Origin of the sequence: Aliidiomarina maris, from assembly GCF_003987335.1 — a bacterium.
GTDB classification, from domain to species: Bacteria; Pseudomonadota; Gammaproteobacteria; order Enterobacterales; family Alteromonadaceae; genus Aliidiomarina; species Aliidiomarina maris.
This window is the reverse complement of the sequence record NZ_PIPK01000006.1, coordinates 1-57,671: the sequence shown is the minus strand read 5'-3', so window position 1 is coordinate 57,671 and position 57,671 is coordinate 1. Positions and strand designations below refer to the sequence as shown.

The 57,671-nt window shown below is 50.5% G+C and carries 47 protein-coding genes and 2 pseudogenes; 28 read left to right on the top strand and 21 right to left on the bottom strand.

Going from position 1 to position 57,671, the window contains the following annotated elements:
* Window positions 1-95 precede the first annotated feature (95 nt).
* Entirely contained in the window at window positions 96-731 is a 636-nt protein-coding gene (locus tag CWE07_RS07895) for a c-type cytochrome (RefSeq protein WP_111569462.1), read from the top strand.
* Window positions 732-802: 71 nt separating this feature from the next.
* Here the strand turns inward: CWE07_RS07895 and CWE07_RS07890 are convergent, their stop codons facing one another.
* Window positions 803-2,578, bottom strand: a complete 1,776-nt coding sequence (locus CWE07_RS07890; RefSeq protein WP_111569360.1) for a DUF885 domain-containing protein — start codon at window positions 2,576-2,578, stop codon at window positions 803-805.
* 810 nt (window positions 2,579-3,388) lie between these two features.
* Here CWE07_RS07890 and yihI point away from each other — a divergent pair.
* Together yihI and CWE07_RS07880 are read left to right on the top strand one after the other, a co-directional pair.
* On the top strand, window positions 3,389-3,958 hold the full coding sequence (gene yihI, locus CWE07_RS07885; RefSeq protein ID WP_111569359.1) for a Der GTPase-activating protein YihI: 570 nt from the start codon (window positions 3,389-3,391) through the stop codon (window positions 3,956-3,958).
* Window positions 3,959-3,992: 34 nt separating this feature from the next.
* Complete coding sequence (locus tag CWE07_RS07880; protein ID WP_111569358.1) at window positions 3,993-4,472, top strand: DUF2489 domain-containing protein; 480 nt, start codon at window positions 3,993-3,995, stop codon at window positions 4,470-4,472.
* Between the two features lie 65 nt (window positions 4,473-4,537).
* Here CWE07_RS07880 and CWE07_RS07875 read toward each other — a convergent pair whose 3' ends face one another.
* On the bottom strand, window positions 4,538-5,830 hold the full coding sequence (locus CWE07_RS07875) for a metal-dependent hydrolase family protein (RefSeq protein ID WP_111569357.1): 1,293 nt from the start codon (window positions 5,828-5,830) through the stop codon (window positions 4,538-4,540).
* A 159-nt stretch (window positions 5,831-5,989) separates the two neighbouring features.
* Between CWE07_RS07875 and cysE the strand changes: the two genes are divergently transcribed.
* From cysE to CWE07_RS07840, 7 genes are read left to right on the top strand one after another with little or no spacing between them, the layout of a single operon-like run.
* Window positions 5,990-6,817, top strand: coding sequence for a serine O-acetyltransferase (gene cysE / locus CWE07_RS07870; RefSeq protein WP_111569356.1), 828 nt, complete (start codon window positions 5,990-5,992; stop codon window positions 6,815-6,817).
* A gap of 58 nt (window positions 6,818-6,875) precedes the next feature.
* Window positions 6,876-7,874, top strand: coding sequence for a cysteine synthase A (cysK, locus tag CWE07_RS07865; protein ID WP_111569355.1), 999 nt, complete (start codon window positions 6,876-6,878; stop codon window positions 7,872-7,874).
* On the top strand, window positions 7,874-9,754 hold the full coding sequence (locus tag CWE07_RS07860) for a serine hydrolase domain-containing protein (RefSeq protein WP_111569354.1): 1,881 nt from the start codon (window positions 7,874-7,876) through the stop codon (window positions 9,752-9,754). Before cysK ends, CWE07_RS07860 begins: the two co-directional genes overlap by 1 nt.
* Window positions 9,755-9,808: 54 nt before the next feature.
* Complete coding sequence (locus CWE07_RS07855; RefSeq protein ID WP_111569353.1) at window positions 9,809-10,657, top strand: ion transporter; 849 nt, start codon at window positions 9,809-9,811, stop codon at window positions 10,655-10,657.
* Between the two features lie 36 nt (window positions 10,658-10,693).
* Window positions 10,694-12,037 carry an amidohydrolase family protein gene (locus tag CWE07_RS07850; RefSeq protein ID WP_111569352.1) on the top strand — a complete coding sequence of 448 codons (1,344 nt, stop codon included), beginning with the start codon at window positions 10,694-10,696 and terminating at the stop codon, window positions 12,035-12,037.
* A gap of 37 nt (window positions 12,038-12,074) precedes the next feature.
* Window positions 12,075-13,802, top strand: a complete 1,728-nt coding sequence (gene ggt / locus CWE07_RS07845; RefSeq protein ID WP_157983247.1) for a gamma-glutamyltransferase — start codon at window positions 12,075-12,077, stop codon at window positions 13,800-13,802.
* The gene (locus CWE07_RS07840) at window positions 13,799-15,175 is read left to right on the top strand and encodes an amidohydrolase family protein (RefSeq protein ID WP_111569350.1); all 1,377 of its coding nucleotides are present in this window, start codon (window positions 13,799-13,801) and stop codon (window positions 15,173-15,175) included. Before ggt ends, CWE07_RS07840 begins: the two co-directional genes overlap by 4 nt.
* Window positions 15,176-15,282: 107 nt before the next feature.
* Here the strand turns inward: CWE07_RS07840 and CWE07_RS07835 are convergent, their stop codons facing one another.
* The 4 genes from CWE07_RS07835 to CWE07_RS07820 form a co-directional block, all read right to left on the bottom strand.
* Window positions 15,283-16,221: an SPFH domain-containing protein gene (locus CWE07_RS07835; protein ID WP_111569349.1), complete on the bottom strand. Its 939-nt coding sequence runs from the start codon at window positions 16,219-16,221 to the stop codon at window positions 15,283-15,285.
* A gap of 68 nt (window positions 16,222-16,289) precedes the next feature.
* Entirely contained in the window at window positions 16,290-16,847 is a 558-nt protein-coding gene (locus tag CWE07_RS07830) for a hydrolase (protein WP_111569348.1), read from the bottom strand.
* A 73-nt stretch (window positions 16,848-16,920) separates the two neighbouring features.
* Entirely contained in the window at window positions 16,921-19,473 is a 2,553-nt protein-coding gene (locus CWE07_RS07825) for a penicillin acylase family protein (RefSeq protein ID WP_111569347.1), read from the bottom strand.
* A gap of 88 nt (window positions 19,474-19,561) precedes the next feature.
* Window positions 19,562-21,175 (bottom strand): serine hydrolase, encoded by a 1,614-nt coding sequence (locus CWE07_RS07820; protein ID WP_111569346.1) that lies wholly within the window; start codon window positions 21,173-21,175, stop codon window positions 19,562-19,564.
* Window positions 21,176-21,284: 109 nt separating this feature from the next.
* Here CWE07_RS07820 and CWE07_RS07815 point away from each other — a divergent pair, with 109 nt between their 5' ends.
* The gene (locus CWE07_RS07815) at window positions 21,285-22,085 is read left to right on the top strand and encodes a prephenate dehydratase (RefSeq protein ID WP_111569345.1); all 801 of its coding nucleotides are present in this window, start codon (window positions 21,285-21,287) and stop codon (window positions 22,083-22,085) included.
* A 25-nt stretch (window positions 22,086-22,110) separates the two neighbouring features.
* Here CWE07_RS07815 and CWE07_RS07810 read toward each other — a convergent pair whose 3' ends face one another.
* Window positions 22,111-24,066, bottom strand: a complete 1,956-nt coding sequence (locus CWE07_RS07810) for a DUF389 domain-containing protein (protein ID WP_157983246.1) — start codon at window positions 24,064-24,066, stop codon at window positions 22,111-22,113.
* 186 nt (window positions 24,067-24,252) lie between these two features.
* On the opposite strand from CWE07_RS07810, the gene CWE07_RS07805 reads away from it, so the two are divergent.
* Together CWE07_RS07805 and CWE07_RS07800 are read left to right on the top strand one after the other, a co-directional pair.
* A complete protein-coding gene (locus CWE07_RS07805; RefSeq protein WP_111569343.1) occupies window positions 24,253-26,304 on the top strand; it encodes a bifunctional 2',3'-cyclic-nucleotide 2'-phosphodiesterase/3'-nucleotidase in 2,052 nt (683 codons plus the stop codon).
* Window positions 26,305-26,350: 46 nt separating this feature from the next.
* Window positions 26,351-26,890 (top strand): Mpo1 family 2-hydroxy fatty acid dioxygenase, encoded by a 540-nt coding sequence (locus CWE07_RS07800; protein WP_111569342.1) that lies wholly within the window; start codon window positions 26,351-26,353, stop codon window positions 26,888-26,890.
* A gap of 3 nt (window positions 26,891-26,893) precedes the next feature.
* Here CWE07_RS07800 and CWE07_RS07795 read toward each other — a convergent pair whose 3' ends face one another.
* Window positions 26,894-27,445, bottom strand: a complete 552-nt coding sequence (locus tag CWE07_RS07795; protein ID WP_157983245.1) for a protein tyrosine phosphatase family protein — start codon at window positions 27,443-27,445, stop codon at window positions 26,894-26,896.
* A gap of 150 nt (window positions 27,446-27,595) precedes the next feature.
* Here CWE07_RS07795 and CWE07_RS07790 point away from each other — a divergent pair, with 150 nt between their 5' ends.
* Window positions 27,596-27,772, top strand: coding sequence for a DUF1328 domain-containing protein (locus CWE07_RS07790; protein ID WP_111569340.1), 177 nt, complete (start codon window positions 27,596-27,598; stop codon window positions 27,770-27,772).
* Between the two features lie 269 nt (window positions 27,773-28,041).
* Window positions 28,042-29,091: a GGDEF domain-containing protein gene (locus tag CWE07_RS07785; protein WP_126818992.1), complete on the top strand. Its 1,050-nt coding sequence runs from the start codon at window positions 28,042-28,044 to the stop codon at window positions 29,089-29,091.
* On the opposite strand, the gene CWE07_RS07780 is transcribed toward CWE07_RS07785, so the two are convergent.
* From CWE07_RS07780 to dinG, 3 genes are all read right to left on the bottom strand, one after another.
* Window positions 29,084-29,677 carry a gamma-glutamylcyclotransferase gene (locus CWE07_RS07780; RefSeq protein WP_111569338.1) on the bottom strand — a complete coding sequence of 198 codons (594 nt, stop codon included), beginning with the start codon at window positions 29,675-29,677 and terminating at the stop codon, window positions 29,084-29,086. The genes CWE07_RS07785 and CWE07_RS07780 overlap by 8 nt on opposite strands.
* Window positions 29,652-31,211 (bottom strand): putative bifunctional diguanylate cyclase/phosphodiesterase, encoded by a 1,560-nt coding sequence (locus CWE07_RS07775; RefSeq protein WP_181452271.1) that lies wholly within the window; start codon window positions 31,209-31,211, stop codon window positions 29,652-29,654. Before CWE07_RS07775 ends, CWE07_RS07780 begins: the two co-directional genes overlap by 26 nt.
* A 96-nt stretch (window positions 31,212-31,307) precedes the next feature.
* The gene (dinG, locus tag CWE07_RS07770; protein ID WP_157983244.1) at window positions 31,308-33,425 is read right to left on the bottom strand and encodes an ATP-dependent DNA helicase DinG; all 2,118 of its coding nucleotides are present in this window, start codon (window positions 33,423-33,425) and stop codon (window positions 31,308-31,310) included.
* A 128-nt stretch (window positions 33,426-33,553) separates the two neighbouring features.
* On the opposite strand from dinG, the gene CWE07_RS07765 reads away from it, so the two are divergent.
* The 3 genes from CWE07_RS07765 (at window position 33,554) to CWE07_RS07755 (ending at window position 38,256) form a co-directional block, all read left to right on the top strand.
* Window positions 33,554-34,510: a YeiH family protein gene (locus CWE07_RS07765; RefSeq protein ID WP_111569335.1), complete on the top strand. Its 957-nt coding sequence runs from the start codon at window positions 33,554-33,556 to the stop codon at window positions 34,508-34,510.
* A 98-nt stretch (window positions 34,511-34,608) separates the two neighbouring features.
* A complete protein-coding gene (locus CWE07_RS07760) occupies window positions 34,609-37,614 on the top strand; it encodes a ligand-binding sensor domain-containing diguanylate cyclase (RefSeq protein ID WP_111569334.1) in 3,006 nt (1,001 codons plus the stop codon).
* Between the two features lie 120 nt (window positions 37,615-37,734).
* Window positions 37,735-38,256, top strand: a complete 522-nt coding sequence (locus CWE07_RS07755) for an acyloxyacyl hydrolase (protein WP_111569333.1) — start codon at window positions 37,735-37,737, stop codon at window positions 38,254-38,256.
* On the opposite strand, the gene CWE07_RS14705 is transcribed toward CWE07_RS07755, so the two are convergent.
* Complete coding sequence (locus CWE07_RS14705; protein ID WP_111569332.1) at window positions 38,253-38,378, bottom strand: GGDEF domain-containing protein; 126 nt, start codon at window positions 38,376-38,378, stop codon at window positions 38,253-38,255. The two genes, CWE07_RS07755 and CWE07_RS14705, sit on opposite strands and share 4 nt — an antisense overlap.
* On the opposite strand from CWE07_RS14705, the pseudogene CWE07_RS14700 reads away from it, so the two are divergent.
* Together CWE07_RS14700 and CWE07_RS07735 are read left to right on the top strand one after the other, a co-directional pair.
* Window positions 38,364-39,268: pseudogene (locus tag CWE07_RS14700) on the top strand (integrase core domain-containing protein). The gene CWE07_RS14705 and the pseudogene CWE07_RS14700 overlap by 15 nt on opposite strands.
* 519 nt (window positions 39,269-39,787) lie before the next feature.
* Window positions 39,788-40,369: a GNAT family N-acetyltransferase gene (locus tag CWE07_RS07735; RefSeq protein ID WP_111569328.1), complete on the top strand. Its 582-nt coding sequence runs from the start codon at window positions 39,788-39,790 to the stop codon at window positions 40,367-40,369.
* Between the two features lie 289 nt (window positions 40,370-40,658).
* On the opposite strand, the gene CWE07_RS14325 is transcribed toward CWE07_RS07735, so the two are convergent.
* Window positions 40,659-40,817 (bottom strand): hypothetical protein, encoded by a 159-nt coding sequence (locus CWE07_RS14325; RefSeq protein WP_157983242.1) that lies wholly within the window; start codon window positions 40,815-40,817, stop codon window positions 40,659-40,661.
* Between the two features lie 161 nt (window positions 40,818-40,978).
* Between CWE07_RS14325 and CWE07_RS07730 the strand changes: the two genes are divergently transcribed.
* A complete protein-coding gene (locus tag CWE07_RS07730; RefSeq protein ID WP_111569327.1) occupies window positions 40,979-42,886 on the top strand; it encodes a methyl-accepting chemotaxis protein in 1,908 nt (635 codons plus the stop codon).
* Between the two features lie 370 nt (window positions 42,887-43,256).
* Window positions 43,257-43,577: pseudogene (locus tag CWE07_RS14585) on the top strand (methyl-accepting chemotaxis protein); the annotation flags it as partial.
* 53 nt (window positions 43,578-43,630) lie between these two features.
* Here the strand turns inward: CWE07_RS14585 and CWE07_RS07720 are convergent.
* The 3 genes from CWE07_RS07720 to CWE07_RS07710 all read right to left on the bottom strand — a co-directional run bounded on the left by CWE07_RS07720 (window position 43,631) and on the right by CWE07_RS07710 (window position 45,908).
* The gene (locus CWE07_RS07720; RefSeq protein WP_111569461.1) at window positions 43,631-43,963 is read right to left on the bottom strand and encodes a P-II family nitrogen regulator; all 333 of its coding nucleotides are present in this window, start codon (window positions 43,961-43,963) and stop codon (window positions 43,631-43,633) included.
* Between the two features lie 164 nt (window positions 43,964-44,127).
* Window positions 44,128-44,961: a class II glutamine amidotransferase gene (locus CWE07_RS07715; RefSeq protein ID WP_111569325.1), complete on the bottom strand. Its 834-nt coding sequence runs from the start codon at window positions 44,959-44,961 to the stop codon at window positions 44,128-44,130.
* Window positions 44,962-44,963: 2 nt separating this feature from the next.
* Entirely contained in the window at window positions 44,964-45,908 is a 945-nt protein-coding gene (locus CWE07_RS07710; protein WP_241974097.1) for an ATP-grasp domain-containing protein, read from the bottom strand.
* 245 nt (window positions 45,909-46,153) lie between these two features.
* Here CWE07_RS07710 and CWE07_RS07705 point away from each other — a divergent pair, with 245 nt between their 5' ends.
* The 3 genes from CWE07_RS07705 to CWE07_RS07695 all read left to right on the top strand — a co-directional run bounded on the left by CWE07_RS07705 (window position 46,154) and on the right by CWE07_RS07695 (window position 49,586).
* A complete protein-coding gene (locus CWE07_RS07705) occupies window positions 46,154-47,950 on the top strand; it encodes an N-acetylglutaminylglutamine amidotransferase (RefSeq protein WP_111569324.1) in 1,797 nt (598 codons plus the stop codon).
* 88 nt (window positions 47,951-48,038) lie between these two features.
* Entirely contained in the window at window positions 48,039-49,088 is a 1,050-nt protein-coding gene (locus tag CWE07_RS07700) for an SDR family oxidoreductase (protein WP_111569323.1), read from the top strand.
* A 78-nt stretch (window positions 49,089-49,166) separates the two neighbouring features.
* Complete coding sequence (locus tag CWE07_RS07695) at window positions 49,167-49,586, top strand: ferritin family protein (protein ID WP_111569322.1); 420 nt, start codon at window positions 49,167-49,169, stop codon at window positions 49,584-49,586.
* A 10-nt stretch (window positions 49,587-49,596) separates the two neighbouring features.
* Here the strand turns inward: CWE07_RS07695 and CWE07_RS07690 are convergent, their stop codons facing one another.
* The gene (locus tag CWE07_RS07690; RefSeq protein WP_111569321.1) at window positions 49,597-49,866 is read right to left on the bottom strand and encodes a hypothetical protein; all 270 of its coding nucleotides are present in this window, start codon (window positions 49,864-49,866) and stop codon (window positions 49,597-49,599) included.
* A 108-nt stretch (window positions 49,867-49,974) separates the two neighbouring features.
* On the opposite strand from CWE07_RS07690, the gene CWE07_RS07685 reads away from it, so the two are divergent.
* Window positions 49,975-51,231 carry a cytochrome P450 gene (locus CWE07_RS07685; protein ID WP_111569320.1) on the top strand — a complete coding sequence of 419 codons (1,257 nt, stop codon included), beginning with the start codon at window positions 49,975-49,977 and terminating at the stop codon, window positions 51,229-51,231.
* Here CWE07_RS07685 and CWE07_RS07680 read toward each other — a convergent pair.
* Together CWE07_RS07680 and CWE07_RS14315 are read right to left on the bottom strand one after the other, a co-directional pair.
* Complete coding sequence (locus CWE07_RS07680; protein ID WP_241974105.1) at window positions 51,220-51,744, bottom strand: methyl-accepting chemotaxis protein; 525 nt, start codon at window positions 51,742-51,744, stop codon at window positions 51,220-51,222. The genes CWE07_RS07685 and CWE07_RS07680 overlap by 12 nt on opposite strands.
* Before the next feature lie 279 nt (window positions 51,745-52,023).
* Window positions 52,024-52,194 (bottom strand): hypothetical protein, encoded by a 171-nt coding sequence (locus tag CWE07_RS14315; RefSeq protein WP_157983241.1) that lies wholly within the window; start codon window positions 52,192-52,194, stop codon window positions 52,024-52,026.
* Between the two features lie 210 nt (window positions 52,195-52,404).
* On the opposite strand from CWE07_RS14315, the gene CWE07_RS07675 reads away from it, so the two are divergent.
* Window positions 52,405-52,887: a TonB-dependent receptor plug domain-containing protein gene (locus CWE07_RS07675; RefSeq protein WP_111569318.1), complete on the top strand. Its 483-nt coding sequence runs from the start codon at window positions 52,405-52,407 to the stop codon at window positions 52,885-52,887.
* On the top strand, window positions 52,829-55,057 hold the full coding sequence (locus CWE07_RS07670) for a TonB-dependent receptor (RefSeq protein ID WP_111569317.1): 2,229 nt from the start codon (window positions 52,829-52,831) through the stop codon (window positions 55,055-55,057). The genes CWE07_RS07675 and CWE07_RS07670 overlap by 59 nt, the downstream gene beginning before the upstream one ends.
* Before the next feature lie 7 nt (window positions 55,058-55,064).
* On the opposite strand, the gene CWE07_RS07665 is transcribed toward CWE07_RS07670, so the two are convergent.
* On the bottom strand, window positions 55,065-56,300 hold the full coding sequence (locus CWE07_RS07665; protein WP_111569316.1) for a glycerophosphodiester phosphodiesterase family protein: 1,236 nt from the start codon (window positions 56,298-56,300) through the stop codon (window positions 55,065-55,067).
* A 22-nt stretch (window positions 56,301-56,322) separates the two neighbouring features.
* Window positions 56,323-57,534: a GGDEF domain-containing protein gene (locus CWE07_RS07660; RefSeq protein WP_275541013.1), complete on the bottom strand. Its 1,212-nt coding sequence runs from the start codon at window positions 57,532-57,534 to the stop codon at window positions 56,323-56,325.
* Between the last annotated feature and the right edge of the window lie 137 nt (window positions 57,535-57,671).

Below are 57,671 nucleotides of genomic sequence, written 5' to 3'. Positions count from 1 at the left end.
TCATGCGTAGATTCGTGTAAAATACTATTTAGAATTATTTAAACTTAAGACCAAGGTCTGGGCAGCCGCCCTTAATGGATGCAGAGATACAAGTCATGAAAAAACTCGCAATTTTATGTGGTTTAGTGTTTTTTGCCAGTCATGCCGCGATCGCCCAACAACAGGGTAACGCAGAGCGTGGTCAAGAATTGTCGCAAACCTGTGCAGCATGTCATGGTGCAGACGGAAACAGCCCTGCTGGTGATTTCCCGACAATTGCTGGACAACACAAAAAGTATATCGCTAAGCAATTACGTGATTACCAACTAGGTAACGAAACTAACGGTGAACGTGGTCGTTACAACATGTTGATGGCTGATCAAGTATCAGGTTTAAGTGAACAAGACATTTTAGATTTATCTGCCTACTTCTCATCGCAGCAGCATGACATTGTCGGCACGGACTTAGACGAAGAAGAAATCGCGCGCGCCCAACGTTTGTACCTTGGTGGCGATGAAGACCGCAACATTACTGGTTGTGCTGCCTGTCATGGCCCGCGTGGTAATGGCATGGGCTTAGCTGCGTTCCCAGTGATTGGTGGCCAGCATGCACAATACACACGTGCAATGCTTGAGCAATTCCGCAGTGGTGACCGTGCGAATGACCCGAACGCGATGATGCGTGACGTGGCAAGCCAATTAACAGATGCAGATATCGACTTACTGTCGCGCTACTTGAGCGGCCTATATTAAGTTGCTGTATAGCAGATAAGAAAAAACCAGGCATTGCCTGGTTTTTTTATGTCCGCTTTTTAGCTATTCGTTTAGCCTGCCGCTTGCTCAATATATTGGCGCAAGTTATCTTCCAGCATATGTAAAGGAATACTGCCGTGCTGTAGCACTTGGTGGTGGAATTCACGAATATCGAAGTCCTCACCCAGGCGTTGCTCGGCCTCAGCACGAAGCTCGCGTATTTGTATCTCACCCAGTTTATAAGCCAATGCCTGACCCGGCCAGCTAATATAACGGTCAATTTCAGTGTTGACGTTGTGCATCGATAATGCGGTGTTGCTGGCCATAAACTCAACGGCACGGTCGCGTGACCAGCCCATGGTGTGCATGCCAGTGTCGACCACCAAACGCGCTGCGCGCCACATCTCAAATGACAGACGGCCAAAGTTGCTGTAAGGGTCCGTATAGAAACCCATCTCTAAGCCTAAGTATTCTGCATATAAGCCCCAGCCCTCGCCAAATGCAGATATATAGGTGTTACGGCGATAGTCGGGCACATCCGTCATTTCATTGGCTAAAGCAATTTGTAAATGATGGCCTGGCACTGCTTCATGCAGAGTCAATGCTTCAAGCTCGTACAATGGGCGACGATCCAGTGCATAGGTGTTCACCCAATAAAAACCGGCTTGGTCATCACGGCGAGCGCCTGAATAGCGGCCCGTGGTGTAGTTAGGCGCAATTTCTGCAGGCACTTCAGTAACACCGTATGGTTGGCGCGGTAACAGCTTAAATAACGCAGGTAATTCAGCATCAGCACGTTTGGCGATGAATGACGCTTCTTTTAACAGTTCTTCCGCGGTTTCGGCATAAAACTTAGGGTCTGTGCGCAGATAATCTGTGAAGTCAGCAAAGCTACCATCGAAGCCAGTTTCGGCTATCACCGCGGCCATTTCCTGGCGAATACGGGCTACTTCATCAAGCCCAATTTGATGGATTTGCGCAGGGCTAAGGTCGGTGGTGGTGTAATGCTTTGCGCGATTGGCGTAGTAACGCTCGCCGTGTGGTAAATCGACCGCTGCAATGGTTTGACGTGCATTCGGCATGTACTCGTCACGCATAAAGTCGTAAAAATCCTGGTATGCAACATTCACTGTGGTCGCAATCAGCGTCTGTGCTTCCATCTCTAACTCAGCAAATTCAGCCTCTGACACATGTCGTGGACGTTGTTGGAAAGGCCGGTAAAAGACACTGTCACGCGGGTCTGGAGTGACATAGGCAAGAATGCCATCGGTTAAGCCAGCCAGCACCACAGCAGGTTGCGTCATGCCAGTTTCAATCCCTTCGCGCATGTAAGCTTTTTGCTGGGCAAAATAGTCGGGGATAGCGCGTAGTTGCTGCAAATACTGCTCGAGTTGCTGCGCATTACGCGTACCAGCCTGGTTAGGTAAACTGGCCAGTGCGCTATGGAAACCGAACTCATTGGTGATCGGCATGAGGTGTGCATTGAACTCATATTCGTCAATGGCGTTGGCCAGCGCATACTGAATCATGTGCAAATTAATTTGGTTTTGCGCTGACAGCTGCGCCGCATCGATGGCTTGCAACTGCTGGTAATAATCTAAACGCGTGGCGTGTCGGTTGGCGAGAGCTTCTGGGCTAATATCTAGTAAACCATCGGCAGGGTGGCGTTGCGCACTATGGTATTGCCAGGCAGCATCAGCCAATTGCTCGAACCGCTGATCATACTGAGCCGCCCCTTGAGTCATGGCGCTACGGCTTGGCGTCGTGTTAGGGCTTTGGGTATCGTGAGCAGGGGCTGCACACGCGGTGAGTACCGCGACGGCTAAACCAGTTAATACAAAACGCATGTAAGCTCCTTATTGCAGTCAATCGAGCCGTAATCAGCACGCGACTGACAGAGTCAAAGTAAATAAGTAGGTCAAATAGACTGCAAGGTGTGACTAAAAAAACAACAATTAGTGTAAAGATGCAGCCTTCAAAGGTTTAACATACCAGTTTCGGCGACACATGTAACATGCTTGCGACCATTCCCACGCTCGTTGCTATAAACGGCGCTAAGTGAATGTTTATTCAGGCTGATTGTCGTAGCATTTGTGAATAAAAAGTAACTAGATGGGTTTTGATATGGCAGTATCTTTACATATAATTAACGGTAAGTAATAAAAAACGAAATTTTTATAGCTATAAAGTTGTTGATCCTCCCCCTAAAACCAGTAAAGTTACCAACCATAAAGCGTGGCGGGCAGTTTGTGGCTTATAACAACGCGGTTAAATGTTAATCGGTTGCGCGACATAAAACCTGAACACCAATAACAAATGCAATAGATATAAGATGGAATAAAAATAACGCCAGGAGGCGCTAATAAGTTAACCATGGGATGTGGTCGACAGCCAACTAAGAGACCCCGGCAGTCATAACAATGGTGACCGAGGTTGATAATAATAAAGGCGCAAGATTTACCAAGCGAAAATAATAATAATAACTACGACTGTAGCGACAACAGTTCTCGATAAGACCAGTAAAGGTGTATTGGGTTCAATTAAGAAGGCGATGTGCAAACATCGCCTTTTTTATTTGTGTGCGCGACAGTAAGAAGATTCGGCGCTTTGCCTCTGAATGCGTTACCATATAGGTAATTAGTTTGTGAGGTACTGTTATGACTCGGCAAAAGAAAAGCCGCAAGCCCGGCACCCTAGGCGTAAAGTCAAAGCCTAAAAATTTGCGTGAACGCGCGCCTGTTGATAGCACCAAAAAGTCAGATAAAACCAAAGGAAAGCCTGCAGGCAATCGCCATAGTGCAACGGCTCCCAAGCACGAGCGCACGTCAGCGTCAAAACAAGTGGAAGATCCGCGTGTAGGCAGTAAACGTAAGATAGCGTTGACCCCGAGCGTGAAGGCCCCGGTCGCGCCAGCGAAGCCTGCAGTTGCTGCGACGGCTAAACCTACAGAGCCAGCGGTTGAAACCCGTGTTGATCCTGCGATTCGTATGGCTGAGGACGAGTTTGCCCGCTTGGAGAATGACCCACGCTTGCAAGACTTACTGGCACAGATGGATGCCGGTGACACGGTGAGTCCTGATGACGAGGCCTGGGTTGAACAGCAGTTAGAGCGCTATCGTCAGCTAGCGGCCGAGCTTGGTATTGATGTGGATGAGTACGGCGACGATGACGACGATGATGATTTAGAGCCTTGGCAGCGTTTTGAGAACCCGAAAGACTGGGTCTAATCGCGGCTAAAGAGTAACCAAAAGGAGTGACAGTATGGTTTGGGTTGCCCTAATAGTGGGTGTTGCGATCATCGCGGGTTTGGCATTCTATGCCGGCTCGTTATTGGCGCGATTGCGCAAGCAGCGTGAAGTTCGCGACCAAGCGATTCAAAAGCGTAATGATAACCTGTATGAGAGCATCGAAACCATTTCATTGGCGATGCAACAGGGGCAATGTGATTTGTCAGAGGGGTCGCTGCGGGTTGCTGTGTTGCTTGACCACTTAGCGCTGCCAGCGCCTAAGAGCGAAGCTGACATCTTCGATAAGCAGTACCCAGGCATTCATACTATGTATGAGCGGATTAAGCACATGCCGACGCATGAAGCCCGTAAGCAGTTTCCGCGTAAAGAAATTCGCAAAATGGATGATGAGCGTGAGCGCTACGAAGTTGAGCTGGCGGACGATATTCAAGCCGATGTGAGCAAACTACTGGTGTGGGTAAGAGCGCAGCGCAAAGCCCGACAAGGGCAGTAACCTGCACTTAAGTTGCCATTAGAAAGCCAGCCTCACGGCTGGCTTTTTGCTGTTTGATATAAACATCAGTCGCGGGTTTTGAATACCTGACCATCGCGCATCACAAAGTGAACATCGGCGAGTATTGCAATATCTGCCAGTGGGTCGCCGTCGACGGCGACAATATCGGCTAGCTTGCCGCTTTCAATTGTGCCCAGGTTGTCCAACTGTCCGAGTAGGTCAGCAGCATTGTAGGTGGCACTGCGAATCGCTTCATGGGCAGGCATGCCTGCTTCAACCATGTACACAAATTCACGGTAGTTTTCGCCATGATCAAACACGCCAGCGTCTGTGCCAAAGGCAATCTTGACCCCAGCTTGATACGCGGTAGCAAATGTTTGTTGAATTAATGGGCCTATCTCGCGTGCTTTTGGGCGCACCATGTCGGGGAAAAAGCCATCTATTTCAGCGCGCTCCGCTACGGATTTGCCCGCCGTAATGGTCGGTACATAGTAAGTACCGTGTTCTATCATCGCCGCAATCACTTCATCGTCCATGTAAGTGCCATGCTCGATTGAATCAACACCTGCTTGCACCGCGCGCAGCATACCGTCGCGGCCATGGGCATGCACCGCCACGCGCATATTGTAGTCTTTGGCCGTTGCGACGATTGATTCGAGCTCATCCATCATAAACTGAGGGTTGTCGCCACTTGATGCCATGCTGAGCACACCGCCAGTCGCGGTTAATTTAATCAGGTCAGCGCCGTCCTGGTAACGTTTGCGCACCGCTTGGCGGGCTTCAAGAGGACCATTGATGACGCCATCGGCTGGGGTAGGCGGTGAGTGAATAAAGCTTTCGCGTACGTTGTTGGTTGGGTCAGCGTGCCCGCCTGTGGTAGCTAAAGATTTACCCGCAGCGAAAATTCGCGGTCCTTCAATGTGGCCTTGACGAATACCGTTACGCAATGCCACTGACACATGGTCACTGTCGCCGAGTTCACGCACTGTGGTAAAGCCGGCGTGCAACGTCAAACGCGCAAAGCTAGCTGCACGTACCGCTGTGGTGGCAGGGTTATCAGTAAACCGGTGCATGTATGAGCCTTGAGCAAGCTGGCTTGAGAGGTGGGTATGGCTATCAATAAACCCAGGCATGACCGTAGATTGGCTAAGGTCGATGAAGGTTTCGCCGTCGCGCACCCGCTGCAGGCCATTTTCAACGGCAGTAATGCGGTCGCCGTCGATACGAATCGTCACATTTTGACGTGGCGCGCTGTCAGTGCCATCGATCAGCGTGCCAGCATGAATCACGGTGGCGGCTTGTGGAGCGGTGGCAATTAAGCCACATAATACGGCTAATGAGATAACCTTAGCTTGCATACGCGTACCTCTTATTTTTATCGGTTGGATGAGTGAAAACGCTTGTATTTTCACCAAGGTAACCCAACATAACAAAGCTTGACAAGCCAGCAATGGCTTTCGTCATCAAGGGCGAACGCGTTATACTAGTCAATGCCATACAATTCACAGGATCCAGCCATGCTGAAAGGTTTACGAGAAGATGTAGCAAGTATCTATGAACGCGACCCCGCGGCGCGACATTTTTTCGAAGTTCTGACCAACTACCCAGGTATGCATGCTATTTGGTGGCACCGCTTGAGTCATCGCCTGTGGCGCTGGCGCTTAAAGTGGTTAGCACGTTTCTTGTCAACCCTTGCACGCTGGCTCACCGGCGTGGAAATCCACCCGGGCGCGCGGATTGGCAGACGCTTTTTTATCGACCACGGTATGGGTGTAGTGATTGGTGAAACCGCTGAAATTGGCGATGATTGCACCTTGTACCATGGTGTGACCCTTGGTGGCACCAGTTGGCAAGCGGGCAAACGCCACCCAACATTGGGTAACCACGTCGTTATTGGTGCTGGCGCTAAAGTCTTAGGCCCTTTACATGTAGGTGACCATGCACGCATTGGCTCCAACGCCGTGGTGGTAAAAGACGTGCCTGCGGGTGCCACTATGGTTGGCATTCCTGGTCGCGTGGTATCGCGCACTGCGCAAAAGGCAGGTAAAAACCAAGCACAAGATGAAAAACGTGCCAAAATTGCAGAGAAGTTTGGCTTCGACGCGTACGCCGTCTCCGAGGACAACCCAGACCCAGTGGCGATGGCAATCGGCAACATGTTGGATCACGTTAACTTACTTGACGAACGGGTCGGTGAACTCTGCCGATCAGTGAATCGCATGGGTGGCGACGTGTGCAGCGACTTACCGAAAATAGAACTCGATGATGAAGATTTCCGTGAGGCAGAAAAGCGCGCTGCCCGCAGTCGTAAAGAAGCGCTTGAGCGTTTTGACCCAAGTATTTAATTCAGCGACTGCTGAGTGATACCCGTAATACACGAACCAAAGAATAAGGCCCGAATTGATGCAATCAACCGTTTCTTCTGTTTCTATCTTTAACGACAATGCTTCGAGCATTGGCCGTACGCCCTTAGTGCGCCTTAACCGGGTTACTACCGGTGAGGTGTACGCAAAAATTGAAACGCGTAACCCGTCGAATAGCGTCAAATGCCGAATTGGTGCAAGTATGATTTGGGCGGCAGAAGCTTCAGGGCGATTAAGTGCCGGTAAAACGATTATCGAAGCGACGTCAGGCAATACAGGCATCGCACTGGCGTTCGTTGCTGCCGCGCGTGGCTACCCGTTGGTGTTGACGATGCCGGCATCCATGAGTTTAGAGCGGCGTAAGTTACTCAAAGCACTGGGCGCCGAGGTTGTGTTAACCGCGCCTGAGCTTGGAATGAAAGGCGCCGTGGCAGAGGCAGAGCGTCTTGAGCAGGCGCACCCTGATACGTACGTGCAATTACACCAATTTAGTAACCCCGCGAATCCACAGATTCATTTTGACACTACAGGGCCTGAAATTGAGCAAGCGTTGAATGGTGCGCCCGACATCTTTGTGGCTGGTGTCGGCACTGGCGGCACTATCTCGGGAACAGCAAAGTACTTCAAGCAAGCGCGTTTCACTGAACAAGGCGAGCCGATGCAAGCCATTGCAGTGGAGCCGGCTGATTCACCGATTATTGGTCAAGCTTTGGCCGGTGAAGCATTGACCCCAGCCCCGCATAAAATTCAGGGTATTGGGGCTGGGTTTATTCCCGCTAACTTAGACCTGGACCTGATTGATGGCGTTGAGCGTGTCAGCAACGAAGAGGCGATGCAGATGGCGCATCGCCTGATGCGAGAAGAAGGCATATTGGCTGGCATTTCATCAGGTGCGGCGGTGGTTGCTGCGGCTCGCTTAGCGGCGCAACCAGAACATCAAGGTAAGCGTATTGTGGTGATGATCCCAAGTTCTGCCGAGCGCTATTTAAGTACGCCACTGTTCAAAGATGTATTTGGACAGGCCGAACTGGAGCCTTAATGTATTTATTGCAACGCGTATTCGGATGCTTGGGGATGCTTGCAGCGCTTAGTGCAAGCGCTGACGCTTGGGCCAAACAAACCAGCACTGAAAGCAATCAGGTTGGTTCCGTGCCCGCAGTCTATACCTCGTCGCCAGTGGCTATTCCTGAGCATTGGCCAAGGGATTTTGCTGACTTAAGCGCACGCCTCCAGCAAAGGGCCGAGCGGCTGGGCATCGATTATGCGGAACTGGTTATCTTCAATGGGCAACGCGAACTGGAACGTGTGCGTTTAGGCCAGTACCAAGGTGACAGTTCACCGGCTCTGCTCAGCGGTCAGCTTAGTGAATTGCTGACCGCATTGACGGTCATGCAGCTCATCGAACGTGGCGAGTGGAGTGTATTTGATGAGGTTCAGCAGCGTTTGCCGCAATTATCCCTGAATAACCCCTATGCGGCCGAGCAACCGTTATTGCTGCTACATTTGCTGGAGCATTCAAGTGGTTTGGACCAGCGCCGTTTTAAAAGTCACTTTATGACCTCAGGTACCCGAGAATTACCTTTACTTGAGCGTTTGGAGCGTGAGCAGTCTCCGCTGACAGTCCGTTGGCAGCCTGGAGATGCAACACGCTACAGCGCACTTAACTATGGTTTAATTGCTGCGATGCTCGAGCACTACAAACGCCGCCCATGGGCTGAAATTGTGCGAGAGCAAGTGGTGGAGCCTTTGGGTTTAGATGCCACTTTACTAGGCTCTGCGCAGGCAGCAGACATTGTGGTCAGCGGTTGGCACGGACTACCTGCCCAGCGCCGGCCGTTTCGAAATCGGGTGATGGCTGAGTCTGAAGGCAGTTGGATGAGTGTGGATGACTTAGTGCGTATTGGTCAGCACATCCTGAGTCGCGGGGCGAGCAATAACCCAGCACTATTGCGCGCAGATACCTTGGTCAATATGGAAATTCCACGTAGCACGTTGGCTGCCGATGCGGGTCTTGGCTATGGCATGGGCATCGGCTTAGACACACGTGCGCGCTATGGGCTTTGGCGTGGTCGGCAGTCGGCACTTGACGGGTATTCAATGAACCTGCGCTATCGCGCGGAGCAAGATATTGGCTATGCCTTGGTGGTTAACCACGAGAGTGTGCTGCCGGCACTGGATGAACTGGTTTGGCAGTATTTAGCTGCTGATTTACCGCTGCCGAATATGCGCGCAGGCGGTGTAGCCGTTGAGCAGCGTTGGGCGGGCTGGTATCGCTTGCAGAATCCTGAGCATGCTTTATTAGCGCCACTCCACAGTTTGTTTAACTTAACCTATATGCAACGCGAAGGCGCCGATTTGACTCTGCGGCCTTTACTTGGATTGGGCGCGAGCGTGCCATTGCGCAGCATAGATGGCAGCCGTCTAGCCCACCGTCAGGACGGCAGTATTGTCGGCGTATTGTTTAGTGACCAAACGGGGCAGCAAAAACTGCAGGTACATCAAGATGTACGCTACAAAGTGACCCATTGGCAGGCCCTTTGGCCGTTACTAACCTTCGCCAGCGCTTGGGTCATATTGCTGACCAACCCCTTTGCGCGCGCAGATAGCTTGCGTCATGCTTGGTCGCGGCGTTTTACCACGCTTGCCACCTTGTGCTTTCTACTCGCAGCATTTGTAGCGGGAAGCTTAAGCTTAGAGCATGCCAGCGATGACACTTGGCGCAGCATTTTGCTGTGGTTATTTAGTCTACTCGCACCACCTTTGGCGTTCGCAGGCTTGCTCAGTAACCTCAGGTTCTGGTCCACAGAGCCAAATACCATTGCGCGCTGGCGCTGCTTGATAGCCAGCATATGTGCCTCAGGCTTGGGTATTTGGTTGATTTACAGCGGTTGGTTTGCGCTGCGCACTTGGGCCTGGTAATCATGCCAGGCTCAACCCGTTTATATTGATAATCTCTTAATTGTGCCTACTACGATGAATAAGCAATCTCTCTACCGTTTACAGCAGGGCTTCTTACGCCTGCGCTCGAATAAAATTTTTGAAACCATCGTCATTATCATCATCGTATTTTCAGCGTTGATGGTAGGCGCGAAAACCTACGAAGAAACCAATCGGTTTACGCCGATTTTGAATGTGCTCGATTGGGCGGTGACCTTATTTTTCCTGGTCGAAATTATTATTCGGTTATTGGCTGAACGCCGTTGGCGCGACTTTTTCAAGTCTGGCTGGAATGTGTTTGACTTTATCATCGTGGTTGCGAGTTTGATTCCAGTTGAAAACAGCGAAACAGTGCTCATCGCACGTCTGTTACGGGTTTTCAGGGTGATGCGTTTAGTCTCGATGGTGCCCGAGCTGCGTATGTTGATGAATGCGCTGTTAAAGGCGTTGCCGAAAATGGGCTACGTGGCGCTGTTCATGTTTATTATTTTCTATATTTACGGTGCCATCGGCAGCTTTATTTTCCGTGATATCAACCCGTTCTATTGGGACAATATTTCGATTGCCGTTCTCACCTTATTCCGGATTTCGACCTTTGAGAGCTGGACTGCAATTATGTACGAAACCATGGAAGTGTATCCTTGGTCGTGGGTGTATTACGTCAGTTTCATTTTCTTTAGTGCCTTTATTTTCTTAAACATGATGATAGGTATCGTGCTGGAAACAATGCAAAAGGAATCCGCCGCCCATGAAGTTGAGCAAGGTGAGGGCGAAGCCGCGGATTTAAAAGCGCTGCGCCAAGGCATGCAAGACATGCAAGCGCAAATGAAGCGCATGGAGCAGCTGTTAAACCAACCGCGATCCACTGACAAAGATTCAGGGTAAGCTATACTGACTAAAATTTGTCGATGGGGGAATAACATGCAAGCACGGCAGGTCTTCAAAACGTTAGCGGCAGTGACTTTATTGCTAAGTAGTCAAGTGTCTGTGGCTGCGGACTATGTGTTTACCAATGTGAATGTGATCACCATGGAGTCACCGCAGGTGCTTGAGCAGCAAGCGGTAATAGTGCGTGACCAACATATCTATCAAGTGCTGCCAATGGCTGAATTTAGCGCCGAGCATAATAGTCATGTTATTGATGCGCGTGGTCAGTACTTGATTCCGGGTTTGGCTGAAATGCATGGGCATGTGCCACCAACTCAAAGCGACCGCTTTCCCCAGCGCTACTTAAATGACACTTTGTTTCTATATTTGGCAGGCGGTGTGACTACAGTCCGCGGCATGCTAGGGCATGCTGATCAGCTACAGCTCAAACAGGACGTGCAAAGCGGAGCCCGCTTGGGGCCTAATCTGTATTTAGCTGGGCCAAGCTTTAATGGCAATAGTGTCAGTTCGCCCGAGCAAGCGCGCGACATGGTCCGTGAGCATAAGCAAGCGGGCTGGGATTTGCTTAAAATTCACCCAGGGCTTGAATTAGCTGAGTTTGAAGCGGTTGCACAGCAAGCCCGTGCCGAAGGCATCGATTTCGCAGGCCATGTACCCAGTGATGTCCCCCTTGATGTTGCGATGGCAGCAGGCATTCGCACGATTGACCATATGGACGGCTACATTGAGTTCGTGGGCGCGACGGAGCGGGCAATTACCGAGGACGAACTGGAAACCTTGGTGAATATGACGATTGAGTATAATGTCGGCATCGTGCCGACCCAAGTGCTGTGGGCGACATTGATAGGCGCTGCTGACCGCGCTGAACTTGAGCAATTTGCAGAAGCCAAGTACATGCCTGCGAGCGTGCGCGAAGGTTGGCATAATTATTTAGATAATATCAGTCAGTCACGCTATTACAGTGGCGAGCATGCCGACGTGCATCAGCGTAATCGACAACAGTTATTAGCGGCGTTACAAGCCGGTGGTGCAGAAATTCTAATGGGCACCGATGCACCTCAGGTGTATAGCGTGCCTGGTTTAAGCCTTTTTAGAGAGCTTGAGATGATGGCGGATGCCGGCATGACACCGTATGAAATTTTATATTCAGGCACGGTAGCGGTGGGACGCTATTTCGCCCAAGCCCAAGGGCTTGATGAGCCTGAATTTGGTCAGGTGGTAGCAGGTCAACGTGCTGACTTAGTGCTGCTTGCAGACAACCCTTTAGAGACCCTATCGACGGTGGCAGAACCCGCTGGCGTGATGGTACGTGGGCGTTGGTTGAGTCGTACGATGCTGGATGAGAAGTTAGCCGAAATCGAGGCAGCGTATCGTTAATTTTATGCCATTGATGATGCCGCACTCAAAGATCCTGATGGCATGGTTAGCGCGCGTATCTGCGGTTAGCTGTAGCTTACTGTTGCTTGCCTGTGCGCGCGAAAGCGTGCCGCTGGACGATCATAGCGAGCGCAATGCGTTGATTCACAGTCAGCATGCGGTGGTGAGCGCCAATCGCCATGCCAGCGAAATAGGGCGTAATATCATGCGCCAAGGCGGCAACGCAATGGATGCCGCCATCGCGACAAAAATTGCGCTGACGTTTGTTGAACCCCACGAAACCGGGTTAGGTGGGGGCGGCTTTTTACTCTATTACGACGCCCAGAGCGGCCAGCAATATCTGTATGATGGTCGCGAGACAGCGCCCAGCACGGCACATAGTGATTGGTTCAAAGTGCTCGGTATGCCTTTGCATCATTATATCGCAGTCACCCGTGGACGCTCTGTGGGGGTGCCGGGGATGTTGGCGATGCTGGAGCGCGCGCACCAAGATCATGGCCAATTGCCATGGGCACAACTCTTTGAAGCGACGATAGCAATGGCTGAGCAAGGCATTGATATGCCGCCGCGGTTACAGCGCCAATATGCCGCTGACCGCAGTTTGCGCTGGTTTGGCGACATGCGGCACTTACACCAACAGCGCTCCGCCGATGATACGCCTTGGCTGGTCAATACTGAATTAGCGCATACGCTGAGCCTATTTGCTGCCGAAGGTAGCGCGCCGCTCTATCATGGCAGCGTCGGTGAGGCTTACCGCGAGCGTGCTGCTCAGCGCTGGCCGATGCGTGGTGAATTAAGCGCCCAAGATTTTGCGGACTATCAGGCGGTTATGCGCGACCCTCTGTGTGGTGACTACCGAGGCTGGACGGTTTGTTCGGCGTCAGCACCCTCGTCGGCAGGCGTGGCACTGCTGCAAATTCTTGGCATTCTTTCGCATTACGACATTGCCAGTATGTCACCAGACAGCCCGACATTTATTCATTTATACACCGAGGCGAGCAGGCTCGCTTTTGCTGACCGCCAGTACTACTTGGGTGACCCTGCATTTACCAATATCAATGAAAGTAAATTGATTGCGCCCGACTACTTGCAGAAACGAGCTGGTTTGATTTCGCGCGACCGCGTGATGCGAAAAGCAAACCCCGGTGACCCAGATGGTGAGGTGCAAATTCGTCATGCCCCTGCAGTCAAAGAAGATGACGAATATGGCACTTCGCATTTAAGTGTCGTCGACCACCAAGGCAACGCGGTGGCGTTAACTGGCTCGATTGAAGCACCATTTGGCAGTCGTATGATGGCACGTGGTTTGATGCTGAATAATCAATTGACGGACTTCGACTTTGACTCAGAGCTGTCTGACCGTCTTGCACCTAACCGGGTAGAACCGGGCAAGCGCCCGCGCAGCTCGATGGCACCGACGTTGATTTTCTCACCGGACGGTGAACTGACGTATGTGCTGGGCTCGCGCGGTGGTAGTCGTATTATCGGCTATGTGGCAAAAACGGTGATAGGTGTGATTGACTGGCGCTTAAGTTTGCAGCGCGCGATTGATTTACCGAATATGTTGCATCGTGGTGAGCGCTTAGAGCTTGAAGCAGGCACCGTGTTAGATGAGCGCGTAGAGAGCTTGCTGCGTTTAGGGCACAAAGTGGATTTAATTACGTTAGAGAGCGGCGTTCACGGCATTGAACGCGTTGATGATGGGTGGCGAGGGGCTGCTGATAAGCGCATGGAAGGCGCAGTGTATGGAGATTCCCGAGAATGAAACAATTATCACTGGTGGCATTAGGTGTCGGTATCGCAATTGGGCTTGCTGGCTGCGGACAAGCTGAACAAACCGCTTCGATTCCAGCGGCTGAGCCTATTGAGGGTGCGTATTCCGATGAATTACGTGAGTTACTGGCCGACAGCCAAGTATTCACAGTGGCCTACGCATGGGACGGTGTCAGTGCCAGCTATATCGAAAATGCGGCCATTGTGGTGCGTGAAGGTCGTGTGATGAGCATGTTTTCCACCGACGCTCAAAGCTTGCCTGAAGACGGTGTAGATATTACGGATTTAGGTCAGCGCTATGTGTTACCGGGCTTAATTAATGCCCATGGCCATGTGGGTATGGCAGATGGCCTTCAAACCGGTGAGGCGGTATACAGCCAGCAGCTGGTGCGTGACCAGTTGGCGACCTACGCACATTACGGCATCACCTCGGTGGTTAGCCTTGGTGATGAGCCTGAGCAAGCGTTCCAGGTGCGCGATGAAATGAACCCGCGTGCACCAGGCATGTCGCGTTTATGGGTTGCAGGCGATGTCCTTGACCCAAGCAGCCCGGAAGACGCAGTCAGCGCAGTAGCTGGCGCCGCTGCTACCAACCCGGACTGGGTCAAAATTCGCGTTGATAGTCAACTTGGGCGCCAAACTGCGATGTCTGAACCTGTTTATAGTCAGGTGATTGAAAGCAGCCACGAGCATGATTTACCGCTAGCTTCGCATATGGTTACGCTGGAGCATGCCAAGGGTTTGATGCGCGCGAATACCGATTTGCTGGCTCACAGTGTGCGTGACGCCGAAGTGGATGACGAGCTGATAGATTTAATGTTGCAGGCTCAGGTGTGTATGACCCCCACGCTGACCCGTGAAGTTTCGACCTTTGTTTATGCCCAAGAACCTGATTTCTTTGCTGACCCGTTTTTCCGCCAAACCGTTGATGATGATATGATTGCGCAATTACTTGAGCCTGAAATGCAGCAAAACTATCAGGGTCAGGACGCACAGTACTATGAGCAAGCCTTGCCCTTAGCAATGCAAAATATGGTGCGCATGCATGAAGCGGGGGTAGGGATCGCCATGGGGACAGACAGTGGGCCACCCGCACGCTTTCAAGGCTACTTTGAACATATGGAAATGGAGATGATGGAAGACGCGGGCATGTCGGCACTGGATGTGTTGCTAAGCGCAACCTCGGTCGCTGCGCAGTGTATGGGCCTTGGCGATGAATTGGGACGCTTAGCAAGTGGTTACTGGGCCGACTTCGTCGTGTTCGAGCAAGACCCGATGCAGGGCATGCAACACTTGCGTAGTATCGAACAGGTATACATAGCTGGTGAGCGTTTCGAATCACCGTTTGGCGATTACACCCGTTAATTGTGCGTGAAGCTGAGTTGATCAGCTATTAAGATATAGTTAGTTAAAACAAAACCGCCCAAGTTATTCACTTGGGCGGTTTTGTTTTTTTACACGCGTCGATTCGCTTAACCGACCACAGGCGGCTTCGGCTTTTTCTTCGCGGCGTTACTTACTGCGCTACCGCTGATAATGGCGTTACGAATTTCGTCCATTTGGTCTAGTTGACCGGTTGGCTGTGGCACCATGATGACAGTGCCGTCTTTGCCAATGGACTCTAACGCATCCACGTAGTTGGTGAAGGTCAGTAGGTAGACCACATGCTCGGCGCCAATGCCGTTCTTTTCGTCCACCACCATATCAATTGACTCACGTAAACCTTCAGCGATGGCCTTACGCTGACCTGCGACACCCTGACCGGCAAGAATTTTCGACTCTTTATCGGCTTCCGCTTTCTTAACGATTTTGATCCGTTCAGCTTCGGCTTCATGTTCTGCAGCGCGGCGCTCACGCTCAGCCGCATTGATACGGTTCATTGAGCGTTTGACGTCCTCATTCGGGTCAATGTCAGTGACTAGCGTATTGCGAATACGGAAACCAAACTCTTCCATAGCCTCTTGTAGCTGTTCCATCACCACATTGGAAATTTCGTCTTTGTTATCAAACACATTATCTAGTGACTGGCGTGGAATTTGCGCCCGCACCACATCAAAGACATATGAGGTGATTTGCTCTTCAGGGTCGTCGAGTTGGTAAAACGCGTTGTATGCGGCCTCTGCCGATTCAACAAAGTATTGCACCGAAACCCGCGCGATGACGAATACGTTATCCGCGGTTTTAGTTTCAATCGACACATTTAATTGCTGCACACGTAGCGATTGTTTGTGAGAAATCTTTTCAACGAATGGAATTAAGAAATTTAGCCCCGGTTCTAATGTGCGGGTGTATTTACCGAAGCGTTCAACCAACGCGACATGACGGTGTGGAATTAAGCGCACCGAAAGGGCCAAAATAGCCACCACGGCGAGGGCTATGACGGCATATTCGATGGGAAATGTTTGTTGCATGGGACACCTCTTAAATGCTGAATAAAACGGCTGACTAAAACAATATACTGGTTACTAGTTGATCTAGATTAGCGCAAAAAGTTGCGGCTAATGTGCTTAAATTCATCGGTCGCACTGCGGTGTAACCATTCAAAAGCTACCATCTCGCTACTCACGATTTGGCAGCCGTTGTCGCGTAAACGCTGTAATGCTAAGCGTTTATCGCTTTCGCGGCGACTACCAACGGCGTCTTCTACAACGAAAACCTTAAAGCCTTGAGCCTGCATGTCGAGGGCGGTTTGCAGCACGCAGACATGGGTTTCTGTGCCAGTAAGAACAATTTGCTGGCGCTTAGTTTGGCTAAAATATTCACGCACGTGCTGTTCAGCATACGCACTAAAGTGAGTTTTCTCCAGCTTTTGCGCGCTCGCCAGCAACCCATTGAGCTCATTCACCGTGGGGCCAAGGCCTTGCGGATATTGCTCGGTATATACCACCGGCACAAGCAGTTGGTTGGCAATGGCCAGCAGCCATTGATGCCGTTCAATCAGCGCAGCGACATTGACAATAGCTGGCGCCAAGCGTTGTTGCACATCAACCACACACAACACGCTTTGATCACGCTGTATCAGCGAATTGAGTCGCATATAACCTCCTTAAAAAAATAAGCCCGGTACTTAAGGTATAAGACCGGGCTTTGTTTCGACACTTACTAAAGGTCTAGTCTTGCTCGACTTCCATCGTAATGCTCAAGCTTTCAATGGTGGCGTCGGCGATATCATCGTTGCTAAACGGAATATCGCGCAAGCGAGGTTCGGCTGAGTAGAACAAGGTTTGGTCGAGGAAGTGTGGCGACTCTACATCGCTTGACTGTGAGTACGTCAGCAAACCACGTGCTTCAGGCCCTTGCTCAGTGAATTGCATCACAAACATCCAGCTTGAACCTGAGGTAATGTGATACCCCTCGCCCTCAGCGCTTAACTGCGAGCCACTGATCGTTGGATACAAATGGCGTGGTAGCAAGGTGCCGTCTTGCGCGCCTTGACGTGCAAACACGTTAAAGCCACCTTCAATGTTGTTCGCGCCACCCCAAGGTAGTTTAGTGCCTGACGCCTGACCGTTTGGTAATGAGCGCTCTACGAACTGCACTTCACCGAATGGCGCATCGACGGCTAAACCCGCTTGTTCAATCGTGCGAATGGCGTTGGCTAAATGTACTAACGTAGTGTTGGTTCGGGCCAAAGTATTCGGCGTGTTAATTGGATCCGCTGGGTTAAATGCGACCTGCCACTGAGGGTTGGTCGCAAAGCGCTGGGCAAACTCGCGCAGTACCAATGCACCGACACTATCGGTATTCATGATGCCGTTCCACTGTGCCAATGCGTTACAACCCGCGCTGATATCCACATCACCGTTAGTGGTTGTCACTGGTGTGGTGCCGCGCTCAGTACAAAACTCGACTAAGTCTTCAACTACGGCCTCACCTAAGAATGCACGGTTACTAATCAGCGCATTCTCCAGCATGCTTAAATCTAAGCTACCCGCTTCACGCAGTTCGGCTAACTTGACTTGTCCCATCCGTGAACGCAAGGTTTGCTGATTATTAACCCGACCATATAACAAGAAGTCACCAGTAATTGGCGAGTTTGCGTTAGTCAGCCAGTAACTATCGTTTGAGTTTTGAACCGAGTCAGTACCACGTAACTGTGGTGCGCGCTCAAATGGCACCGTACCGCGGGCACGGAATTCAGCGCTATTACCGGGCACCAGGAAGAATGGTGCCTGTAAACGCGTTGCCAGTAACACTGGGTCGTCAACTAAACGGTTTAAGGTTGCAGGGCTCAAGTCTGGTACGCTGGAACCGTCAGTAAAGAACACGTCGCCATCTCGATCCGTTGCCATAATGTTATTGAAAATCAAACCAGTATGGCGGTAGAACGAGGCCTCAACATCGTCAATATCACGTGCGGTATTCAACGCTAACCAATGATCAACCACGTCAAAGTTCGGGTAGTTGGCATCGAAAATAGCAAAGGCTGAGGTTTGGCCTTGGAAGTTTTGGCCCCACTCAAAATTGCCTGGGATCGAAATCATTGGTCCAAATGAACTGAAATAGAAGTCACGTGCAAATGTCACTGTGTTGCCACCACCAACATTCACTTCCACTTCGACACGGCGGCTTTCCATTTCCTGTGATTCGCCATCGACCAGGTAGCTCAACCCGCGGTCATCGGCCGGATCAAGTTCTAGCTGGTATACCACAAAGCGCTGCGCGGTTGAAAAGGTGTGAGTCCACGCGACGTTTTCATTGAAGCCGATATTGATCAAGCCAGGGAAGCCGGACAATGAGCCACCGACCACTTTAAGCTCGCCGGGGATCTCAATACCAGACTGCCAGAAGCGTTGATTACCGGAATGTGGGAAGTGCGGGTTAGCCAGTAGCATACCGCTGGAGCCAGTGAAATCGGCACCTAAGCCCCAACCATTCGAGCCCATTTCAGTCGGGTTGGTGTCAGGCATTGACATGTTCGCAATGCGTGTGCCATCAAAACTGTAATCGTATTCTAAAGGTAGCTCGGTACTGACCATCTCTGGGGCGAAACTCTCACCCGGTGGTACCGCCGCGAACATGGCTTCAATCAGGTTAGCGGTGCCAGGTAATAATGCGACGCCCTGGGCGTAGGTCATCAAGTCCACTTCAGTGACTTCGCGCATCCATGGTTGACCACGGCAAGGCAACGGCACATCTGCCGCACGCTCAGTAATAAACTTGTTGTAGCCGGCAGCATAGCCTTGCAATAAGGCGCGTGTTTGGTCGCTGAATGTGTCTAAAGCCGCTTCAACATTACCGCGTAAGTCCAAGGCTTTGTAGGCAAAGTCATTGACTAAGTTGAGGTTGTCGGTGCCTTGTACATGTGGGCCAAAGAAGCGTGCGCGCTCGCCATTAAAGCGCACAATTTGATCGGCAATGATACAGGCATTATCGCGTGCAAATGCATAGCCGGAACCGAAGGCGATACCTTGCAAGCTATCGGACGTAATATACGGCACACCATATTCAGCCCAGCGAATATCGGCGCTGACTTCACCTTCGCTGAACGCTGTGACACTCACAGGTGTGGGTAATTGTGGCTGACCACCGCCCGTTGGTGGGGCTGGTGGATTGACAGGTTGAGGGTTGACTGGGTCTGAATCTGAGTTACACGCAGAGAGTGCGAGAACGCAGGCGCCAGCCACGAGGCTAAGGCGCCAAGCCTTTGATGTGGCACGCATATTTGAGTTCCTGTTTGTTAGTATTGTGTTGCAGGTCAAGCTCAGTATTGCGCGCAGGCGGTGAAAAAGCAATCAGCTTAAATTCAGCTTATTCCGGCACAGGTGTAAAGCTAACGTCACGGAAATAGTTGCTGGGAAATAAACCAACCTGAGTCATCACCGGGCGTAATGTAAAGCGTACATTCAATGCTTCAACGTTGCCTTGGCTGTCGCGGGTGAAGTAAACAAACTTTTCACGTTGCGCGCGGTTGTGGTAACTCGCCAGCCAGGTGTCATGGTGCCAATGCTCAAGGTCTAACAAGCTTTCACCATCGTCCCACAGGTGCAACGACAGGCCGCCGTCGGCGTTCTCGAATACTTCAATCTCGCCGTATAGTGGGTCTTGGTAACGCCCGACCATTTGAGTATGGTTTAAGCTAGGCTGTGTGTTTGCTTGGCGCGCTGCAATGATAGCTTCGCGTTCTTGCATGGTTTGCTGAAAACGTGCCTGGAAGTCGTCATAATAATGATTCTTCCAATCGTACTCTGGTAAGCCCGCCATACGATCAATGATTTCATTCACCACCGCAGGCCGATAGCCGTCAAAGGTATTGGTGATCACTACTATACCGAGGTCTAGTTTTGGCACTAGCGTGAGTGAGGTATTGAAGCCATCGGTCGCACCGCCATGAGAAGACACCGCGTAGCCGCGATAGGTGTCTAAGGTCCAGCCCAAACCGTAGCCACGCAAAGGTTCGGTTTTACCACTACGCGGTAAACTGACTTGTGCTTGATGCATCTCGCGCATTACTGCGTCGCTTAATAAGCGCTGGCCTTGATACACGCCGGCGTCGCCAAGTTGCAAGCGCATCCATTGCGCCATATCGTGAATACTGGTATTCACTGACGCCGAAGGGCCAACGTTGTCAAAGTTGCGCCGTGCAATTGGCACAATCTCGCCTTCAATATATTGGTGCGGGTGGGCAATATTGCGATCATTCGGGTCAAATTGAGTGATTGAGGTATTCGAGCGGGTCATATTTAAAGGTGCGAATAAGCGCTCCGCCATAAAGTCGTCCCAAGACTGGCCACTGACTGCCGCTACAACCTCACCCGCCACTGAGTACATCACATTGCTGTACACATAACGCGAGCGAAATGGTGCTTCGAAAGTATGGTGGCGCATCTGTTTTATCACGTGTTCGCGGCTCGCGGTGGGCATATAGCGAATCTGGTTGCCGGTCATGCGCCCAACCCCCACTTGATGACTTAGCAGGTCGCGGATGGTGACATGTTGCGTCACCCAAGGGTCGCTGAGTTGAAAATAGGGCAAGTGGTCAATCACCCGATCATCCCAGTCCAACTTGCCGTCATCCACTAGCATTCCGATGGCGGCTGCGGTCATCGCCTTGGTGGTCGATGCCACGCCAAACAGTGTGTCTGCATCAATGGGGTCGCTTTGCTCAAGGCCTAATGCGCCAAAGCCTTGCGCAAAAATAAGCTGGTCTTGATAGACAATACCGACAGCCATACCGGGAATCTGCCATTGTTCACGGCCACTTTCGATAAAATCGCTGAGGGGGCTACGCGAGCCAGGATTGAGTAGTTCAGTGCCGGCACTGCGTTGAGCGGATGCAGACGTATCAGCTTGTGCGTGAGCTTGAGTCGGTATAGTCGGGTATAAAAGGCAAGCGGTGACCAATGGAATAAAGTAAAAACGCATGGGTTGTCCTTGTAAAGCTTGGCTGCACAAATGTTTTCGCCCAGCACGGCGGATATTGAATATAGTATGGAACCCACATACTATCGAAGTTTTTGATTTGAGGTAAGTCGTGCAAGTAGCAACCCTTGGACCGTCCGGTACTTTTAGCGAGCAGGCTGCGCTGGGTTTATTCGCGCCTGCACAAGGCCATCAACTGCAATTGCACAGCCACTTACAACGTTGTTTGCTGGCACTGCCAGCACAAGCGGATGTCGCGGTAGTGCCGATAGAAAACGTCTCTGAAGGGTTTGTACCGGTGGTACTTGATTACTTAGTCACTGCGGACGTACATATTGCACAAGAAATGAGTCTTCCCATCGCCTTTAGTGTGTGTGCGCACGGCGACAACATAGAGCGTTTATACGTGCAATTCGTCGCCCGTGGCCAGTGCCGCGATTACATTGACAGTTTAGGTGACATTGAGATTGTGCCAACGCAGAGCAACACCGAATCTTTAGCGTTAGCAACAGAGTACGGGCAGGGGGCTGGCGCGATTATACCTAGCCATTTGGACCAGCAATTACCCGCATCCATGCACTGCTTGCGCACCGACGTACAGGATTACAGTCATAATCAGACGCGCTTTGTGGTGCTTAAGGCAGGGCCAACACCAAGGGATGCGGTCGGTAATAAGACATCCATTATGGTGATCAATGACGATGACCGCCCTGGTTTACTGGAGAAGGTGCTGCACTGCTTTTCCACACGTCGACTTAACTTGACTTCAATTGTGTCGCGCCCAACCGGGCAAGGGTTTGGTCGTTATCACTTTTTTATTGATGTTGCAGTAGAAGTAGAAAACATTGCCATGCAAGGGGCATTAAAAGGCGTCAGTCAAATTGCGCGGGTGAAAGTGTTGGGGTGCTATTAAGCACCCCGTTTGCTAGTGGCCGCGGCTAAATCTTTAAGCGATGGCCAAGTTCAAGGGTGACGCTGCGTTGCCATTGGCTTTCTAACTCGGCTTTGAGTGCTTCGCCTTGCTCTAGGCTCAACGGTTCGCGGCCGAGGCTTTCGGCGCGAATATGAATCAAGTCCTTACTCACGCTCACCTGCACATTGACTAACTGCACACGCTGCTGCAACACCTCGAATTCACGTTGGGCAACGTCACGTTCAATTTGCCAGTGTTGATACATGCCAAAGAACGAAACCGATAGTGGAATCGCGATTACGACCATGGATAACGCAGTGACCAGAAGGCCGCGCTTAGCGCGCTGTACTGGCGCGTAACCAAGCACCATAAAGGTCACCACTGCTGCGCCGATGACGCCAATTAAGTTGGTGACGAATAATAGACCAGCGCCCATCACCATATCCAAACGCCACCAGCCAATACCAATACCGACCACGCAAAGTGGCGGCACTAACGCGACCGCAATGGCGACACCGGGCAAGCTGCGCATCACTGATGAGCGCGCGTAGGCGTACGCACCTGCGACACCACACGCAATCGCGATGCCGAGGTCGAGTATCGCGGGTTGCAGGCGGCCACTAATTTCGGGGGTGATATTTTCAATCGGGAAGATACGCGCAATCACCGCGGCTGTGGTAAGCGATAGACCAATACCAACACCGATAGTGCGCAAGGATTGCAGCAGAAGTTGGCGCTCGCCGCGCAACAGCCCCATCGCAGCAGACACCAAAGGAGCCATCAGCGGCGCTAAGATCATCGCGCCAATAATCACCGCAGCGCTGTTCACAAACAGACCTAAAGCAGCCACCATGGTACTTAGCATCATCAAGGCGATGTAATCGGGGCTGGTGGTGGCGTTGTCACGCAGCTGTACAAAGGCTTCTTTGAAATCTTCTTCCAGCGCATGGGTAAAAAACGGTAAGCGGCGCGCAATATTGGCTACCCGAGCTTCATTTTGCGGCAGGTTCTCAATCCGCATCGTATCTTTATTGTCGTTCGAGGCCTGATGCATGGCGTGGTAGGCATCACTTAAATTGACCCGAACTGCGCGAGGGTACATGTCCAGACAGATCTTGTCGGCTTTACGTGGCTTTCCATCCAGATAAAACTTAATCGGTTGTGCACTTTCAATCAGCAAACGGTCCGCTTTTATATAGCTGACTGCTTGTGGTAGACGCTGCAGAGATCTGCGGCGGCGACCTAAGGTGGCGAGTAAGAAAGCGATGTACTGCACAATAGATTTCGGTGCAATAACAATGGCAGAAAAGCGCGCGTCTTGTGCTGATAGACTCGTGTCCAGCAGACGTGCTGCGCCACCTTGGAGGTCATTTTCAAACGCAACCAAGCCGGTTATCGCCGTGCGAATACCTTGTTTGCGAGCCGTGGATAACGTCACGGGCATCACGCGAATACTAAAAAGTGTAAGTACGCTAGACCAAAACAACGCCAGCCAGTAGAGTAGAAAACGCCAGCTAGACTGGTTACGCTGTAAATAAGCGCTATTTTGCTGCTTTAGAAACGGGGTTTGACCAACGCTGACAGTGCCAAGCACTATTTCCTCATTACAGCGTAAGATATCCAATGCTTCGGGGTCATTTTCTAACGCCAAACGTATGGCAGCGTCGGTCTTGGTTGGAAGCTTAAACCATTGCGTCAGCATTAAGCCTTTATGCAGCGGCACGAAACCAAGGGAAAAATTAAGCGTTTTTGCCAGCTCAATATAATCGCGTACGCTTTGGTCGGTGACCAAAGCGACGACATGCTCAGCTTGGTCCATGTAGTAACCTGGTTGACTTAAAAACTCATCTTCAGTGACGTCAATGAGCTGAATGTCATGGGTTAAACCGAAGCTATGAATGCTTTGCAATAGCGGGTACTGACCTTCTGGATGCACCAGTAGCGCTTTCTCGACGAAACGTGTTTTGTGGGCTTCAGACATATTTTTGCGCGCCGTAGCTAGCCGAAATGGCGACATGTTTAGGTAAAGAAGTTAAGCATGCTAACGGTGTCATGCGCAATGGTATATGCGTCATATTTAACTTATATAATGAACCAGGATTGAAAGCTTTTAGCTTTGCGTCTTTTATCTTCAGGAACTGCGTTTTTAGCAAGGCGGTCAAACTTTATGCAAACACATCGCAATTCTCATCAAGCTCTACTTGCAAGTAAGCTGCGTGTCGACGTTCCTAAAACTTTGTTGGCAGCTGCTTGTGCCTCCTGGTTAGTCGCTTGCGCACCGTCTTCGCAGCCGTCACCTGCGGCGGTGCCTGCAGACACGCGCATCCAATTACGCTTGATAGAAACCACTGATTTACATGCACATATGTTGGGCTATGACTACTTCACCCAGCAAGGTGATAGCAGCTTCGGCCTCGAACATACCGCGGCGCTAATTGCGCATGCGCGTGCTGAGAGCCCAAACAATTTGTTAATTGATAATGGTGACCTTATTCAGGGGGCTGCATTGGGCGACTGGGTTGCTGCGCAGCCCAGCGACTACTTAGCACAGCAGGTGCATCCGGTGATCGCAACGTTGAATCAGTTGCAATACGATGTGGCGAATTTAGGCAATCATGAATTCGATTTTGGCTTAGATTTTCTCAACGCCACAATGGCGGGTGCTGAGTTTGATGTTATCAGCGCTAATGTATTTTACGCCGATACTCCGGAACATGCTGGTCGCCAGCGTTTAGGCCAAGGCCCTGCAATAAGTGAACGGCGGCCACTTGCACAACCCTATGTAATAAAGCGTCGTCAATTGACTGACAGTCAAGGGCGTGAACATACCGTCAATATTGGGGTGATTGGCTTTTTGCCACCGCAAATTATGAATTGGAACGCACGTCACTTGCGTGACCAAGTCGCAGTATATGACATGGTCGATGCCGCGCGGCATTTTATCCCACAAATGCAGCAAGCCGGTGCTGACATTATTGTCGCCGTGCCTCATGCAGGGTTGCAGTTATTTGACGATTATCCGCAGTTTGCTGAACAAGCAACGTTACAGCTAGCGCAAGTCGATGGTATCGACGCGATTTTATTTGGTCACCAGCATAACATTTTCCCCGGTGACGCGCGCTACGACGATTTGCCGGGGGTTGATAACCAAGGCGGATATATCCACGGTGTGCCTGCTGTGCAACCGGGTTACTGGGGTAACCACTTAGGCGTGATCGACTTGTACCTCGAACCACAGGGTCGAGGCTGGCAAGTGGTGGATAGCCAAGTCACCGTCAAAGCTCTGAGTGGCGAGCGCGATGCCACGGTGAAAGAAGTGGTCGCAGAGGCCCATGCGAGTACTTTGGAGTGGCTGCAAACTCCGCTCTTGAACATGCAACGCCCGCTGCGTAATTACTTCGCTCAAGTGGGTCCTGAGCTCACGGTACAACTCGTCAACCAAGCTCAGCTCGAGCATGGCAAAGCCTTGCAACGCTTGGGTATGTTGCCGCCTGACCTGCCAATCTTAAGTGCCGCAGCACCATTTAGAAATGGTGGCCAAGGGCCAGAGCATTACACCAGCATTGAGGCAGGAGAAATTACCTTAGCCAACGTTAAAGACATGTATGTGTTTCCCAATACCATTCAGATAGTGAAGGTGACCGGTATTCAGTTACGTGATTGGCTGGAAATGAGCGCTCGCATATATAACCAAATCCAAATGCAGGCCACATCGCCCGAACCACTGCTAAGCGGCGAGGTAGCGAGCTTTAATTTTGACGTACTCGCAGGCATTACCTATGAGCTGCAACCGCACTACCCGGCACGCTTTGATAGTCAGGGCGAACTGGTGAATCGGCGTAACCATCGGGTATACAATTTACGGTATCAAGGCGAGCTGATCAGAGCGGACGATGAGTTTTTGGTGGTAACCAATAATTATCGCGCGGGTGGCGGCGGAAACTTTCCCCACTTAGACGGCTCGACCACGGTCTACGAAGGACCCCACGAAGTGCGTGACGTGTTACTTGATTATGTCACTCAATTGGGCCAGCAGTACCCCAACGGATACCGCCCAGAAGTGATTGAAAACTGGTATTTGGTGTTGCCACGCGGCGCTCAGGTATATATTCATAGCGGTGCCTCGTCCAGTGCTCAGCAGGAGGCTAGACAGCAGCGTGACATCGAGTATATCGGGCGCGACGAACGCGGTTATGGGCGCTATCGAATATTGCCTTAGCTAATATGCGCGCGTATGCTGCTAATTGACCTATTGGAGCCATGATATGAAAACGATTACTCAACAGCTCGCTCAATACGCGTGTTATCACCGCGATAAGCGCAACATTGCGACCCACTTAGTCGGTATCCCGCTCATCGTGTTGGGTATTATTGCCTTACTTGCGCGCGCTCATTTTGCCACCGTCGCGGGTATAGACATTACTTTGGCACTCGTTGTAGTGGTGGCCGCTGGGGTTTATTACTGGCGCTTAGATGCCGCCTTCGGCGTGTTGATGACGGTATTATTACTGCTGGGCATCTGGGCGACCGCTGGTATTGCGTCGGCACCCACGGCGTTGTGGTTAAGCTGGAGCCTTGGGCTGTTCGTAGTCGGCTGGGTATGGCAATTTGTCGGCCATTATTTTGAAGGGCGTAAACCCGCATTCGTTGACGACTTAATGGGATTGGTCATCGGCCCGCTGTTTGTGGTCGCTGAAGTGGTGTTTATGTTAGGTCTGCGGCGCAACTTACGCCATGCCGTAGAAGACGAAGTGGCGCGACTGATGCCAGATACCAGTAGTCACGCCCCGACGCCACAGGTGTAGCGATTACTCGTCAGCGTTTTTTATAGCTTCGGTCACAAACGGCTCTAAACTGGTTAGGCCGTAGGCACGGCCAATCTCCAAGGCCGCGTCTACGTCCTGACCTTGATACCAAGCTGCGTGCAGTGCCAACATAGCGCCGACGCGATTGCCACTGGCACAATGCAATAGCGCTGGGTCATCGCCGATACGTTGCAATATGGTGTCTAAAGCCGCCACATGTTCGCGGGTTAAATCCTCACCCCCAGCAATAGGAATGTGATAATACGCCATGCCTGCAGCCGACACGTCTGCTGCATTATTCAAGCCCGCGCGTGCTGCTTCCTGTGGCGGACGTAAATCAACGACATGTCGAACGCCATGGCTGGCAAACTCAGCGTACTGCTCTGCTGTTGGCTGTCCCGCACTATAGTGTTGCGAGGTTGCCTTTTGCACATAGGCGACTTCCTCTAATGTCGCTGGAACCTCATCTTCGGCATTCGCAGCAAACGCGCTGAGGAGTAGCGCAGGGACCCATAGGGCGATCCAAACGCCCTGACTAAATAACCTTGATAGCATCTTTACACTCCTTTTGATACCAAGCGGGGTAAGGCTTGGCGACATTTCAAAACGGAAAATATCAGTTAAATCAGTGTAGCAGCCGTGCGCTTTGAAAGGTAGCTGCTACATTTAATTGGCGAACTACTTACATTAATACGGAGATTTCCTATGTTAGGTTGGGCATTAATATTTTTTATCGTGGCAATTATCGCCGGTATTATGGGATTTGGTGGTATTGCTGGTGCGGCAGCAGGTATTGCACAGGTTATTTTCTTTATTTTTATCGTGCTGCTAGTTATTTCTTTAATCGCAAACGCAGTTCGAGGACGTGGCCCAAGGGTGTAACCGCACTCGGAACTCGTTTTCAACGCAAAACAAAGCCCACAGCATTGTGGGCTTTGTTTTATCTGCGACCTTAAGTAGTATATGGGCACCGCAAAAAACAAATCCGCAGGTGCCGTTTGCCGTTCTTAATTGCCCTTCCATTAATAGTCTGGTTAGCTCACTTATTTGCTACACCTTTCGCGCAATTACTGCATGCGCATGTCGGCTGGTTAACTCAAGCTACCGTCTTATATGTCCTCATTGCTGTAGTTGCTACATTAGCAGGACTTATGCGGCAATGGAGCTGGTGGTATTGGCTAGGCTTAAGTAGTGGCTTATGGTTCGCGCTTGAAAGCGCGCTGGCGGCACCATTAAGCGCGCAATCAGGGTGGTTGCTGCAACACGTATTGCCCTGGTTAGTGGCGTTATGCGGCTGGCTGCTCAGTAGCCGCGTACGCCCCTCGTTATGGACGCCTGCGGGCATTATTTGGTTAGCGGTATTAATCACTTGGCCTTGGCTACTGCTCAATGCGCAGCTCGATTTTATCCCCCAAAATGTCGTGGATGGGCTGCAAACCACCCCGGTTATTGACACCATAGGCAGTGGATGGTTAGCACTTAGCTTGGCATTGGCGGTGTTGCTGACTTGGACCATCCGACGTATCAAGGTGCTCAGCCAACCGCGTCAATGGGCGGAGCTGTTTATTGGCATTCAGCTAGTCGGCTTAGTGCTTGCGTTACAGTACCCATTTAGTTTGCGTTTAGCGCTGGTTGCGGTGCTATTGTTAGTGGTTTTCGGCCTCGCTGTGCAGATGCTGAATTTGGCTTATATCGACGAACTGACACAAATTCCAGGCCGCCGAGCGTTGTATTCGGACATGCGCAAACTTGGCCGTCGCAGCGCGGTGACTATGCTCGATGTCGACCATTTTAAAAAGTTTAATGATACCTACGGTCACGATGTGGGCGATCAGGTGTTAAAGCTGATCGGTAGCCAACTGAAAAAGGGGCGGGGATTCAAGTGCTACCGCTATGGTGGGGAAGAATTTACCTTGTTATTTAACCATCAAGACAGCGATAGAATAGAGCAAGATCTTGAAGCGGTGCGTACCCAGATAGCCAATTATCCGCTGCGGGTGCGGGCAAAACAACGACCAAAAAGCCATAAGCAAGGGCGCGCTCAGCGCGGCAAGCCTGCGACTAAATCGGTGCGTGTGACCGTCAGTATGGGGTGTGCGCTACGCCAGCCGAAAGAGTCTGAGCAAGCCATGATAAAACGTGCAGACACCTTACTGTACAAAGCCAAGAAAGCAGGCCGTAACTGCGTGGTGATTAGCTAAAGTCGTTTCGTAAATAGTCGGCAATAGCGTATACGTGAGGGTCGTCTGCGCCGAGCTCACGCAACGCATCGGCTAAATGCAGCACGTACTCGTCGTTTGGACCGCTGGGACCTTCACTCGCCGCAACATGGCGAGCGATCTCCAGTTCGCTGGTTGGGCCTAAGAACGCGGCGTTATCCGCACTTGCAATATAAACTAAGCCTTGCACCGGAGCGCCCGATTTCACGGTATCAGTTGTTGGGTCCGCACTGAAATGAAGCTCGGTGGTAAAACGCAAATAACCATTTTTCTCACGGTGATCTAGATGGTCGAATACCGCTGGGGTCACCCGATAAGCCATGCCCAAGCATACAGCACCAGGCTGTTCAACCAGCGTTGCGACACGTCCAGGCGATTGCGGCGTGCCACGATGATCATGGGAGCCTTGCCAGAATTTTCGAGTCCAGTTATAGATAGTGGCTGGGCGGCGCTCAATATAGGGAAAGTCGACCTTAAAAATCAGCGAGCCGTAACCGAACAACCACAGCTCTTGTTGATCGCCAAATAAATTACGTGCTTGGTTAAGGGCTTGAGTATCTTGGGGCATACAACTCCTCGAGCTTATCGGGCGTAACGGGTTTCGCTAAATAATACCCTTGTACTGTGTCACATGCCAATTCACGCAAGATAGTGAGTTGTTCTGCGGTTTCAACGCCCTCTGCTACCACGGTCAGCTTCAATGAATGCGCCATCGCAATAATGGCGCGCACAATCAGTGCTTCGCTGCTACCTTCGTTAAGGCTATGAATAAAGCTTTGGTCGATTTTAAGTTCATCAATGGGCAAGCGACTAATCACGCTGAGTGACGAATAGCCGGTACCAAAGTCATCGATGGACAAGCGCAAACCACGTTGGCGTAAGCGTTGTAGCAGGGCTTGCGGACGCGTGCTATGCATAAGCGCGGTCTCGGTGATCTCTAATTGGATTTTACCAGCGCGCAACCAGGCGTGAGCACGCTCATCCGCTTCAAAGCGGCGGGCGAAGTCCAGCTCAGCTTGCGCACTGTTAATATCAAGGGCTGACACGTTAATTGACACGTAGTCAATTTTATCAAAGCATTGATATTGTTCGAGATCCGCTACCGCTCGCGCGCACACAAAATCAGTTAAGCGATGTATAAGGCCTTGCTGCTCTGCGATGTCAATAAAGAGCGCGGGCGACACCAGGCCATGTTCGGGGTGCGACCAGCGCAGTAAGGCTTCAACCCCAATCAACTTGGGCGTGCCAGATGAGTTTATAGAATATTGTGGTTGGTACACCAAATATAAACCGGGCGTACTTGCAGGTTGGTTCGCAGCGCTTAGCGCGAGGTCAAGATCACGTGCGAGCTGCGTGCGCTGGCGGACCTGCTCACCGTATTCCGAGTGATACGTGGAAAGCCCACCACGGCCAAACTCTTTGGCCTCCGCGAGCGCTAAGTTCGCCGCGCTGAACAGCCCTTTACTGTGTTCAGCGTCTTGCGGAAAGCTAGCCAGGCCTGCGCTACAGGTTAAAATAACATCATGGTGTGGATTACGGCTGACAGCATCCACAGCATGTTGTACACGCACCTGCACACGCTCGATAGTCTGCGCCAGCTGTGTCAATGCGTCAACCGCGCGCAACGCCACGCAAAATTCATCCGCAGCGATCCGACCGATACTGGCTTGGCTTGGCAGTTCGAAGCGCAAGCGCTCAGCTAACGCTTGCAGTAGCTCATCCGCTTGGCGCTGGCCTAATTGCCCGTTAATTTGGCGAAAGCCATCGATATTGATAATCGCGAGGGCACACTGTTCTTGGAATTGGCGTGCAGCCAGCAAATGCTGCTCGGCGACTTCGCGAAATTTATATTGGCTGAGTAATCCAGTTAAAGTGTCGTACTCGTGTAGACGTTGTTGGCGTATCAAGCTCAAGTAAGCCATTAATCCGAACAGAATACCGGTCAATAAAACGAAAGCCCACCCTTTAAGGGTCTGCGCCCGAGCAAGCCAAGCTGGGTCATCAAGCAGTAACAATAAGGCTTGATCAGACAGTAATATCCACGCCAGTCCAAAGGTAATATACACAGCGGTAAGTTTAAGTGCGGTGCGTTTCGCGGACATAGTCTCTGCTTTCATAAGCGACAAAGACTAAATAAAACAATTTTTTAGCATTTAAGCAAGGGAATCGCTGAGTTTTTAACTTTGCTGTCGGTTAACTTAGCTCACAGTGCGCTGTCGCATGGGCGGAAGTGCGTCCAGAAGTTGCTTGCCGTACCCTTTGGTTTGCAAGCGAGAATCATAAATGACTACCTGTCCATGGCAGCTTTGACTGCGCATTAAACGCCCGACACTTTGAATCAGTCGGCGGCTGGCGTCGGGTAACGCAATCAACGCAAATGGATGCAAACCTAAGGCGGCAACAAACTCACTTTCGGCGGCCGCAATCGGGCAATTGACATCTGCGAATGGGAGCTTTGCGATACCGACCCAAGTGAGGTACTCACCGGGTAAATCAAGACCCTCTGAAAAGCTCTGGCAGCCAATCAGAATTGAGCGTTGGCCGGTATCAATGCGCTTCTTATGGGTACGGATTAGGTTATCGCGTGTGCTGGTGTATTGAATCAACGCATCCGCCTTGAGCGGCGCGGGTAAGGCTGCACAGAAAGCTTCCATCTGGCGTCTCGAAGCAAATAGCATGAGCGCCCCGCGGTGACTATCAAGGTCCTTCCCGAAGCGCCGCAAAATTGACTGCGTGTGTTTCGCCTCTTGACTAAATTGAGGCTCGGGCAATGACTTAAACGTAATAATTTCCGCTTGCTGATAGTCAAAAGGCGAGGCAACGACAAGAAACTGCACACCGTCTTTTTGATACAAGCATAGTTGCTCACTAAAGCGCTTGAAATTACCAAGGCTTTGCAGGGTCGCAGACGTAAGAATAGTCGCGAACGTCGGTGTAATGATTTCACGTTCAAACTGGCGACCAACCTGAATAGGGGTGGCATTCAGGCTGATATCGCTACGTTGGTCTGAGCGCTTCACCAGCCAGCGTGCAATGCCTTGCTTGGGGTTTATTTCAGCACGTAGCAAGGCACAGGCTTCAATCGCTTGAGTGAGGCTGCCATGCAGGTTACGCAAAGCACCGAAGTAATTTTGTAAGCGACTGTCCTCGCTAATGGTCTTGGTTTTAGCCTCAGTGACTTTGCCAAGCACTTTCCCGATAGCCTGTTCGATAGCTTCAAGAGTGGGCAGCATGTGCTCACTGATGAGCATGTGCAAGGCACTTGGCAGGCGCCCTTGTTCAAAGCGAAATATGCGTTGCGTGGGTTCACTCTCAAGGTAGCCATGGGCGAGATCGGATATGAGCGATGCGTGCTGGGCAAGGGCTTTGAAGTCATTGCGCAAGGTTTGTGCGACTTCGTCAATATTCACCACATTCAGGTCGGCGCCGTTGACCAAGCTTTGTAGATGGTTGACATAGCGGCCATGGTAGCGGTCGATATGCGCAAGTTGTTCAAAATCCAGAGCCGCTGCGAGCGCACTGCGAAAGGTATCGCGCACATGGTGTGCCTCGTCAATCACCAGAATCGTGCGTTCTGCGGGTGGCAACAAACGCATATCGGCTTCCGCCTGCAGCATATCGGCATATAGCATCGCATGGTTAGTCACTATCACCTGCGCATCACGAACATCCTGGCGGGCGCGGAAAAAAGCACAGTCGTGATAATACGCGCAGTTTTGTTTCGAACATGTGTCGCGATTGGCGTTGACTTGTTGCCACCAGCCAGTGTCTAAGTTGGCTTTACCTGGAAAGTCGTCCTTTAGCCCGTTCCATTGGTTGGCATCGAATAACTGAATCAGCTGGGCGACGCGTTGCTGGGCTTGTTGACTGCGTTGTTGAGTGTGTTCATCACTCAATAAGTCGGCACTGTCCTGGTCGTGGACAAAGGCTTCTGCGTCACGCCGACAAAGGTAGCGGCCACGCCCGGCCACAAACGCTTGCTCAAAATGCAGGCCTGCCTTACGTAAACGAGGCAGATCATGCTGTATAATTTGTTGCTGCAAGGCCACATTTGCGGTCGCTACCACCACATGTTTCTTCAACTTGATTGCGCTGGCAATCGCTGGCAACAGGTAGCCTAAGGTTTTGCCCGCACCGGTCTGCCCTTCAACCACTAAAGCTCGATGTGGCTGGTCGGGCTGCTGATACTCGCCGAAAATAGTTTTCGCGACTTCGGCAAACATCACCATTTGACCTTTGCGGCTACTAAACTGGGTGTCGGAGCGCATGGCATTGAGCGTTTTTTGCATTAAGGCTTTGACGTTTTGAGGTACCATGGGCAACATTCGAAGGTGGTCAACTGAGCGCTTCAGTATACCCTAGCTCAGTATGTCGTGGCACGTCTGGGTTAAACATTTGAACGACAAAATCAACCCGCTACATTCATCATCAACGCGAGCCTATTATGCGCACTCTGCTAAGTCACCCGGTTTTATTTTTTCTGCTTCTTGCAATCGTCGTTATCGCACCGATCAACGCCGCGGGTGCCTTGGCCGCAGGGTTAGTGTTAGCGCTATTCAACCTGGTGCCAGCGTCGATACCGGTTGCAACTTGGGCAAAGAAAACATTGGCGGTCGCGGTGGTGGGTTTAGGTTTTGGCATCCAACTCAGCGCTGCCGCTGCGTTAGGCCGTGAATATGCAGTGACGCTGATGAGTTTGGTGATCCTGACACTGCTGGCGGCCTGGTGGGTCACGCGTTGGCTAAAGGTTGATAGTAAAACTGGCTTTTTAATCGCGAGCGGCACTGCCATTTGTGGGGGAAGTGCGATTGCGGCTGTGGCGCCAGCGATTCGCGCACGTACAGATCAAATTGCAGTGGCGTTGGGTTGCGTGTTTATTTTAAACGCCTTGGCTTTATTGCTGTTTCCATGGGTCGGTCAACTACTCAATTTAGAGCCTGAGCTTTTCGGCGTGTGGGCCGCGTTGGCCATTCATGACACGTCATCAGTTGTGGGCGCTGCGCAAGCGTATCATGTTGATGCAGTAGCCCCCGCCACCACGCTGAAGCTGGCGCGTGCCTTACTCATCGTGCCCGTGGTGTTGGTGAGTGTCTGGCTATTTAACACGCAAGCACCCAGTGCGCGAGCAACCTTGAGTAAGGTACCAAGCTTCATTATTTGGTTCGTCCTCGCCATGGTGGTGGCCAATGTCGTGGTGACTTGGTGGCCACAAGCTGGGGTTGTATTCGACAGCTTAACCAGTACGGCGAGGCAACTACTGGTAGCAAGCTTATTCTTCGTTGGAGCAAGCCTGCGCGTTAGTTTAATTCGCCAAGCTGGGCTAAAACCAATTTTTCTGGCTACACTGTTATGGGTGGGCGTCGCCGCAGGAAGCTTGGCAGCGCTGTTACACACGTCTTAGCGTACTATTGTAAGTGCGTGATCAAGGCTTGCAAAGTTGGCACTAAAGAGGAATAGTATGCCAGTTTACAAGCCATTAACACTAGATAGTGGATTGCCATGGATTGGACGTCAGTGTTTAAAACAACCCCTCGCTTAAGCGCATCCAAGTGCTTGCAGCTTCATTGCGTGTTCGCACTTGCGGCTTTTCTAATGGTGCCCCCGTCACAGGCAGGCGACACAACGTCTGTCCCGTCTCCTTTACCGCTAACCGACCATGACAAGCCACTTAGCCAATATGCGCTGCGTAGTTGGGATACTCGCGACGGATTGCCACACAACTCGGTAAATAATATAGCCCAAGACCGAGACGGTTATTTGTGGCTGGCGACATGGGAAGGGCCAGTGCGCTTTAATGGCCGTGAATTTACCGTATTCGACGACCTCAACGTCCTGCAGATGCCAGAGTCTGGCGTATTAGGTGTGGTAGCCGACCCCGCGAGTCGCTCGGTATGGTTCAGCGGCCCACGTGGGGGCATGACCCACTTTGATGGCAATCAATGGCAAGGCATGGATATCGCGCCGGGCTTTGTATTTCAACTGGCACGTGATCATCAAAACAATGTTTGGGCTGCAGCGTCCTCAGGCGGTGTAGCACGTTATACAGGGCAACAGCGGACGCGTGTTTACACCACAGACGATGGCCTGCCCGAAGGCTTTGTATATCGTTTGTATATGGCACCCGCTCAAGGTGAGCGGCCAGAGCGGTTATGGGTGGGAACGTCCGGCGGGTTAGCCTTTTATGACGCTGCAAGCGATAGCTTTATCCACGATACCTCCTTCCCGAATGAGCAAGTTCGCGGTTTCTTGTTACATTCCAACGGTATGATGCTAGTGAGTAGTGAAAATGGCTTGTACTTTCAAAACAATCCCGGCGAACCGTTCGTGCCCTGGCCTGACATCGCCAATAGCAGACTACACGGCCCAATTACGGCACTTGCCGAAGGACCATACGGTGGCATTTGGTTCGGTACGTTCACGCGTGGTCTAGGTCGCATTACTGCAAGCGGCTTGAGCTGGATGGATACTGCTTCAGGGCTGCCTAACCCACAAGTATTGTCGATATTCAAAGACCGGGAAAACAACATGTGGGTCTCCACCCACAGTGGCTTGGTACAGTTACGCGACGCTTTGTTTACCTCTTATACCGAGACCCATGGGGTGCAAGGCAACTTCGTGCGTGCCATTGCGGAAGATACCCAGCAGCGTATTTGGGTCGGCTCTAACCAAGGTTTAAGTGTCAAGCAAGACAATGTGTTCACGGCTGCTGTGGCTGACCCTGATTTTAGCCCTATTTCTATTCTAGCCTTTGCCGCGACTGCAGACGGTGGTATGTATGTGGGTGGTTATAACAAAGGCTTATTCAAGGTGGTGGACGGTGAGGTAGTTGCCCAGCTAAACCGCGACCATGGATTGACGCGCAACGAAGTGCGCGGCATCTATGTATTGACGCCGCAACGATTAATTCTTGGTATTCCTTCTGGCTTTGCGGTGGTTGACGACACGCCTGATGGCTTTGAACTGGTGGAGGAATACAATGATCCTGCAGGTCGTTTACCGGCTACTGTCACCGATGTGGTGCTAATCAATCACACCCAAGCCTTTTTTACCTCTACCATGGGAATCACTCAAGTAAACATGGTTGGTGAGCCAGATGCCTGGCAGTTTGAGCATATCGATCTTGCGGCATTTACCCCAGCACGCAACGCGTTTTCAGCTACCTTGCACGAGCAGCAAGTTTGGTTCGCAACTGACCGTGGCTTAGTGATGTATGATTTGAATGAACAGCGCTGGCATTGGATTGGGCGCGAGCAAGGGCTGCCGTTCGATAAATACTTCAATATTTTATTTGATGAGCAGAACAACCTGTGGCTCGGGAGTAACCGTGGGGTCACTGTGGTCGGTGGTGATTCGATGGCTGCCTTATTGGCGGGCGTGCAATCGCAGGTGCAGACTTTTCACTTTCGCGAGGCAGAGGGCTTGGTAAGTAGCCAAGTTAATACTGGTGGGCCGTCGTCGCTACGGGATAGTTATGGACGCTTGTGGTTTGCTACCGCATTGGGTGTCAGTAAAGTCGATGGATTTGAATTTAGTCAGTCGGATGTGGTGCCTCCCACCAGCGTAATTGAGCGCGCGTTAGCGGATGGAAAACCACTGCACTCAGGGGCGAGCTTGTCCGCTGATACTCAGCGTTTAGAGTTCTATTTCGCTGGGCTTGGCTATCGCATGACCGATCATATTCAGTATCAGGTGAAGTTACGTGGGTTTGACAGCGATTGGGTGTCTCAGGATCAGCAAGTATCGACCCAATATACCGCTTTGCCACCAGGTGAATTTGAATTTTTAGTCCGCAGCCGCTACCCCGGCGGTGTGTGGTCGGAGCCCGCTAACTTGCAGTTTCAACGCCAGCCACAGGTGTGGCAAACCCTCTGGTTCTGGGTATTGGTGGTGAGTGCAGTGGTCGGTTTGGTGTATGCAGTTTTTTACTGGCGTACTTACCAGTTGGAGCAGACAGAGCGTGAACTGAAGCGTCTAGTGGCTGAAAAAACACGTGCCCTGGAGTTGCTCGCGAATGAGGACCCACTAACGAAGCTTGCTAATCGGCGTGCCTTTGATCAGCGTGTGCAGCAAGAGGTGGCGCGCGCAAAGCGCGAGATGACGCCCTTATGTATTGCGATCATCGACCTTGACCATTTCAAAGCTATCAATGACAGCTTTACTCACAGCATCGGCGATAGCGTGTTGGTGCAGGTAGGTGAAGTATTAACCACCAACCTACGCAATGTTGATTTTATTGCGCGCTGGGGCGGCGAAGAGTTCGCTGTGTTGTTCCCAAATGCAACGCCGCAAGAGGCCAAGGTTGTGTGTGAGCGTTTACGCGATGCGATGGCTGCAACTCGTTTCAAACAATTGCCCGAAGGTTGGAAAGTAACCATGAGTATTGGCCTGACCGAATTAGTCCAAGGGTACAATTACGACAAAGCTTTAGTGGACGCTGACAATGCACTATATCGGGCCAAAGAGAGTGGGCGTAACCAATTACAAATCGCCAAGCAGCTAACATAAAGCACAGTTTAAGCCACGAGTAAGCACGAATTTTTCGATTGAACCAATAGCGTTAAGTTTCGTTAAGCACCCACCTAAACCCTCCATGCCGCACTATAATATTGGCAGGAGGAATGAAGTATGTTGCGTCTCTTAGTATCAATTGTCATGTTGTCTTTCGGTGCTATGTCAGGTTCTGCCAATGCCAGTCAGATAGCGGTGGAATATCAACAGGGCGAATATTCAACCTATGGGGTTCGTGTGGCGGTGCAACCCATGCAAGCTCAACCTTTACCATGGTGGGGGCTGTATTGGTATCCTGAAGTGAGTATCAGTCAGTGGCAGCAGCACCAGTCAGACACTGCAAGCGGAAAAATCAATGTGGTCGCGTTGTCGCCTGTGTTACGCAAGCCTATCCGCGAACTTGGGGCAGGCACCTTGAGCGTCGAGTTTGGTATTGGCGCTAGTATGCTGGATGAACGCGAAATTGGCAGCAAACACCTTGGCACCTACTTTCAGTTTGAAGATCGAATTGGTCTTCACTGGAGCTTTTCGCCGCGTCATAGCATCGCATTGCGCTACATGCATTATTCTAATGGTGGGCTTGGGCGCACTAACCCAGGGATGGATTTTATTAACCTGTCGTATGCCCGGGCATTTTAGGTTGGGGCCGTATATATTTCACACCGATTACGCCCGGCGTGCTTAGCTTGATATAATGCACTATCTGCACGTGCTATCCAGTCAGTTGGCGTGTCACCAGCTTGCCACTGGGCAATGCCCATACTTGCTGTGACGGGGGTGCGCAGACCGCGGCGATTTTGAAAAAAGCCGAAGCCCTGATGTCGGTTAAAGGTATCTTCCGTAAGTACGGCATTGGCAATTCAACGTTTTACAAGCGGCGTGAGAAATATGACGGTATGATAGCGTCTGATTTGCGCAGACTAAGGAGCTTGAGGAAGAAAAACGTCCGGCCAAGCAGGTGTATGCTGAACTGAGCCTTCAGTAACAGGTGCTTTGAATGCTTTAAACGAACGATATCATCGATGGCGGTTTCCGAAGTGTTCCAAACGCCTTCGAAAGCTAGGCCAGGGCTGGAATCATAAGCGTGTTTATCGCGTTTATATCGACCTAAAACTAAACTTGCGACGCAAAGGTAAAAAGCGATTGCCCAATCACAATCCAGAGCCATTAGCTGCTAAGGGGTAAATCCCAGTCAATGGACTGTATGAGCGACAACCTGCATAAAAAAGTCAGGTTCCGCACATTGAATGTCATTGATGACTACAATCGCGAAGTATTAGGTATTGATATTGCGACTAACATGCCATCATCGCGCGGTATACGTTATCTTGACCAACTTGATGAATGGCACAGTTACCCTGAGAAAATATTGTTTGACAATAGCAGTGAATTCAACTCGGAAGTGTTTATAAACTGGGCAAAATCACACGACATTATGATTGGCTACATCAAGCCTATCTGCCCATAGCAGAACGCATACATTGAATGATTTAACCGAATTCATCGTGATGACATACTCGATTACTACATCTTCAACAACCTAAACGAAGTGAAGCAAATAACCGAAGATTGGGTTGAGCCATATAATAACGAAAAACCGCACGACTTACTCAATTATGCGATACCGTTAGAGCACCGGAATGCGACATAAATACTCTACGAAATAGTCTTACTATAAATGGGCCACTTACACTATCGAATAACCATACTACAACTCCCTGAACTCTATTGAGGCGTTTTTTCATCTGACAAATAATTCATGACACAACACTCTTGTGTAGAATAGATTGACCGGGCTTACGAGATTTATGTGCGTCTGCAAATCGCGAACCTAGCTAAATTAAAAAACAAAGCTTGGAGGGTTGGCTATAACAACAGTCAATCTCACCGAGCCTTAAGTAATCTGTCATGATTACAGTTTTCGTGATCTTTTTAAAATCAAATAGTTCAATTTAGTATACAAGTGGCTCTAATAATGTGGGCCTATAAATTTAATGAAAGTCACATCAATGTCGTGGTTCCATTTTCGGCCGGAGAGGGCAGTACGGTTTTTTAAAGTTCGAGAGTTAAATTTAGTATTTTTTGTATGGATTTGAACCTGCATGTGCTAAATTCGCATCCTCAGAATGCAAAAGCCGACACGTCCGCAGGTCCTAAAGAGAAATAACCGATGAATCTCTCAAATAAGAAAATTACTGGTAAATTTATAGAGCTCAAATCAGTTGCAATAGAAGATATGCCTCTAATACATTTAATTTATCGAGATGAAAAAACAACTGAGCAAGCGCGGTACTATTATCAAATCAGCATTGATAAGCTTTCAGATATATATAGGAAGAGAATTGATTCGTCTAAAGAGGGGTGTAATATAGACTTCCTCATTCGTAAAAATAGCAACCGAGAAGTAATTGGGGTATGTACGTTTAAAGAGATAGATTTCAAAATTAAAACAGGTGAGTTTGGTATAATGGTTCATCACAAGTTTTGGGGGAGTAGAGCAGTTATAGAGTGTTTTTTTCTATGTTTTGATTTTTTTTATGAAAACCTTAAACTAACTACCATTAAAACAGCAGCCTTCACTACCAATAGGCGATCACGTGCACTTATGCAACACTTGGATATTCCTCTTCACTCCATCAAAGAGAATGTTATGGTTTTGGAAGGGGAGCAAAAAGACGACGCCTGCTATATGATTAATATTGAACAATGGGCTAGGATTAAAGCTTATTTAAAAAAGCTACTATACTCGTAGGGTATTTATTGTGTCCAAATTCATTGTCCTTGTGGATCGTTTTATTGGAGGATAGGTCACTGACATAAACCCATGGATGACCAGTCGTATTTGTCTGACCAACTATCCCTTTTCCATACCCGTCTATGACATTTTTTGCAGTTTTTAGGTGTAGAATGCTAAAACGGGTAGCTAACTGGCCGCGCTGGATTATAGTACAAAATTTTAGTCCAGCTTGAGCTGTAGGATTTATAACTACTGTACTATACAAAAACAGTCAGTTGATATCTATATTGTGTCGTGCAATCAACTACTTCTGAAAGTTAAACACGTTAATGCCGCCAATAATCGTCGAACCAAGCGTGGCGATCATTAAAGCCACAAAGGTTAGCTTACGCTGATAGGGCTCTGCGGCGGTGTATTCTAAGGTGGGCTTCGATGTTGCTGTATTGGGTACATTGTGGAGCATAACTGGCGGCACACTCGTTAGATATCATTCGATATTTCGTTATTATTGTTCAGATATATCATTTTATTGGATGTTTAGATAATGTTAATGTGCATATTGGGGAACACGTTGACGCCAAGGCGCTAGCGTACAACGACGACACATTATAATAAGAGCACAGCATGTTAGGGTCACTTAAGTTTACACACAAGGTTATGTTAGCCGCCTCATTGTCGACCGCGTTAGTGCTTGGGGCATTTTCACTCAGTAATTTTCTACAAATGCGCGCTCAAGTGCATGACGACCTGGATCGTCAGCTCAGTGCAGTGGTCGATTCCGTTTCTGCCAATATTGCCGCTTGGTTGAATGCAAAGATGGCTATTATTGCTGGCACCGCTCAAGTGTTGCCGGCGGACAATGGGGCGCTGGATGTTGATGCGCACGACATCACCGCTCATCTGGTGCAGGCGAGAATTGCTGGCGACTTTAAGAATGTCTATGTCGGGTTGCCTGACGGCACGTTTGTACTGGATGACCCGAGTATTCAACTGCCGCCCGGCTACGACGCGCGTGAGCGCCCTTGGTACAAGCTCGCGGTACAACAACGTGGCGCCACCTTTACCGAACCCTACATTGATGCCACCACCAATGAGTTGACTATCTCGGCGGTACAACCGAGCTATGCAAATCAGCAATTGGTGCATATTGTGGGTGGCGATATTATGCTCGATACGATTTCTAACATGGTTCGTGGTATCGACGTCATGGGCTTAGGTTATGGCTTCTTAGTCAATGCTGAAGGCACCATTTTAAGCCACCCTGATAGTCAATACGTGGAAGCGCCATTGGCCGAACATGTAGGCGTTGATACTACGCTGCACAACGAATTTCGACCCTATTCGATTGAAGGCAACGATTACCTGGTTGCCTTTGCTCCCGTGCAGGGCATTGCCGGGGTTGAGTGGTATTTAGCCATTGCCGTTGATGAGCAGTTAGCATTTGCACGCGTCAGCGAGTTTGCATGGATGGCATTACTCTATGCTGTGCTGGGTATTGCTGCGGTGGTCGCACTCTTTACTTGGTTGCTACGCGTGCTGTTAACGCCTATGCGACGCTTAAGCGCAGCTGTTCGTGACTTAGCATCGGGTGAAGGTGACTTAACTCAGCGTTTACCTCTGCACGGTCATGATGAGTTTGCCCAGCTCTCAGCCGATGTAAACAAGTTCATTGAGAAGATTCAACGTGCGATGCGAGATGTAGCCAAAGCAGCACGGGTGGTCGACGACAATGTCAGTAACATGCTGCAAGTGACCGACCAAACCTTGTCCATGTATGACCAGCAAAGCGAGCGCACGAATAGCGTTGCGACGGCTATGAATCAGTTGAATGCCAGTGCCAACGAAATCGCGCAAAGCGCTGCGAGCGCTTCGGGGCAAGCAAGTTCAGCCACAGAATTTTCCCATGCTGGACGTCAAGCGCTGGACGAAAACCGCCAGGCTATCGCTGACTTATATGAGCGCATGGCCCAATCCAGCGAAGCGATTAGCGAACTTGATCAAAACACCCAAAATATAGGTCAGATACTAGCGGTGATCAAAGGGGTTTCGGAGCAGACCAACTTACTGGCGTTAAATGCCGCCATTGAAGCGGCACGAGCTGGTGAGGCAGGGCGTGGGTTTGCAGTGGTCGCTGATGAAGTTCGCAGCTTAGCCCAGCGCACGCAAGAATCAGCAGCGCAAATTGAAACTATGATTTCGCAGCTGCAAGCCGGAACCAAAACGGTTGTTGAGACCATTACCCAAAGCCAAAGTGTGAGTGAAGCATGTATGACCAGCGCAGAGCGCTCGGGCACCCACATGACCGAGGTGGATGAAGCCATTGATGAGATCGACAAGGTGAATCAGTCTGTGGCTACGGCCACCGAACAGCAAACTACAGTGATGCAGACGTTAGATGCGGATATCGCCGACATCCAACAAGCCAATCAGCGTGGCATTGAAAACTTACAGCAAACACGAGAAGCCTGCGTGCAATTGCGCAAGGAATCTGAGCGCTTAGAGCGTCAATTAGGGCGCTTTAAAGTCGATTAAAGGCGATATTACATTACCCCCGTTGCTTTTTTGTTGTCATCATGGTCATTGGCTCGATTATTTTAGTTTATTTAGCGTAGTTAATAGGTTGTAAATATTAAGTATATGATTGCTAAGTGTAAATTTACTAACTAAAGAGTATTAATCTCGTCGCAAATTACAGCAATATAGCTATCCTCTAATGTACTATGAAGTTAAGTTTGATGTTCAATGACATCGAACAAATATTATAGACTGGTTAAGGGGCCTCTATGTTCACCCTCAGCAAAACGAAACAAGCCGAAGTTAATGCGTTACGACAGCAGTTGGAGCAGGCAGTTGCTCTGCAACAGCAGCTCGCGCAAGCTTCGGAGCAGGCGAATCGGCGCAAATGGCGGCAAGCGCATCACGCGACACGTCTGGCGTGGTTGCTTCGGGTAGCGCTGAGCTTGCGAAGGTGGTTAGCACCACCCAACGAATTGCTGAAACAATTAAGTCATCGGCGACAGCTGCGCGTTCCCTGACGGAGCAAGCGAAAAGTATTAACGAAATCGTGGCGGTGATTCACGGCATTGCTGAGCAAACAAATTTACTGGCACTCAATGCGGCGATTGAAGCTGCGCGCGCAGGAGACCAAGGGCGAGGCTTTGCCGTAGTCGCTGACGAAGTAAGAACTTTAGCCTCTCGTACCGCAAGTTCAACGTCCAATATTTCTGACGAAGTTGCTAAACGCAAGTTCGGTGGTTGTCATTGTTATAGTCCTTTTTAAATAGCGTCAGTTTCGCCGGTGCGAATTCTTAACGCATGGGAAAGATCGAGCACAAAAATTTTGCCATCACCAGTTTGGCCGGTGCTTGCGGCGGCACGAATGGCTTCGACAATGGCTGGGGTTTGGTTGCTTGGTACCGCGATATCAAGGCGTAATTTGGGCAAAAATTCAGCCTGTACTTTGGCGCCGCGGTAAAGCTCTTGATGGCCTTTTTGCTGCCCGAAGCCTTTGACTTCAGTGACGGTTAAGCCATTGCAGCCGGCCTCGTGCAGGGCATCGCGCACATCGGTCAAACGCGCTGGCTTAATAATGGCAATAATGAGTTGCATCATGGGGTGCTCCTTGTTGTTGTGAACAAGATTCACACAGCAAATGGAGTGCCATAATTAACTATATGATTTTAATGATTTATTTTGGTCGCCAGTCGAAGGGTGCGCAAAATACGAGCGACTAAAATGGTGCGTTGCACCGATAAAGTGCAACGCTCAGTGGGTTAGCTAAACAGTGGCTGGGTGGTGACTTGATTATGCTTGATGGTAGTAAATGTATGGTTTTCAATCGCTTGCCAATGGCTATCGCGGTTGTCTAGTGGCTCTGAAACTACCACGGTACATCCGTTAGGAATCGCAGGCAGGCTCTCGTTATCGAAGGCTTCCAGACATGCCGTATTGGTTGAGTAAAATTGCGTCATAGGAGCTTCATTGTGTGAAAAGCGCACGGTATACAAATGGGTGCCGTCTGAAATCGCCAATGACAAATTGAGTACGCCATCGCTATCGTATTGGGTCAAGGTTGTCAGTACCTTCTCTATCATACGTTCAATCGCTGTTTTGGGGTTGTCCATCAGCCCATAGGTAACCGCTAGCAAAAAGAAGGTTTCGCTGTCGGTGTTACCGTGAATATGCGGAAACAGCTCAGGTGCGATGGCAAACTGCAGTTCGCGGCGAATCTTCGGGAAATGGCTGACTTGACCATTATGTTGAAACAGCCAGTTCTTATAGCTAAACGGATGACAGTTGGTACGCTGAATTGCCCCAGTCGTGGTGGCGCGTACATGCGCCATAAAGGTATGCGCTCGAATATGATGACATAGGTTGGCTAAGTTATTGTCATGCCACGCCGGGATGTCGTCTTTGAATACCCCCGGCACGTCACGTTGATCATACCAACCAATCCCGAACCCATCGCCGTTGGTGGATAGCAATTTACCCGCCTGATTAAAGTTAAGGCGGCTGTTCAAGCTCTGCTGCACCAAAGAATGGTCGGGTTGAGTGATTAAAGTATCCAGATAAATAGGGTCTCCACTATAAGCGAGCCAGCGGCACATAATTAATACTCCTTTTGGATGTCAGAACACAATTGCAGCAAGCGGTGATTGGCGTAGTAAGGCTGGGTTTGTTGCACGGTAAAATCGATGATTGCGCCGGCAATATCCACCCCTGTGACCTGTTCAATACCTTGCTTGCCGGTAAAGTCGGGTGATACATTGATTTCAAGCAGTAAAGGGCCGTTCTGGCTGCGTATCAGGTCGACCCCTGCGATGTTAATGCCGATTGCCTGAGTCGAAGCCAATACAATGCGCTCTTCTTGCGCCGTTAATTCGCAGGGCTTAGCGGTTGCGCCCAGCGAGACATTTGCGCGAAAATCACCGTCGGTAGCATGGCGCTCCATGGCCGCGATGACTTGATTGCCAACGACAAATGCACGCACATCAACCCCCGATGCTTCTTGAATGAAGCTTTGAATCACGTAGCTGGCACCGAAGCGAGCAAAGGTGCGGGCGAGGTTATCCAGCTCTTTTTCGGTGTGTGCGACGAATACGCCGACCCCTTCAGTACTATCAATTAACTTAACCACGACAGGAAATCCGGTGTGCTGTGCCAAGCTGCTGAAGCCCTCCGGTTGAAACGCAATGCAGGTGGTGGGAAAGGGCAAGCCTTGGGCTAAGAGGTATTGCAAACACTTTAATTTGTCTCTGCCCAGGCGCAACGAGTCGGGGGTTTCACTGACATAGGTTTGGCTACAAATAAATTGTTGCAGCACGTTAATCCCATAGTCAGAACATCCCACATTCAGACGGGGAATGACGACATCGAAGTCTTCGGTAATATCGACGTCACCGGCATACATTGTTGGCTGGTGGGTACTCAAGGCCAGATTAATATCACGCATATTTAACAAGCTGGCGGAGTGGCCGCGTTGACGCGCGGCATCCAATAAGCGGCGGTCGTCAACAGCCTGATCGGTGGATAAAATGCAAATATTCACTGCCATATACCTCATTTATTTACATATATAAGCTGGTTATAAACTAACCATTCCTCGCTGTGCCTTTAAACATAAGTGCTAGAGCGGCATTCCCGCCAAGCTAACTTGTGTAAAAAAGCGTAAAGGTGTGATCTTTTATTTACATTGTAAAAAAATCGAAAGCTCCTAGATTTCGAGTGTTTAAGTTCGAAAATCATGAAGTAAACCACTTAATTGAAACTAAACATTTAATTTAAGAGGAGCTCGACGCCATGTGCGGAATCGCAGGGGAAGTACGCTTTCAGTGTGAGGTGAATCTGCAAAACGTTGAAAATATGCTGACAGCACTCGCCCCAAGGGGGCCGGATGCGAAGGGCATTATGGGCAACCAGCGGGTTTGCTTAGGTCACCGAAGGCTCAGCGTAATTGACCTAAGTCAACACGCCAATCAACCGATGCATGACCCAAAGTTGGGCCTTACTCTGGTATTCAATGGCTGTATTTATAACTACCGTGAATTACGTGAAGAATTAGAGTCTTTGGGACACGAGTTCTTTTCGACCAGCGACAGCGAAGTCATCATCAAAGCGTTTTATCAATGGCAGGCGTCATGTGTAAAACGCTTTAGTGGCATGTTCGCATTTGCCATTTGGCAGCGTGACAGCGGTGAGGTATTTTTTGCACGCGATCGCCTTGGGATAAAGCCTTTGTACTACCACTTCAATGAGCATGGCTTTTGGTTTGCCTCCACGTTACCGGCACTATTAAAATCAGGCTTCGTGCCCACCAATGTCAACCCGCAAGGGCTTCATCAGTACATGTCGATGCGCGTAATCGTCGGTAGCGGCACTTTACTTGACAAAGTATATAAGCTCCAACCTGGGCACTGGATGACATTAAGTGCGAATGGCGAGCTGAACATTCAACGTTACTGGCAGCTAGACGCCAACATAGATACCAGTGCAGATGAACAAGCATGGAAAGAACGCATCAAGCATGCATTGTTTACCAGTGTAGAGCGGCGCTTAGAAGCCGATGTGCCGGTTGGTGTGCTGCTTTCTGGTGGGGTCGATTCGTCACTGGTGGTGGGGATGTTAGCGGAATTAGGTCAGCATCATATCCACACATTTTCGATTGGTTTTGAGGACGTTGGCGAGGAAGCGGGGAATGAGTTTAAGTACTCTGATCTTATTGCTCAGCATTACAACACCGACCATCATCGTATTTATGCCCAGCACTGTGAGCTACTTACTCATTTAGCGCCATGCGTACAGGCTATGTCGGAACCTATGGTCAGCCATGATGTGATTGGTTTTTACTTACTATCTAAGCAGGTGAGCCAGCACGTCAAAGTTGTGCAAAGTGGGCAGGGCGCTGATGAAGTTTTCGGCGGCTACCATTGGTATCAGCCGTTGGCGCAAGCTAGTACGGAAAACGCCGCTCAAGCTTATGCCACGCATTACTTCTCGTGGTCACAAACTGAATTAGACAAAGTGCTGGCGCCACGTTATCGAGGCACCCAGCACGCGCTTGATTACGTCACTGCTTATTTTGACGATTGCGCCGCACTCTCCACAGTGGACAAAGCACTGCATATTGATACCTGCGCAATGGTTGTCGACGACCCAGTCAAACGCGTTGATAACATGACGATGGCTTTTGGGCTGGAAGCGCGAGTCCCGTTTTTAGACCACGAGCTTGTCGAGCTAGCGGCGCAGATGCCTGCCGAGTTAAAGCTTAAGGACGGGGGCAAGTACCTGCTTAAAGAAGTTGCCCGCGAGATTATTCCAAGCGCTGTGATTGACCGGCCTAAAGGGTATTTTCCGGTACCTGCCCTTCGCAATATGCAGGGTGAGTATTTGGCGCTGGCACGCGAAGTATTCAATCGTCCACATGCCCGTGAACGCGGTATTTTTGACATGCAGTACATTGATCGCATGCTGGATAACCCAGGTGACTTTAATGGCCCTTTCGGATCGCGATTATGGCAGGTTACGTTACTCGAAATGTGGCTTACCGAGCACAACATTGATGTCCACCATTCGTCCGTCAGGGCAAACGGGGGTTAGCCCCCGACCGCAAGCACTTCCGTACGATCACGACCAAAGTGCGCAGCGTAATGTTGCGCACTAACGACCATGAACGAAGGAGGCAAGCATGAACAAGCACCATTATAAAAAACTCGACCAACAGGTCATTGTCATTACCGGAGCGACCTCTGGTATCGGGCTATGCACAGCGCAAAAAGCAGTGGCACAGGGTGCCAAAGTGGTTTTAGTTGCGCGTAATGAGGACGCCCTAAAACGCATCTGCGAGGAACTCAATGAGCAGGGTGACCATGCCATCTATGTGGTAGCGGATGTAGGCGTCGAAGACGATATGAAGCGCGTCGCTAAGCAGGCAGTTGACGCCTTCGGCCGTTTCGATACTTGGGTGAACAATGCTGGCGTGGTGGTTTATTCTGAGCTGGAAGACTTACCCAGCGAAGACCATGAACGCATTTTTCAAACCAATTATTGGGGTGTTGTCTATGGCTCCCAGCAGGCACAGCAACATTTTCGTGAACACCAGGACGGCGGTGTCATTATTAATGTGGCGTCAATTAACGCGCAAATGCCAGTGCCTATTATCGGCGCTTACTCAGCGAGCAAGGCTGCGGTAAAAGCCTACTCCGATGTACTGCGCATGGAATTATCCCATGCTAAAGCGCCCGTTGCAGTCACCGTTATTATGCCATCGGGTATTGCGACCCCGATTTCCGAGCATGCTCGCAGCCATACCGGCGAAGAGGGCAAGGTGATGCCTCCACTGTATGACACTGAGCTCGTCGCCGACGCTATCTTGACCGCCGCACAGAAAAAAGTACGAGACGTCACTATCGGTGAATCAGGCAAAGCGAACGTAATGGCGTGGGCCGCGTTCCCGTCTGCTTGGAGTAAGTTTATTGGCTGGGTCTTACCCAATGCGCAGCAAACGGGCGAGAAAGTCAGTGACGGCGATAATTTATTTTCTCCCGGCGAGGATGGCGATGTCTATTTGGATGGCAAGCGCCACGGCATGCGGCATAGCCCTTACACCAAAGCGCGTTTACACCCCATGCTCACACTAGGCTTAGTCGCTGCGGGCGCCGCTGCGGTGACCGCTTGCGTGGTGCACAAACGCCACCCCCAACGGGCTAAGAAATTATGGAACAAGCACTTTAAATAACCAACGGAACACCATGAACACAGCTTAGGCGCTCACCTAGTGGTGCGCGCTTGAGCTGATTCTGGTGGAGGAGGATGCATGGAATTAACCCATACAATCAACAACCAACACATGGTGAAAGGGTTGAATCGCGTGATGCGCTTGAGCTGGCAAAACCAAGGTCGCTGTGAACAGGTGCTGGACAAAATTCAAGATCGGCAATTACGCCAGATGCTGCATGAATTGATTAAAGCCCATCAACAGCATATTGAATTGCTACAAGATGCGACGCGCTACTTAGGTGGTGCGCCATGTCAATTGTCGACCGGGCAGTTAAAGATGATGCCATGGCCGCAGCACTTAGCTGGCTTTCGTATTCGCAGGGCTGAGCGACGTTTAATTGACTTGTGTAGCCAGGAGATCGTCTTTCTGACCGGTGGTCATGAAGTTACAAGGCAGCTCAACCGGGTGAAGGATGACATTACCGCGTGTCTGGACATGACGTCATCAGAGCCATAACCACACTCATTCACAGGTGCCAAGGCTTTCGCAACCGCGGGTGAGGGTGGCCAAAAGTTTGTTCGTGCACACTGTGGATAATGCGGCGCAGCCCAATAAAGGCCCACAGCCAAAACGCAATGTGCATGAATGCAAGCATAGTGATGGCAGCGGTTGAGGGCATCAGGAAGTCAAAGTGCCAGAAGTTATTGAGAAGCTGAACGACAATAGCGACGGCGGCAAGCACCAGGCAAAGTCCAGCGAAGCCTCGTAACACACGTAGAAAATTGATGAATTGCATACCGAGTCTCCAAGTTGAAGCACATCTACTTATTAGGAATACAACAAATTTGACTATCTGCAATGTAATGAATTGTAAAGCTGATGCAAGATTGGAAGGAGCGAATATATGTACCAAAAGAATCAAATGCCGAAGCAATCTGGTTTAGACCATAGCGCAGCGTTGTTGCGAGAAGGCTATTTGTTTATTAGTCAAAGTGCTGATGACTTGCGCACCAATGTGTTTGAAACCCGTTTATTGGCGCAGCGAGCCTATTGCTTGCGGGGGCATCAAGCTGCGGCACTTTTTTACGATACGGATAAATTTTATCGTCAAGGTGTAGCGCCGTTACCAGTGCGTAAAACGCTGTTTGGTGAAGGGGGAGTACAAGGTTTAGACGATGCAGCACACCGGCATCGCAAAGCATTATTTATGGGGCTGTTTACGCCAGATGCGGAAGCCCAATTAAGCCAATTGATGCGTGAACAGCTGCGCTTTAATGCCCAAGGCTGGGCAACCGAGGCGCAAGTTATTTGGTATCAGCAAGCGAAACAAGTGCTAACCCAAGTTGCGTGCAAATGGGTTGGAGTGCCGCTGGCTGCTGAAGAAGTTGAGACGCGCACTGAGCAACTGAGTCAGATGTACGAACTGGCCGGCGAGGTTGGTCTGTCGCACTTCAAAGGGTGGCGTGCGCGCTCTCATGCCGAGCAATGGATTGCAGGTATTGTTAGGCAAGTACGAGACTCGTCACTGACCGTGCCAGCGCACACACCCCTATTTCAATTTTGCTGGCATCGCGACCTTGAAGGGGAGTTGTTATCGGATCAGGTGGTCGCGGTGGAAGTATTGAACTTACTGCGTCCTACTGTGGCCAATGCGGTATGGATGGCCTTCGCAGCCAGCGCATTACACCAATATCCACAGGCCGCAGCCACGTTACAGCACGGCGAAAGCCATGCCACCCAACGGTTTGGTCAGGAAGTGCGTCGTTATTATCCGTTCTTTCCGTTCACGGTAGCTAAAGTGCGACATAATTTCAGTTGGAATGAGATGCTGTTTGCGCAAGACACACTGACTCTGTTAGATATTTACGGCACCCATCACCACCCCGACGAGTGGCACCAGCCACACCAGTTTAACCCACAGCGTTACTTGTCAGAAAAGACCAGTTCCTTTAACTTTCTTGCTCAGGGCGGTGGTGATTATGACCAGGGCCATCGTTGTGCCGGAGAGTGGGTCACGCAAATCATTTTGGCGCAGACCATCGATTTTCTGCGCCATGAATTAGATTACCAATTACCAGAACAAGACTTAAGCTACAGCTTCAGTCAAATTCCGGCGCTGCCTAAAAGCCGAGTCGTTATGCAGCGGGTGTCACTGAAGTAGTTTGTGCAACTTATTCATTTGCTGGCGCATCTCGTCAACAGCTTGGTTCAAGCGGTCAAAACTTTGCACAGTTTCTTCCATGTTGGCCATGCTTTGCTCGGATGACGCCGCGACGTTGCCGACCGTGGTCACAATGTTGCTAATCAGAGCTGCATTTTGGGATACCACCCCTTCGATTTTTGAGGTAGCGTCAGTTGTTCTGCGTGCCAGAGTACGGACTTCATCGGCAACTACCGCAAAGCCACGACCCGATTCGCCGGCGCGGGCGGCTTCAATCGCTGCATTTAAGGCGAGCAGATTGGTCTGTTCAGCAATGGCATTGATGGTCGTAACGATGGTCACAATGTCTTTTGATTGGGTGTTTAACTGGCCTCCTAAATCACCGACTGAGCTAATGGTGCCCGATAAGGCTTGGCCTGCTTGCTGAGTTTGACGCAGTTGCCCTTGAGAGGTGGTGGCCAGCGCCGTTGCGTCTTGACAGGTACTATCGACGTTTTCGCTAATGGCGCGCACAGCTGAGACACGGTGGCTAATATCGGTGGCGAGTTTAAGTACTTTCACAACGTTGCCGTCATTATCTAAAATGGGGTTGTAAGTGGCCTCAAGCCACACTGGCTGCTGGTTTTTGGTGAATCGCTGAAAACGGCCGTCACGGTACTCGCCACTGCCAAGTTGACGCCAAAAGTCCGGATTTTGTTGATAAAAGTGCTTATCGCACTGCGGGTAGAGTTTAGACTGGGCATAAGAGGGGCTGCATAATACTTTATGATGTTGGCCTAATAGCTCGCTAACCTAGTGTCCAGTGACACTGGCGAGTAACGGATTGAGGTCTACGATTTCGCCATCGGGTAAAAACTCAATGTAAGCCACGTGGGCTTTGATTGCTGCAATGTAATCGGATTGGCTAGCGAAATTAGATACTGGCTCAGGCACAACGGCTGGTTTGCGGGCAAAACTAAACATGGTCACTCCGTGAACAAATAGTTTAAGTGTTACTAATTTAATACCTGACTTGTTTAAAAATCAATCACACAAAATAGATATTTCGGCACTGTAAGAAATGCGTAAACCCGTTCCACAAATTCCCCCCGCTGCATAGGCTTCAACATACTTATATTGACCTTCTAAGCTTCTCCCCACGCACGCGAAACGGGGGAGCGCAGGACTTTACTCATGTACATATTAACCAACTCCGCGGCTGTATGGCTGCTTATGCTGGGTGGCGCGGCCGCAGACCCTGAGATCACAAGTGCGACTAGTGCCGACGAAGAAGCGATCGAGATTGATGAGGTCATGCGGGTGCGTGGTTCGCAGCAAAGCATGTCATCTGCTTTAGCCCGTAAGCGCGACAGTATTCAGCTTGTCGACTCCATTGTGGCGGAAGATATTGGCAAGTTGCCCAATAACAATGTGGTCGAAGCTTTGCAATATGTACCCGGTGTGCAAGTTGGCACGCGTTCGGCGGGCGAACTGGCGGGGTTATCTATTCGTGGGTTAGGCCATGTTGTGACCACGATTAACGGGCGCCAAGTTTTCTCATCATCTGGGCGAGGGTTCGCGATGCAAGATATACCCGCCACTATGGTGGCAAGTATGGATGTTTTCAAAACGGCCTCGGCGGATATGGTTGAAGGTGGCATTGGGGGGGGCGATTGATATCCAAACTCGGCGGCCGCTTGATTTTGAAGGCAGTCAAGTCACGGTAACAGGCAAAGCCACTTATAGCGACCAATCCCAACAGACGGACCCAAATTTAAGTTTACTGCTGAGTCAGCGCTGGCAAACAGGCTGGGGCGACATGGGCGCATTGGTCAGCGGTTCTTTTATTCGCTCCAACTATCGCGACCAAATTATCTGGGGTGGCGCTATATTTCCCCATGATAGTGACGGAAATCGCCTTGATAGCACGCCCGGCGAAGTGCTTGCGACTGATGATATGAGCTATAGCTTGGTGCGCGATGCAATTGGTGCGATTGACAATCAAGGCGACCGTCGTCGACCCACCTTGAATATGGTGTTGGAATGGGCGCCAACAGAAACCTCATCGTACTATGTCGATGCAACCTATATTGGTTATCGTGAGACGGGGATGTCGCAATTTTTGCGCATGGGCACGGACTCACAGCCATTACTAGCACCCTATGAATATTTTGCGGGCACTAATGTGGTGTCACGGGCGTATCTTGCCAACCCTAATTACCTGACCGCAAATAGTGCGTCACGAGGAAGCACTGACGGCTATCAATATGGATTAGGCGGTGAGTGGGCGTTGGCTGACGCGCTGGATATGCAGGCCGAATTATTTTACCAATCTAATACCTACACCACAGACTCTCAAGCGCTCGACATTGAGCGCCAAGGCGATGCGTTGTGGGTCGAATTTAATCCCAATGGAGGCGGGCAACCGGCAGTGGGCATTGAAGGTTTAAGTTTAGATGACCCGAGCGGTTTCGTTAGCGCGACCTATTTTGACCGCCGTCATCGCGCAAGCGGGCGCGCATTGAGTGGGCGTGTTGATTTCGACTACTTTAGACCGCTTGGCTGGGTAGACAGCTGGCAGTTTGGCGCTCGCGCGGAAACCCGCGACGCGAGTTCCAATAATGCTGACGCGCATCACTGCGAAGTGTGTGGCGAGGTGGATGTCAGTGCGATCGAAGGTTTACTGACAGTCACCCCGGGTGACTTTTTCAGCGGCGATGCTACTTACCCAGAGCGCTGGGTTGTGCCCTCAGCTTACTTCATGCGTAATAATCCAGATCTGATGCGCGATACTTTCGCAAATACCAGTGGTGAGCCAGCGTATGACCCCGCGCAGTTTTTTGCCGCCACTGAAGATAGCGTGGCGGTATATGGACAAGTGAACCTGATGACGGAGCTTGCAGGGCATATGCTCGATGGCATGTTTGGGGTGCGCGTGGTGCATACAGACGCCACCCTGACAGGGTTTGACGTCATCGACGATGAGACTGCCAGCCCTACGGAAGTGAATACAACGGCGACCGAGGTGTTACCGAACTTAACCTTACGTTATCAACTTGGTTTGCAAACGCAGCTACGCTTAAACGCAAGTCGCACGGTAACCCGACCTAACTTTGGTGATTTAAATCCAACTTTAGTGCTGCGGGCACCTGCAAATGGACAGTCCGGCGCGGGTGAGGGGCATGGGGGTAACCCAGATTTACAGGCCGTCGAAGCGAATAATTTAGATATTGGGGCCGAATATTATTTCGGTGAGGGGTCGGCGGTATATTCAACTTGGTTTTACCGCGATATTGAAAACTGGATCATTCCGACTACCGCAACAGAAACCATTGCTGGCCAGACTTACAATATAACGCGGCCTACAAATGCAGGTAGCGGCAGCATGCAAGGTATTGAGTTCGGTCTGCAATATTTTCCGCAGGCGGTGCCTGATTGGTTACTCGGTATCGGTGTGCAGGGTAGTTATACCTATATTGATGCCCAAACTGAGGACGCCGAAGGTGAAATTATTGGGATGGAGGGGGTTTCGCGCCATTCAGCCAGCGCTGTACTGGTGTACGAGAAGGGGCCATTTTCAGCGCGGTTGTCGCATACCTATCGTGACGCTCACCTGACCGGTTATAACCAAGCAGCCAATATGCCAGCGGAAATCATGGCTGATGATATCCAGTTTACCGATTTCTCAATGGGCTATGAAATCACTGATAACTTGATTGTGAGCTTTGATGCCACCAACGTGTTCGGTTCCAAGTTCTACGATTATTTTGGTGATGCGTACCTTTATAACCGCGACGTGCGGCGCTATTCGCGCACCTTTTCGTTAGGCGTGCGTTATACCCTGTAAGCGGCGCTTATTCCGCCGTGCAATGGGAGAAATAGGTGGTGGTGGCTGGCCAATCGGAGAATACGGCATGCACGTCCACTTGGTGTTTGAGTACGTCAAGTAGTTGCAATACCATGCTGGCGTCGTCGGTAATCGGGGCAATGGTTTGATAATACCAGCCGCCACCGTCGCGTAAGTCACCCGAACGCTCAACCGTCCACGCGATAATTTCAAGGCCTGCTGCTCGGGCCTGCTCGGCATATACCGATGGCACTACTACGCCATCCTGGTGGGTAACCAACATCCATAAGGGCGGACCGATATAGCGCACACCCAAATCAGCCAACGCCTGCATGGAAGGTTGCCAAGTGTCAGGGTTTTGAGGGTCAAAGCCATTCTGGCTGCTGCGGCCGTCTAGCCAGACGGCTTGCTGCGCATAGTCGGGCCAATGCGTCAGCCAATGCTGAATGTCGGCTAAATTAAATGACTGCAAGAACACTCGTTCAGGCTGTATGTCAGCGCTTACGTAGGCTTCCACCATCGCGTTTGCGTAATCAGCTTGGCTGAAACCACGATAAGGCATTACGACGTCTGGTTGCTTAAGCTCTGGCGCCATGGCAAGCCCATAACTATCAATCAGTGCGATACTCTCGTCGTGGGACATCGGGCGTTCACAGTGACCATGTAATTGGCTTCGCCAGTCTGGCCCGCCATTGATATATTCGACGGCGGACTTGGCTTTGGGGTCGAACCCTTCCATCCGCACGCATAGTGACTGAATTTCATCGAGGGTAAAGTTGCTGGTGCAACATTGGGCGCTAGCCGCGGCACCGGTTTCAGCGTTGTATGGCTGGAACGGTTGATCGCAGCGGGCAGCTAACTCTGGGCGTAAAAGAATGTCAGTGGTGTGGTGAAGATCACATTGAGAGTGGCGGCAAACCAGCTGTTTGTCTTGGCTAAAGGTGACATCACATTCAACCACGCCTGCGCCTTGGCGGATAGCGGCAAGGTAGGATGCCAGGCTATGCTCCGGGTAGAGCAGAGGCGCACCGCGATGCGCGATAGAAAATGGTTGCGGTGAGATGTTGCTCAAGTCACATTGCTGCAACTGGTCGCGTAATGGGCCAGGGGCAAGGCGATCGGTCAGATACAACGGACGCTCTCCGACTTGAATACTGTGTGAAAGTGGCGCCGCGGTGGTGGTTGTGCCCAATAAGCCGGTTAAAGCAAGCAAAGTTACGCTGATACTGATGGACGTTAACATGATGTATCTCCCGTTGGCGAACTTAGCACTGGGCGGAGTTCTGGCTGAGAATAAGGTCCGCAAAGTGACATACAGCGACGCCATTGCTGGCTCGCTTGGCTTGGCTCTTAAGCCTTGCCGCTGCAATTGAGATGTCTTGGTGCGAAGCAGCGGTATTTGCCGCGACGGTCACCACAGCGAGACTAAAATCAAGCAATGGAAACTTTTGATAGCGCCCATTTCGGGCACGTCCAAGCATGAAATTATCCACTATATGTTGCTCGCGATAGAAGGATTTTACGTCACATTGAAAGTGTTGACGCAGTTCCTGCTGCACGGCATCTAAGTAATCATCGCCCGTGACTACGACAATGAAATCGTCGCCGCCCACATGCCCGACAAAGTGGCCTAAACTGGCATATTGGCGCTCCAGCAAACTAGCAAACCATTGAATCACGGCATCACCCTGTTGATACCCATACTCGTCATTGAAAGGTTTGAAATAGTTCAGATCAAAATAGAGTACGCAAAACGCATGTTCCTGACTTATTTGCTGGTCGATATGCTGATTAATCGGCACATTGCCAGGCAGTAACGTTAACGGGTTGGCGTAGCGCGCGTTTTGAATTTTAGACTCAGTAATGCGCCGCAGTAGGCTCGGCACCGGAATAACCCCTGCATACTGGTGCTGACGGGTGACCAGTAAGACCTGATGCTCAATGGTGTCTTCGTGTTCGGTTAATAGCGCACTGGCTTTTTCTAAGGGTGCTTCTGCGTCAATGGTAAGAAAATTGCGCTGCATAATCGCTTGAGCGGGTTTATTTGAAAACAAAGCGCGCCCAAAAGCGCTCGACATAGTTTCCATAAAATGTCCGCGCCGTACAATGCCAACGACTTTACCTTCGTCGACAACTGGAATGCTGAGCAGGCGTTTATTTTGCTTAAAGTAATCAAGAATATCAGCCACTCTGCGCTGACTGGTTATCACCGTGGTGTCCTCGAGTAAGCTGCTAACGGCATCAAATCTGTCTACCGCAACCTCATCGGCGATGCGCAGTTGCAAGCTTTCAAGCTGGAAGGGCTCGAACTCCGGCCTGCCAATAAAATAGCCTTGCATGGCAAATATTCCGAGCTTTTGTAACTGCCGAAGTTCGTCTTCAGTCTCAATGCCTTCGGCTATGACCGTCGCATGAAGGTTGCGAGCTAAGGTTACTATGTGTTGCACAAACTCACGCTTATAGGGGCTTTTATCAATGTCTTTAATAGGCCTTGTTGATCAAATCCGTACCGAGGGTAAAATTGCCCCTTTCCCACCTGGGGTTAGCGCACCATTTCGCTCACAGGCATCCCAAGGCGTGTTAATTTATTAAGTACGGCGACCCGTACATAACC

What these genes read in the sequence shown, in the direction of transcription:
- CWE07_RS07895 (WP_111569462.1), top strand. Translation starts at nt 96, where the DNA reads ATGAAAAAACTCGCAATTTTATGTGGTTTAGTGTTTTTTGCCAGTCAT.
- CWE07_RS07890 (WP_111569360.1), bottom strand. Translation starts at nt 2,578, where the DNA reads ATGCGTTTTGTATTAACTGGTTTAGCCGTCGCGGTACTCACCGCGTGT.
- yihI (WP_111569359.1), top strand. Translation starts at nt 3,389, where the DNA reads ATGACTCGGCAAAAGAAAAGCCGCAAGCCCGGCACCCTAGGCGTAAAG.
- CWE07_RS07880 (WP_111569358.1), top strand. Translation starts at nt 3,993, where the DNA reads ATGGTTTGGGTTGCCCTAATAGTGGGTGTTGCGATCATCGCGGGTTTG.
- CWE07_RS07875 (WP_111569357.1), bottom strand. Translation starts at nt 5,830, where the DNA reads ATGCAAGCTAAGGTTATCTCATTAGCCGTATTATGTGGCTTAATTGCC.
- cysE (WP_111569356.1), top strand. Translation starts at nt 5,990, where the DNA reads ATGCTGAAAGGTTTACGAGAAGATGTAGCAAGTATCTATGAACGCGAC.
- cysK (WP_111569355.1), top strand. Translation starts at nt 6,876, where the DNA reads ATGCAATCAACCGTTTCTTCTGTTTCTATCTTTAACGACAATGCTTCG.
- CWE07_RS07860 (WP_111569354.1), top strand. Translation starts at nt 7,874, where the DNA reads ATGTATTTATTGCAACGCGTATTCGGATGCTTGGGGATGCTTGCAGCG.
- CWE07_RS07855 (WP_111569353.1), top strand. Translation starts at nt 9,809, where the DNA reads ATGAATAAGCAATCTCTCTACCGTTTACAGCAGGGCTTCTTACGCCTG.
- CWE07_RS07850 (WP_111569352.1), top strand. Translation starts at nt 10,694, where the DNA reads ATGCAAGCACGGCAGGTCTTCAAAACGTTAGCGGCAGTGACTTTATTG.
- ggt (WP_157983247.1), top strand. Translation starts at nt 12,075, where the DNA reads ATGGCATGGTTAGCGCGCGTATCTGCGGTTAGCTGTAGCTTACTGTTG.
- CWE07_RS07840 (WP_111569350.1), top strand. Translation starts at nt 13,799, where the DNA reads ATGAAACAATTATCACTGGTGGCATTAGGTGTCGGTATCGCAATTGGG.
- CWE07_RS07835 (WP_111569349.1), bottom strand. Translation starts at nt 16,221, where the DNA reads ATGCAACAAACATTTCCCATCGAATATGCCGTCATAGCCCTCGCCGTG.
- CWE07_RS07830 (WP_111569348.1), bottom strand. Translation starts at nt 16,847, where the DNA reads ATGCGACTCAATTCGCTGATACAGCGTGATCAAAGCGTGTTGTGTGTG.
- CWE07_RS07825 (WP_111569347.1), bottom strand. Translation starts at nt 19,473, where the DNA reads ATGCGTGCCACATCAAAGGCTTGGCGCCTTAGCCTCGTGGCTGGCGCC.
- CWE07_RS07820 (WP_111569346.1), bottom strand. Translation starts at nt 21,175, where the DNA reads ATGCGTTTTTACTTTATTCCATTGGTCACCGCTTGCCTTTTATACCCG.
- CWE07_RS07810 (WP_157983246.1), bottom strand. Translation starts at nt 24,066, where the DNA reads ATGTCTGAAGCCCACAAAACACGTTTCGTCGAGAAAGCGCTACTGGTG.
- CWE07_RS07805 (WP_111569343.1), top strand. Translation starts at nt 24,253, where the DNA reads ATGCAAACACATCGCAATTCTCATCAAGCTCTACTTGCAAGTAAGCTG.
- CWE07_RS07800 (WP_111569342.1), top strand. Translation starts at nt 26,351, where the DNA reads ATGAAAACGATTACTCAACAGCTCGCTCAATACGCGTGTTATCACCGC.
- CWE07_RS07795 (WP_157983245.1), bottom strand. Translation starts at nt 27,445, where the DNA reads ATGCTATCAAGGTTATTTAGTCAGGGCGTTTGGATCGCCCTATGGGTC.
- CWE07_RS07790 (WP_111569340.1), top strand. Translation starts at nt 27,596, where the DNA reads ATGTTAGGTTGGGCATTAATATTTTTTATCGTGGCAATTATCGCCGGT.
- CWE07_RS07785 (WP_126818992.1), top strand. Translation starts at nt 28,042, where the DNA reads ATGCGGCAATGGAGCTGGTGGTATTGGCTAGGCTTAAGTAGTGGCTTA.
- CWE07_RS07780 (WP_111569338.1), bottom strand. Translation starts at nt 29,677, where the DNA reads ATGCCCCAAGATACTCAAGCCCTTAACCAAGCACGTAATTTATTTGGC.
- CWE07_RS07775 (WP_181452271.1), bottom strand. Translation starts at nt 31,211, where the DNA reads ATGTCCGCGAAACGCACCGCACTTAAACTTACCGCTGTGTATATTACC.
- dinG (WP_157983244.1), bottom strand. Translation starts at nt 33,425, where the DNA reads ATGGTACCTCAAAACGTCAAAGCCTTAATGCAAAAAACGCTCAATGCC.
- CWE07_RS07765 (WP_111569335.1), top strand. Translation starts at nt 33,554, where the DNA reads ATGCGCACTCTGCTAAGTCACCCGGTTTTATTTTTTCTGCTTCTTGCA.
- CWE07_RS07760 (WP_111569334.1), top strand. Translation starts at nt 34,609, where the DNA reads ATGGATTGGACGTCAGTGTTTAAAACAACCCCTCGCTTAAGCGCATCC.
- CWE07_RS07755 (WP_111569333.1), top strand. Translation starts at nt 37,735, where the DNA reads ATGTTGCGTCTCTTAGTATCAATTGTCATGTTGTCTTTCGGTGCTATG.
- CWE07_RS14705 (WP_111569332.1), bottom strand. Translation starts at nt 38,378, where the DNA reads ATGGGCATTGCCCAGTGGCAAGCTGGTGACACGCCAACTGACTGGATA.
- CWE07_RS07735 (WP_111569328.1), top strand. Translation starts at nt 39,788, where the DNA reads ATGAATCTCTCAAATAAGAAAATTACTGGTAAATTTATAGAGCTCAAA.
- CWE07_RS14325 (WP_157983242.1), bottom strand. Translation starts at nt 40,817, where the DNA reads ATGCTCCACAATGTACCCAATACAGCAACATCGAAGCCCACCTTAGAA.
- CWE07_RS07730 (WP_111569327.1), top strand. Translation starts at nt 40,979, where the DNA reads ATGTTAGGGTCACTTAAGTTTACACACAAGGTTATGTTAGCCGCCTCA.
- CWE07_RS07720 (WP_111569461.1), bottom strand. Translation starts at nt 43,963, where the DNA reads ATGCAACTCATTATTGCCATTATTAAGCCAGCGCGTTTGACCGATGTG.
- CWE07_RS07715 (WP_111569325.1), bottom strand. Translation starts at nt 44,961, where the DNA reads ATGTGCCGCTGGCTCGCTTATAGTGGAGACCCTATTTATCTGGATACT.
- CWE07_RS07710 (WP_241974097.1), bottom strand. Translation starts at nt 45,908, where the DNA reads ATGGCAGTGAATATTTGCATTTTATCCACCGATCAGGCTGTTGACGAC.
- CWE07_RS07705 (WP_111569324.1), top strand. Translation starts at nt 46,154, where the DNA reads ATGTGCGGAATCGCAGGGGAAGTACGCTTTCAGTGTGAGGTGAATCTG.
- CWE07_RS07700 (WP_111569323.1), top strand. Translation starts at nt 48,039, where the DNA reads ATGAACAAGCACCATTATAAAAAACTCGACCAACAGGTCATTGTCATT.
- CWE07_RS07695 (WP_111569322.1), top strand. Translation starts at nt 49,167, where the DNA reads ATGGAATTAACCCATACAATCAACAACCAACACATGGTGAAAGGGTTG.
- CWE07_RS07690 (WP_111569321.1), bottom strand. Translation starts at nt 49,866, where the DNA reads ATGCAATTCATCAATTTTCTACGTGTGTTACGAGGCTTCGCTGGACTT.
- CWE07_RS07685 (WP_111569320.1), top strand. Translation starts at nt 49,975, where the DNA reads ATGTACCAAAAGAATCAAATGCCGAAGCAATCTGGTTTAGACCATAGC.
- CWE07_RS14315 (WP_157983241.1), bottom strand. Translation starts at nt 52,194, where the DNA reads ATGTTTAGTTTTGCCCGCAAACCAGCCGTTGTGCCTGAGCCAGTATCT.
- CWE07_RS07675 (WP_111569318.1), top strand. Translation starts at nt 52,405, where the DNA reads ATGTACATATTAACCAACTCCGCGGCTGTATGGCTGCTTATGCTGGGT.
- CWE07_RS07670 (WP_111569317.1), top strand. Translation starts at nt 52,829, where the DNA reads ATGTTTTCAAAACGGCCTCGGCGGATATGGTTGAAGGTGGCATTGGGG.
- CWE07_RS07665 (WP_111569316.1), bottom strand. Translation starts at nt 56,300, where the DNA reads ATGTTAACGTCCATCAGTATCAGCGTAACTTTGCTTGCTTTAACCGGC.